Origin of the sequence: Chryseobacterium sp. PCH239, assembly GCF_018924625.1 — a bacterium.
GTDB lineage: Bacteria > Bacteroidota > Bacteroidia > Flavobacteriales > Weeksellaceae > Chryseobacterium > Chryseobacterium cucumeris.
Genome location: NZ_CP073027.1, coordinates 4326259 through 4383929 on the forward strand (window position 1 = coordinate 4326259; position 57671 = coordinate 4383929).

52 protein-coding genes and 2 pseudogenes (1 of these 54 running past the window's edge) are annotated in these 57671 nt (G+C 34.2%); 46 read left to right on the forward strand and 8 right to left on the reverse strand.

Annotated features, from left to right (window positions below):
* Positions 1–30: 30 nt before the first annotated feature.
* From KBP46_RS19965 to KBP46_RS20125, 34 genes and pseudogenes are all read left to right on the forward strand, one after another.
* Complete coding sequence (locus KBP46_RS19965; protein ID WP_367397884.1) at positions 31–1353, forward strand: glycosyltransferase family 39 protein; 1323 nt, start codon at positions 31–33, stop codon at positions 1351–1353.
* Complete coding sequence (locus tag KBP46_RS24160; protein WP_367397885.1) at positions 1350–1556, forward strand: hypothetical protein; 207 nt, start codon at positions 1350–1352, stop codon at positions 1554–1556. The genes KBP46_RS19965 and KBP46_RS24160 overlap by 4 nt, the downstream gene beginning before the upstream one ends.
* Positions 1557–1714: 158 nt before the next feature.
* Entirely contained in the window at positions 1715–2620 is a 906-nt protein-coding gene (locus KBP46_RS19970; RefSeq protein WP_216443993.1) for an NAD(P)/FAD-dependent oxidoreductase, read from the forward strand.
* Positions 2621–2770: 150 nt separating this feature from the next.
* Positions 2771–4036, forward strand: a complete 1266-nt coding sequence (gene glyA / locus KBP46_RS19975) for a serine hydroxymethyltransferase (RefSeq protein WP_216443994.1) — start codon at positions 2771–2773, stop codon at positions 4034–4036.
* Positions 4037–4093: 57 nt separating this feature from the next.
* The gene (locus KBP46_RS19980) at positions 4094–4552 is read left to right on the forward strand and encodes a regulatory protein RecX (protein ID WP_216443995.1); all 459 of its coding nucleotides are present in this window, start codon (positions 4094–4096) and stop codon (positions 4550–4552) included.
* A 358-nt stretch (positions 4553–4910) separates the two neighbouring features.
* Positions 4911–6839: a nucleoside-diphosphate sugar epimerase/dehydratase gene (locus KBP46_RS19985; RefSeq protein ID WP_216443996.1), complete on the forward strand. Its 1929-nt coding sequence runs from the start codon at positions 4911–4913 to the stop codon at positions 6837–6839.
* A gap of 39 nt (positions 6840–6878) precedes the next feature.
* On the forward strand, positions 6879–7703 hold the full coding sequence (locus tag KBP46_RS19990; protein WP_216443997.1) for a polysaccharide biosynthesis/export family protein: 825 nt from the start codon (positions 6879–6881) through the stop codon (positions 7701–7703).
* 6 nt (positions 7704–7709) lie between these two features.
* Positions 7710–10097, forward strand: a complete 2388-nt coding sequence (locus KBP46_RS19995) for a polysaccharide biosynthesis tyrosine autokinase (RefSeq protein ID WP_123279277.1) — start codon at positions 7710–7712, stop codon at positions 10095–10097.
* The gene (locus KBP46_RS20000; RefSeq protein WP_123279278.1) at positions 10097–11392 is read left to right on the forward strand and encodes a nucleotide sugar dehydrogenase; all 1296 of its coding nucleotides are present in this window, start codon (positions 10097–10099) and stop codon (positions 11390–11392) included. The genes KBP46_RS19995 and KBP46_RS20000 overlap by 1 nt, the downstream gene beginning before the upstream one ends.
* A 6-nt stretch (positions 11393–11398) precedes the next feature.
* On the forward strand, positions 11399–12589 hold the full coding sequence (lhgO, locus tag KBP46_RS20005) for an L-2-hydroxyglutarate oxidase (protein WP_216443998.1): 1191 nt from the start codon (positions 11399–11401) through the stop codon (positions 12587–12589).
* 34 nt (positions 12590–12623) lie between these two features.
* Entirely contained in the window at positions 12624–13748 is a 1125-nt protein-coding gene (locus KBP46_RS20010) for a DegT/DnrJ/EryC1/StrS aminotransferase family protein (RefSeq protein ID WP_216443999.1), read from the forward strand.
* 12 nt (positions 13749–13760) lie between these two features.
* A complete protein-coding gene (locus tag KBP46_RS20015) occupies positions 13761–14333 on the forward strand; it encodes an acyltransferase (protein ID WP_123279281.1) in 573 nt (190 codons plus the stop codon).
* A gap of 10 nt (positions 14334–14343) precedes the next feature.
* On the forward strand, positions 14344–15354 hold the full coding sequence (locus tag KBP46_RS20020; RefSeq protein ID WP_123279282.1) for a Gfo/Idh/MocA family protein: 1011 nt from the start codon (positions 14344–14346) through the stop codon (positions 15352–15354).
* A gap of 116 nt (positions 15355–15470) precedes the next feature.
* Entirely contained in the window at positions 15471–16529 is a 1059-nt protein-coding gene (locus KBP46_RS20025; protein ID WP_148045393.1) for a hypothetical protein, read from the forward strand.
* Positions 16499–17242 carry a PHP domain-containing protein gene (locus tag KBP46_RS20030; RefSeq protein ID WP_123279284.1) on the forward strand — a complete coding sequence of 248 codons (744 nt, stop codon included), beginning with the start codon at positions 16499–16501 and terminating at the stop codon, positions 17240–17242. Before KBP46_RS20025 ends, KBP46_RS20030 begins: the two co-directional genes overlap by 31 nt.
* A complete protein-coding gene (locus KBP46_RS20035; RefSeq protein WP_216444000.1) occupies positions 17239–17538 on the forward strand; it encodes a hypothetical protein in 300 nt (99 codons plus the stop codon). The genes KBP46_RS20030 and KBP46_RS20035 overlap by 4 nt, the downstream gene beginning before the upstream one ends.
* A gap of 280 nt (positions 17539–17818) precedes the next feature.
* Positions 17819–18418, forward strand: a complete 600-nt coding sequence (locus tag KBP46_RS20040; protein ID WP_253297297.1) for an oligosaccharide flippase family protein — start codon at positions 17819–17821, stop codon at positions 18416–18418.
* A gap of 13 nt (positions 18419–18431) precedes the next feature.
* Positions 18432–19784 (forward strand): polysaccharide deacetylase family protein, encoded by a 1353-nt coding sequence (locus KBP46_RS20045; RefSeq protein WP_216444001.1) that lies wholly within the window; start codon positions 18432–18434, stop codon positions 19782–19784.
* Between the two features lie 446 nt (positions 19785–20230).
* Positions 20231–21040: an O-antigen ligase gene (locus KBP46_RS20050; RefSeq protein WP_253297298.1), complete on the forward strand. Its 810-nt coding sequence runs from the start codon at positions 20231–20233 to the stop codon at positions 21038–21040.
* Positions 21041–21149: 109 nt separating this feature from the next.
* Positions 21150–22982 carry a glucosamine 6-phosphate synthetase gene (locus tag KBP46_RS20055; protein ID WP_123279288.1) on the forward strand — a complete coding sequence of 611 codons (1833 nt, stop codon included), beginning with the start codon at positions 21150–21152 and terminating at the stop codon, positions 22980–22982.
* Positions 22983–23184: 202 nt separating this feature from the next.
* The gene (locus tag KBP46_RS20060; protein WP_216444003.1) at positions 23185–24267 is read left to right on the forward strand and encodes a hypothetical protein; all 1083 of its coding nucleotides are present in this window, start codon (positions 23185–23187) and stop codon (positions 24265–24267) included.
* A gap of 122 nt (positions 24268–24389) precedes the next feature.
* Complete coding sequence (locus KBP46_RS20065) at positions 24390–25517, forward strand: glycosyltransferase (protein ID WP_065119620.1); 1128 nt, start codon at positions 24390–24392, stop codon at positions 25515–25517.
* A gap of 1 nt (position 25518) precedes the next feature.
* Positions 25519–27369: an asparagine synthase (glutamine-hydrolyzing) gene (gene asnB / locus KBP46_RS20070; RefSeq protein WP_123279291.1), complete on the forward strand. Its 1851-nt coding sequence runs from the start codon at positions 25519–25521 to the stop codon at positions 27367–27369.
* Positions 27369–28613 carry a glycosyltransferase family 4 protein gene (locus KBP46_RS20075; protein WP_216444004.1) on the forward strand — a complete coding sequence of 415 codons (1245 nt, stop codon included), beginning with the start codon at positions 27369–27371 and terminating at the stop codon, positions 28611–28613. The genes asnB and KBP46_RS20075 overlap by 1 nt, the downstream gene beginning before the upstream one ends.
* 35 nt (positions 28614–28648) lie before the next feature.
* Positions 28649–29830 (forward strand): O-antigen ligase family protein, encoded by a 1182-nt coding sequence (locus KBP46_RS20080; protein WP_216444005.1) that lies wholly within the window; start codon positions 28649–28651, stop codon positions 29828–29830.
* A gap of 42 nt (positions 29831–29872) precedes the next feature.
* The gene (locus KBP46_RS20085; RefSeq protein WP_062674030.1) at positions 29873–30475 is read left to right on the forward strand and encodes a sugar transferase; all 603 of its coding nucleotides are present in this window, start codon (positions 29873–29875) and stop codon (positions 30473–30475) included.
* A 9-nt stretch (positions 30476–30484) separates the two neighbouring features.
* Positions 30485–31078, forward strand: a complete 594-nt coding sequence (locus KBP46_RS20090) for an acetyltransferase (RefSeq protein WP_062674032.1) — start codon at positions 30485–30487, stop codon at positions 31076–31078.
* A gap of 18 nt (positions 31079–31096) precedes the next feature.
* Complete coding sequence (locus KBP46_RS20095) at positions 31097–32233, forward strand: aminotransferase class I/II-fold pyridoxal phosphate-dependent enzyme (RefSeq protein ID WP_123279295.1); 1137 nt, start codon at positions 31097–31099, stop codon at positions 32231–32233.
* A 203-nt stretch (positions 32234–32436) separates the two neighbouring features.
* Positions 32437–32817, forward strand: coding sequence for a sugar transferase (locus KBP46_RS20100; RefSeq protein ID WP_367397903.1), 381 nt, complete (start codon positions 32437–32439; stop codon positions 32815–32817).
* Between the two features lie 14 nt (positions 32818–32831).
* The gene (gene rfbC, locus KBP46_RS20105; RefSeq protein WP_034699135.1) at positions 32832–33377 is read left to right on the forward strand and encodes a dTDP-4-dehydrorhamnose 3,5-epimerase; all 546 of its coding nucleotides are present in this window, start codon (positions 32832–32834) and stop codon (positions 33375–33377) included.
* 95 nt (positions 33378–33472) lie between these two features.
* Positions 33473–34773 (forward strand): annotated as a pseudogene (rimO, locus tag KBP46_RS20110) (30S ribosomal protein S12 methylthiotransferase RimO).
* A 441-nt stretch (positions 34774–35214) separates the two neighbouring features.
* Complete coding sequence (locus tag KBP46_RS20115; RefSeq protein ID WP_148045396.1) at positions 35215–35757, forward strand: hypothetical protein; 543 nt, start codon at positions 35215–35217, stop codon at positions 35755–35757.
* 17 nt (positions 35758–35774) lie between these two features.
* Positions 35775–36482: a hypothetical protein gene (locus KBP46_RS20120; protein ID WP_062674042.1), complete on the forward strand. Its 708-nt coding sequence runs from the start codon at positions 35775–35777 to the stop codon at positions 36480–36482.
* Positions 36483–37046: 564 nt separating this feature from the next.
* Positions 37047–37418, forward strand: coding sequence for a septal ring lytic transglycosylase RlpA family protein (locus tag KBP46_RS20125; RefSeq protein ID WP_062674044.1), 372 nt, complete (start codon positions 37047–37049; stop codon positions 37416–37418).
* Between the two features lie 70 nt (positions 37419–37488).
* Here KBP46_RS20125 and KBP46_RS20130 read toward each other — a convergent pair whose 3' ends face one another.
* From KBP46_RS20130 to KBP46_RS20145, 4 genes are all read right to left on the reverse strand, one after another.
* A complete protein-coding gene (locus KBP46_RS20130) occupies positions 37489–38253 on the reverse strand; it encodes an exodeoxyribonuclease III (protein ID WP_062674046.1) in 765 nt (254 codons plus the stop codon).
* An 87-nt stretch (positions 38254–38340) separates the two neighbouring features.
* The gene (locus KBP46_RS20135; RefSeq protein WP_216444006.1) at positions 38341–38718 is read right to left on the reverse strand and encodes an MliC family protein; all 378 of its coding nucleotides are present in this window, start codon (positions 38716–38718) and stop codon (positions 38341–38343) included.
* 122 nt (positions 38719–38840) lie between these two features.
* Positions 38841–40385: a bifunctional response regulator/alkaline phosphatase family protein gene (locus KBP46_RS20140; RefSeq protein ID WP_062674050.1), complete on the reverse strand. Its 1545-nt coding sequence runs from the start codon at positions 40383–40385 to the stop codon at positions 38841–38843.
* Positions 40386–40517: 132 nt separating this feature from the next.
* Positions 40518–42158, reverse strand: coding sequence for a S41 family peptidase (locus tag KBP46_RS20145; protein WP_216444007.1), 1641 nt, complete (start codon positions 42156–42158; stop codon positions 40518–40520).
* A gap of 365 nt (positions 42159–42523) precedes the next feature.
* Here KBP46_RS20145 and KBP46_RS20150 point away from each other — a divergent pair, with 365 nt between their 5' ends.
* From KBP46_RS20150 to KBP46_RS20185, 8 genes are all read left to right on the forward strand, one after another.
* Positions 42524–43621, forward strand: a complete 1098-nt coding sequence (locus tag KBP46_RS20150; RefSeq protein WP_253297099.1) for an HD domain-containing protein — start codon at positions 42524–42526, stop codon at positions 43619–43621.
* Between the two features lie 71 nt (positions 43622–43692).
* A complete protein-coding gene (gene lpxD, locus KBP46_RS20155; RefSeq protein ID WP_062674056.1) occupies positions 43693–44724 on the forward strand; it encodes a UDP-3-O-(3-hydroxymyristoyl)glucosamine N-acyltransferase in 1032 nt (343 codons plus the stop codon).
* Positions 44717–46114 (forward strand): bifunctional UDP-3-O-[3-hydroxymyristoyl] N-acetylglucosamine deacetylase/3-hydroxyacyl-ACP dehydratase, encoded by a 1398-nt coding sequence (locus tag KBP46_RS20160; RefSeq protein WP_034699159.1) that lies wholly within the window; start codon positions 44717–44719, stop codon positions 46112–46114. Before lpxD ends, KBP46_RS20160 begins: the two co-directional genes overlap by 8 nt.
* Positions 46115–46909 (forward strand): acyl-ACP--UDP-N-acetylglucosamine O-acyltransferase, encoded by a 795-nt coding sequence (lpxA, locus tag KBP46_RS20165; RefSeq protein WP_062674059.1) that lies wholly within the window; start codon positions 46115–46117, stop codon positions 46907–46909.
* 84 nt (positions 46910–46993) lie between these two features.
* Complete coding sequence (gene efp / locus KBP46_RS20170; protein ID WP_002977139.1) at positions 46994–47560, forward strand: elongation factor P; 567 nt, start codon at positions 46994–46996, stop codon at positions 47558–47560.
* A 67-nt stretch (positions 47561–47627) separates the two neighbouring features.
* A complete protein-coding gene (locus KBP46_RS20175; RefSeq protein WP_062674061.1) occupies positions 47628–48530 on the forward strand; it encodes an LpxD N-terminal domain-containing protein in 903 nt (300 codons plus the stop codon).
* 90 nt (positions 48531–48620) lie between these two features.
* On the forward strand, positions 48621–49493 hold the full coding sequence (sucD, locus tag KBP46_RS20180) for a succinate--CoA ligase subunit alpha (RefSeq protein WP_002977143.1): 873 nt from the start codon (positions 48621–48623) through the stop codon (positions 49491–49493).
* Positions 49494–49508: 15 nt separating this feature from the next.
* Positions 49509–50180 (forward strand): porin family protein, encoded by a 672-nt coding sequence (locus KBP46_RS20185; protein WP_216444008.1) that lies wholly within the window; start codon positions 49509–49511, stop codon positions 50178–50180.
* A gap of 70 nt (positions 50181–50250) precedes the next feature.
* Here the strand turns inward: KBP46_RS20185 and KBP46_RS20190 are convergent, their stop codons facing one another.
* From KBP46_RS20190 to KBP46_RS20200, 3 genes are all read right to left on the reverse strand, one after another.
* Positions 50251–51561, reverse strand: a complete 1311-nt coding sequence (locus KBP46_RS20190) for an ABC transporter permease (RefSeq protein ID WP_216444009.1) — start codon at positions 51559–51561, stop codon at positions 50251–50253.
* Positions 51562–51565: 4 nt separating this feature from the next.
* Positions 51566–52477, reverse strand: coding sequence for an ABC transporter ATP-binding protein (locus KBP46_RS20195; RefSeq protein WP_216444010.1), 912 nt, complete (start codon positions 52475–52477; stop codon positions 51566–51568).
* A 108-nt stretch (positions 52478–52585) separates the two neighbouring features.
* Entirely contained in the window at positions 52586–52936 is a 351-nt protein-coding gene (locus KBP46_RS20200; protein WP_034699180.1) for a T9SS type A sorting domain-containing protein, read from the reverse strand.
* Between the two features lie 118 nt (positions 52937–53054).
* Between KBP46_RS20200 and hemB the strand changes: the two genes are divergently transcribed.
* On the forward strand, positions 53055–54044 hold the full coding sequence (hemB, locus tag KBP46_RS20205; protein WP_062674069.1) for a porphobilinogen synthase: 990 nt from the start codon (positions 53055–53057) through the stop codon (positions 54042–54044).
* 77 nt (positions 54045–54121) lie between these two features.
* On the opposite strand, the gene KBP46_RS20210 is transcribed toward hemB, so the two are convergent.
* Positions 54122–54415: a TM2 domain-containing protein gene (locus KBP46_RS20210; RefSeq protein ID WP_120232045.1), complete on the reverse strand. Its 294-nt coding sequence runs from the start codon at positions 54413–54415 to the stop codon at positions 54122–54124.
* Between the two features lie 152 nt (positions 54416–54567).
* Between KBP46_RS20210 and lptB the strand changes: the two are divergent.
* The 3 genes and pseudogenes from lptB to KBP46_RS20225 form a co-directional block, all read left to right on the forward strand.
* A pseudogene (gene lptB / locus KBP46_RS20215) lies at positions 54568–55293 on the forward strand (LPS export ABC transporter ATP-binding protein); the annotation flags it as partial.
* Positions 55294–55715: 422 nt separating this feature from the next.
* Positions 55716–57524 (forward strand): ABC transporter ATP-binding protein, encoded by a 1809-nt coding sequence (locus KBP46_RS20220; RefSeq protein WP_353955296.1) that lies wholly within the window; start codon positions 55716–55718, stop codon positions 57522–57524.
* Positions 57525–57586: 62 nt separating this feature from the next.
* Positions 57587–57671, forward strand: partial view of a YafY family protein gene (locus KBP46_RS20225; protein WP_062674073.1) — the start only. The gene runs 869 nt beyond the window's last position; the window shows 85 of its 954 coding nt (coding positions 1–85); the start codon lies at positions 57587–57589; its stop codon lies beyond the right edge, outside the window.

Below are 57671 nucleotides of genomic sequence, written 5' to 3' on the forward strand. Positions count from 1 at the left end.
TCTTAATTTTAAATTCCAAACTATACCTCCATGAAAAAAGACTATTGGATTCTGTTACTTTTTATCATTGCAAAGTTTGCACTCCAATACTCGCTGATAAGCCCTGAGTATGAACTTCACAGAGATGAATACCTGCATCTTGATCAGGCTAATCACCTTGCCTGGGGATATCTCTCCGTTCCTCCCGTTAATTCCTGGTTGGCCTGGATAATTAAAATGTTGGGAAATTCCATCTTTTGGGTTAAATTCTTTCCAGCGCTGTTCGGAGCTTTGACGATAGTACTGACATGGAAAGTTGTGGAAGAGCTCAATGGAAACCTGTTTGCTAAAGTATTGGCTTCTTTAGGGCTATTATTTTCAGTGCTTCTTCGGGTAAATATGTTATTCCAGCCAACCTCTCTGGAGATCTTCCTATGGTTGTTTATTTACTACAGTCTGATTAAATATTTCAATTCCCAACAAGTAAAATGGTTGTATATAGGTGCCATCATTGTCGGAATAGGAATATTAAACAAATACAATATTGCTTTTTCATTGTTAGGGCTTATTCCTGCATTATTGCTGACAGAGCAAAGGAAGATTTTTATGCTGCCTCATTTGTACTGGGCTGCACTTTTAGCTTTGATTATTATTTTTCCCAACCTTCTCTGGCAGTACCAGAACCAGTTCCCGGTTGTTCATCATATGAAAGAACTTTCTGAACGGCAGCTTGTACATGTAGACAGAATGGATTTTATGAAATCCCAGATTTTATTTTTTGCCGGAGTTATTTTTGTGATGATTGCAGGCTGGGGAGCATTGCTGTTATACAAACCTTTTGAAAAATACAGGTTTTTCTTTTGGAGCTATATCTTCACGATCACTCTGTTTTTGTTTTTTAAAGCAAAAGATTACTACGCAATCGGACTCTATCCTGTGTATATTGCTTTTGGTGCTGTTTTTCTCGGAAATTTATTTGAAAAAGGCCGGAAAAGATTTTTGAAGCCGGTTAGCATACTTATTCCAATACTTTTATTTCTGCCTTTGTATAATGTGGCTTTTCCAAATAAAAGTCCTGAATACATCGTGTCCCACCAAAGTCAATACAAAAAATTAGGGTTGCTTCGCTGGGAAGATGGAAAAGATCATCCGCTGCCACAGGATTTTGCTGATATGCAGGGTTGGAAAGAGCTGGCTCAAAAAGTAGATAAAGAATATTCCAGATTGTCAAAAACCGGAAAAACCATGGTACTGTGTGATAATTACGGACAGACCGGAGCTATTAATTATTACTCAAAAGCCGGAGTCGTGGCAGTGTCATTTAATGCAGATTATATCAATTGGATAGATGTAAACAAAAATATAAAAATGTGATCAGGATTAAAGAGGCATCTGAAGCAGGAAAAGAACTTAAAGAATCCGGTTCCTTTTTTGAAATTGCAACATTAAAAGATTCCATTACCAATCCTTACGCGAGAGAAAGAGGAACTGCAATTTTCAGTTTAATGGAAGCAAAAGTAAATATCAACAAGAGAATTCAGGATGAAATTATCGAAGTTAAAAATGAATGGAAATAGTTTTCAATAACGTTGGAAATGATGATTTGCAGATAGGATAAAGCTAATAGATAAATATTATTGCAACTTTATTGCGTTAATTGATTTTAGGTTAACTTTGTATTATCAATTATCAATTATCAATTATCAATTATCAATTATCAATTATCAACTAAACTATGGAAAACAAAAACTTTGATGTCATCATAACAGGAGGGAGCTATTCAGGATTATCTGCAGCAATGGCTTTGGGGAGATCATTAAGAAATGTCCTGGTTATCGATAACGGAAAACCTTGCAACAGACAAACTCCACATTCCCATAATTTTGTTACTCATGACGGAAAAACACCTGCGGAAATTGCAAAGCTGGCAAAACAAGATGTAGGAAAGTATGATACCGTACGATTTTATAATGGAACAGTGGTAAAAACTTCGAAAGCAAATGAAGGTTTTGTGATTGAAACTTCAACAGGTGAAAAATTTTACGCTAAAAAATTGATCCTTGCCTCAGGAGTGAAGGATATTATGCCGGATATTCCCGGATTTGCAGAATGTTGGGGAATTTCTGTTATTCATTGCCCATACTGTCATGGCTATGAAGTGAAAAATGAAATTACCGGAATTCTTTCCAACGGAGATATGGCCTACGAGTTTTCAAAACTGATTTTTAATCTGACTAAAAATCTCACTTTATTTACCAATGGAAAAGCTGTTCTTAGTGACGAACAACTTGAAAAACTAAAGAATAATAATATCATCCTTAACGAAGATGAAATCAAAGAAGTAAAACATGAAAATGGTTTCATTCAAAAAATAATTTTTAAAAACGGAAAGGAAGTTCCATTGCAGGCTTTGTATGCGAAAATTCCTTTTGAGCAAAATATCAATGTATCTGATGATCTGGGGTGTGAACTTACAGAACAGGGGTTTATTAAAGTGGATATAATGCAGAAAACAACCGTTTCCGGACTTTTTGCCTGTGGAGATACTGTAACCATGATGCGTTCCGTAGCCAATGCAGTTGCCCAAGGGAATTTTGCCGGAGCTATGGTGAATAAAGAACTTTCTGATGATGAATTTTAAAGGCTTTTTGACACATTTAAAAGAACCATAATGTAGGATTTGTGGATATATATATTCATTTTTTAGTGTTTAAAAATCATTTTTTCAATAGAGAAATCTCGACGAAAATTCCGTACATTTGGGGTGAAAATTTCAAAAACTAAAAGTAAAATGGATATTATTTTCGACCTGATTGAAAAGGAAAGACAAAGACAAACCCATGGTTTAGAACTTATTGCATCAGAAAACTTTGTTTCTGAAAACGTGATGAAAGCAATGGGAAGTGTACTGACAAATAAATATGCTGAAGGATATCCCGGAAAAAGATATTACGGAGGATGTGAAGTAGTAGATGAGGTTGAAACTTTAGCGATTAACAGAGCTAAAGAACTTTTTGGAGTAGACTACGTGAATGTTCAGCCGCATTCCGGTTCTCAGGCGAATGCAGCCATTTATCTTGCAGTTTTGAAACCAGGTGACAAAATCATGGGGATGGACCTTTCAATGGGAGGACACCTTACTCACGGTTCTGCAGTGAATTTCTCAGGGATTCAATATAACGTAGTTTCTTACGGTGTTCAGCAGGAAACAGGTCTTATCGATTATGACCAAATGAGAGAAGTGGCATTGAGAGAAAAACCAAAAATGCTTATCGCAGGTTTCTCAGCATATTCAAGAGATTTAGACTATGCTAAGTTCAGAGAAGTAGCAGACGAAGTTGGAGCAACGCTTTGGGCAGATATCGCTCACCCGGCAGGTCTAGTGGCAAAAGGATTGTTAAACTCTCCATTCGAACACTGTCATGTAGTAACGACTACTACTCACAAAACCCTTAGAGGACCAAGAGGAGGGATGATTATGATGGGTAAAGATTTTGAAAATACTTACGGTCACAAAACCCCAAAAGGAGAAATTAAAATGATGAGCCAGGTGCTGGACGGAGCTGTATTCCCAGGTATTCAGGGTGGCCCTCTTGAGCACGTAATTGCTGGTAAAGCGGTAGCGTTCGGTGAAGCATTGGATGTACAGTTCGAAACTTATGCAAAACAGGTTAAATCTAACGCTCAGGCATTATCAAAAGCAATGATCGACAGAGGTTTTGATATCGTAAGCGGTGGTACAGATAATCACCTGATGTTAGTAGATCTTAGAAATAAAGGAGTAAACGGTAAAGAAACTGAAAAAGCTTTAGTGCTTGCTGATATTACTTGTAATAAAAATATGGTTCCTTTTGATGATAAATCACCATTTACAACATCTGGTATCAGATTAGGAACTGCTGCTATTACTACCAGAGGACTTAAAGAAAATGATATGGATACTATTGCAGGGTTAATTTCTGAAGTGGTAGATAATATCAAGAATGAAGAAGTTCTTGGATCTGTAAGAAAGAAAGTTAACGAATTAATGGAAGATAAAGCTCTGTTCAATTACTAACAGACATTCCAATATCATATAAAGAATGGGCAAACTGCTCATTCTTTTTTTATTACAATGGAAAAGAAATCTTATACTTTCGACGAAATTAAACAGAAGCTTGTTAACTATTGTGTTTACCAGGAACGCTGCCATGCGGAAGTGGAACAGAAGATGAGAGAGTTTCTGCTTATTGATGAAGCAAAAGAAGAAATTATTTTATTTCTGCTGAAAGAAAACTTTCTGAACGAAGAAAGATTTACCAGGAGCTATATCCGAGGGAAATTTTACATTAAACACTGGGGAAAAACCAAAATTAAGATCAATCTGAAACAAAAACAGATTTCAGAGAGGTTGATAAGCTCTTGTTTTGATGAGATTGATGACTCAGATTATGAGAAAACCATCAGAAAAATTTTTGATGATTATTATACCAAACAAACTGGCTTGAAAGAATATCAAAAAAAAACCAAAACTATAAAATATTTGATGAGTAAAGGTTTTGAGTATGAGAAAATAATTGATATTTTTGGCTAAATATTAATAAATAAGAAAAAACTTGACGTATGACTTTTAGGAAAAAAAACAATCAGTTCATTGAAAAAGATTGATATATAAAGATTTAATAATTCTTTTAAAGAAAAAACAGCTGAAATAAAAAATTTACATAGATAAATGTCGTCGTCATAAACAGTTTCTCTGGTATGATTTTTGTCTGTGGGTTTAGCTGTACCACAATGAAATTGTTAGATTTTATAAATGTAACATCAAATTTATTTTTGATTTCAGCATATTGAAATAAATTTATTTTACTTTTGCATGATTGTATCAAAACTATCTTTGATTGGATAATTAGATATTATACCTTAATTAAATATGAACACCAATATAGACAATGTACAATTCTCTTAGAAAAACAATATTTGGAGGGGATAATGTTGTCAATCTCTCAGACGTAAGATATCTTCCTAGATGGATAATTCTTGTAATAGACATTATTATTCTGGTAATATCTTTATTTCTTTCTACCTACATTATCGCAAAAATTACAAAACAGGAATTCATATATCATGATGATAAAAGCCTAATTTTCGCTTTTATTATTCTGGTGAATGCTTCTTTTATGTATATCTTCAAGACCTATGCCGGGATAATCCGCCATTCCACCTTTATAGATTTATTTAAACTCCTGATCTCCTGCTTTTGCACAATGCTGGCTATCGGAACTGTAAATATCTGCTATTTCTGGATTACAGGAAGCAAATTTATCCTTACTCCTTATCTGATGCTTTATTTCGTAATTTCATTTATGGGATTATTTCTTTTCAGACTTTATGTGAAGGAATTTTTCCATATTGTGAGGGAATACAGAAGAAGCGCACTGAAAAAAAGAATTTTAGTATTGGGAATTGATGAGCAGTCTATTGCCATTGCACGTGCAATTCTTGATAACCCGAGTTTACCTTATCAGGTAGTAGGTTTTCTGACACAAAGAACAGATTCTAAAAGGGCATCTCTGTTAGGAAAGCCAATTTATGAAAAACAAAAAATAGAAGAAAACACCAAAGAAGATCTTATTATTGATGGCGTTCTTATTGTTAAAGAAATGATGGCCAGAGATGAGATGAATTCATGGGTGAATTTATTTTTAGAGAAAGATCTTAATGTCTTTAAAGCACCATCAGTACAAAAACTGAGAGACAGCGATCTAGGGGGATCTATTAGAAATCTTCAAATTGAAGATTTATTAAACAGAAAACCTATCAAAATTCAAAATGAAAAAGTTAAAAGCAGACATTTTGATAAAACAGTATTAGTGACCGGTGGAGCAGGATCTATAGGAAGTGAAATTGTTAGACAGGTTGCTCTTTTCAATCCTTCATTGATTGTCGTTTTAGATCAGGCAGAAACACCGCTTTATGAAATTGAACTTGAAATGAGAGAAAAATTTCCTCATATCCCTTTCAAATTTGTTTTAGGAGATGTTTCCAATCATCACAGAATGGAATCTCTGTTCCAAACGTATAATTTCTCAATGGTATATCATGCAGCTGCTTATAAGCATGTACCTTTGGTAGAAGAAAATCCTCACGAAGCTATTTTTGTTAATATATTAGGTTCAAAAATAGTTGCAAAGCTATCCAGTAAGTATAAAGTAAACCGTTTCGTAATGGTATCTACAGATAAAGCTGTAAATCCAACCAACGTAATGGGAGCTTCAAAGAGAGCTGCTGAGCTTTTTGTGCAGTCACTTCAGAATGTAGATGGTAATGTTACCAAGTTTATTACAACAAGATTTGGAAATGTATTAGGATCTAACGGTTCTGTAATTCCTCATTTTAAAAAGCAGATTGAAGCTGGAGGACCGGTAACCATTACCCACCCGGAAATTGTAAGATATTTCATGACTATTCCTGAGGCTTGTGAGCTGGTTCTTCAGGCAGGAACAATGGGTGAAGGAGGTGAAATTTTTGTCTTTGATATGGGAGAACCTGTTAAAATTATTGATCTTGCCAAAAGAATGATAAAATTATCAGGATTCGAACCTAATATTGATATTAAGATCATTTATACAGGATTGAGACCTGGAGAGAAGTTATATGAAGAACTCTTGAGTGATGACGCAAAAACACTTCCTACTCATAATGATAAAATCATGATCTCCAAAGATCCTTCTATGGGATTTGCAGAAATAGATACGCTTACTAAAGAAATTACAAAAGCTTCTCTTAGAAGAGATAAAGTGGAAGTAGTAAGGATTCTTAAAACTATAGTGCCGGAATTCCGAAGCAATAATTCAATCTATGAGGCTCTTGATAAATAGACAAAATATAAATGTATATTTGCATAATTTAACAAAATAATGAAAGGAAAAATATTAGCAGTAGTTTTGGCATCTTCATTAGTGATTTCTTGTAAAGTGAATCCCAATGCTAAGAATGATTTAAATTATATGCAGAATATAGAACAGGTTGCAATCAGTGCCTCTGCTAAAAATTCAGCAAATACAATCCAGGTAGGAGATCAGCTTATTATTCTGATCACTTCAAAAGATATGGATGTTGTAAAGCCTTTTAATCAGAACTATTCTTCATCAGAACTTATCCAGACCAATGCAATAGCAGGAGGAAATACTCCTAATCAGGGCTCTACAATTATGTCTGGGCCAACATATATTGTAGATGCAAATGGAGATATTGACTTCCCTATCTTAGGTAAACTGAATACATCGGATAAAAGTCTCACCGCTTTTAAAGACGAACTTAGAGAAAAAATGACGAGATATGTTATTAACCCAACAATTAATATCAGGCTCTCGAATTTTAAAGTTACAGTACTTGGAGAAGTCAACAGACAGGGAGACTATACTATAGCAAGTGGGCAGGCAACTATTTTAAATGCACTAGGTATGGCTGGTGACCTGACGCAATATGGGAAAAGAGAAGACATATTGGTGATCAGAACAGAAAATGGCGTTGTTTCTCATGGCCGTATTAATATTCGGGATGCCAATCTCATTAATTCTCCTTATTACAACCTGAAGCAAGGGGATGCTATTATTGTTTCCTCAAGTAATACCAAAGATGTTTTAGCAAAACAAAATCCCAATACTGGACTTTATCTGACCGCTATTTCTATCGCGGTTACAGCAGTTGCCGTAGTAGTAAGTTTATTTAATAAGAAATAACAATTGATGGATAACCAGCAAACTTCACAATTTTCAGAAGTGGAAAACAATTCAAATAAAATTAATTTTAGTGAAATAATCAAACCATATTTAAGGAGATGGCCATGGTTTATTTTTTGTGCAATGGTCGCTTTAACGATTGGCTATTTTGCAATAAGATTTATGACTCCAGTCTATTATGTGGAAACCACCTTACTTATAAAAGATTCAAAAAATTCATCTTCAAATAACGAATTGGGTGTTCTCTCTGATTTATCAGGACTAGGAGGAATGAAAACTAATAGTATTTCCAATGAGATTGAAGTTTTGAAGTCAAAAAAGCTGATGAGGGATGTGGTTATCAATAAAAACCTTCAGGCTAATATCATTGTTAAAGGAAAAGTAAGTCGTGTTGAGCTGTACAAAGAATCTTCGCCCATTGAAGTAAAAGTTATAAATGAGAAGGTATCCAAAAAAGCAAATAATCTTATTAATGTAGAATTAAAAGGGGAAGAAATTATAATACATGATGAAGAGCAGAAAAAAGATATTATTTCTGGTTATGGAAGAATGATAAATCTTCCTTTTGCTAATATTATCATTACTAAAAATAAAGAATATAACTCTAAAGCATCACCCAATATTGATAAGAAAAATTTAGAATTACTCATATCGTCGGTTGAAGCAAAAGTTAATGCTTTAACAAGTGCTCTTAATGTAGATTTAGCAAACAAAGAAGCTACTGTACTTAGGCTTTCAATGAATTATCCGGTAATTTCAAAGGCACAAGATATTCTTAATTCATTAGTTGTTGCCTATAATAACGATGCTATCTTGGATAAAAATCAAGAGTCTAAAAAAACATTAGATTTTATTGAAGATAGAGTAAAAAAACTTTCAGTAGAGCTTGGCCAGGTTGAAAATGAAAAAGAGAGTTTTAAATCAAAGAATAATCTTACTGACCTTGAAACAGAAGCTAAAATAGATCTTGAAAGTTCTGCAGAAGCTCGCGGAAAACAACTGGATCTTGATGCCCAATTGGAATTGACAAATTCTTTGATTTCTTTCATGTCCAAGCAAGGACAGTATCAGGTTTTACCAATGAATATTGGATTAAATAATCCTGAAGCTGTTTCTGCAATTACATCCTACAACCAATTAGTAATGCAAAGAGCGAGATTATTAGAATCTGCAACTACAGAAAACCCTATAGTTGTTGAAACTAGTAAACAAATAAATTCAATGCGTACTTCAGTTGTTCAAACTCTACAGAGAAATAAGGCTGGATTAGAACTTGCAAGGAATGAATATGTAGGAGAACAAAATAAGGTAACAGGAAAAATAGCTAAAATTCCTTCCATAGAAAAAATATTCAGGGGAATAGAAAGACAACAAAAAATTAAAGAAAACTTATATTTATTATTACTACAGAAAAGAGAAGAAACAGCTATTGCGCAATCTATTACAGCACCAAAAGCGAGAGTCATTGATACGGCGTATGCTTTTGCAAACCCTGTTGCACCAAAAACCCAAGCTATTTTATTCGTTTCATTATTTCTTGGATTATTAATTCCTTTTATTATTATTTACATGTCTCAACTGTTTAATAATAAAATTGTTACAAAACATGATCTTGAGAAGTTAGTTCATGCACCTATTATTGCAGAATTGCCAAGTCTTGAAAAAGGAGATTCTGAAATTGTTAAAATGAATGATATTACGCCTATGGCGGAAGCATTTAGAATTCTTATCACGAATATGAATTTCATGCTTTCAAAAGAGAAAAAAGGTAAAGTAGTATTTGTTACTTCAACTGTAAAGGGAGAAGGAAAAACATTCACATCTGTGAATTTAGCTTTAACACTGGCAAACCCTAAGAAAAAAGCAATTATTATAGGATCCGATATCAGGAATCCTCAGCTTCAAAGATATAATCCTGCAAGAAAAGGACTTGCCGGACTTACGGAATACCTTTACAATGACGACACTAAACTTACAGATATTATCCATGTATCATCTTTTAATCCTTATCTGGATGTAATTTATTCAGGAATGATTCCTCCAAATCCAACAGAATTGTTATCTAACGGCCGTTATGAGATCCTTCTAAGTGAATTGAAAGAAAAATATGAATACATTATTCTGGATACTGCACCATTGCTCCTTGTAACAGATACTTTCCTTATTGCTGAGCTTTCTGATGTAACCATTTACGTTTCCAGATCTAAATATACAGAAAAGGCATTATTGGAATTTGCCAACAGTAATATTGATCAGAAAAAAATCAGAAATGTAGGATTTGTTCTTAATGATGTAAGCAGAGAAAATTTAGGATACAGTAACAAATACGGTTACGGTTACAACCAGCATACAGAACAATCTTGGTTTCAAAAAATAAAAAATAAATTTAGTTAATGGCAACAACATATAAAATAGCAGTTATAGGCCAGGGTTATGTAGGTCTTCCTTTATCTCTTGAATTTGCAGATCATTATCCTGTTTTTGGGTTTGATATCAATACACAACGTGTTGATCAGCTTAATAACGGAAAAGATATAACGCTTGAAGCTGATGTTGATAAATTAAATACCGGACTGAAAAAATATAGAGAATCTAATGGTTCTTTAGGTTATAAAGCAACAAGTCTGTTATCTGATATTTCTGAAGCTAATGTATTCATTGTAACAGTTCCTACACCTATTGATAAATATAATGCTCCGGATTTGAATCCTTTAATTTCTGCTTCAAAAATGTTAGGAGAAATTATTAAAAAAGGAGATATTATTATTTATGAATCTACAGTTTTTCCTGGATGTACAGAAGAAGAGTGTGTACCAGTTCTTGAAAAATATTCAGGACTTACTTTTAATGAAGACTTTTTTGTAGGATATTCTCCGGAAAGAATTAATCCGGGAGATAAAGTAAATACCCTTACAAGTGTTAAAAAAGTAACATCAGGTTCTACGGAAAAAATTGCTGAAGAAGTAGATCAACTTTATAAGAAAATTATTACTGCAGGAACCCATAAAGCACCGAGCATTAAAGTTGCCGAAGCCTCAAAAGCTATTGAAAATGCACAGAGAGACGTTAATATTTCTTTTGTTAACGAATTGGCTTTAATTTTTGATAGAGTAGGTATCGATACCAATGATGTATTGGAAGCGGCAGGAACAAAATATAACTTCCTTAAATATAAGCCGGGACTAGTAGGTGGGCACTGTATCTCAGTAGATCCTTATTATCTTGCCCATAAAGCAGAGCAGTTAGGATACCACCCGGATGTCATCTTATCAGGTAGACGTGTAAACGACTCTATTGCAAAATTTGTTGCCGCTAAAGTAGTGAAGCTTCTTATTGCAAAAGGAGGAGTGATCAAAAACTCTAATGCCTTGATTTTAGGAGTTACCTTCAAAGAAAACTGTCCTGATGTCAGAAATACTAAAGTTGTAGATATTTATAGAGAACTTGCTGACTACGGAGTAAATGTTGATATTTACGATCCATGGGCAAGCAAAGAAGAAGTAAAGCACGAATATGGAATTAATATTCTGGAATCTCTTGAGGACGGGAAAAAGTATGATTCTTTAGTGATTGCAGTATCTCACAATGAGTTCCTGGAAATGGATCTGGATCAACTTAAAAAAGAAAATGCTGTGGTTTTTGATACCAAAGCATGTTTAGACAGAAATCTGGTAGATGCAAGATTATAATAGATCATGAACTATGATATCATAATCATTGGTGCAGGTTTGGTAGGTTTGGCTACAGCCTACCAGACACAACTTAAAAATCCTGATTCTAAGATCCTCATTGTAGAAAAAGAAAATGATGTGGCATTGCACCAGTCAGGACATAACAGTGGAGTAATCCATAGCGGGATTTATTATAAACCGGGAAGCCTTAAAGCTAAAAATTGTATTGAAGGCTATAACTCGGTCATTAACTTTGCCGAAAAACATGGCATACAATATGATCTTTGCGGAAAAATAATTGTAGCAACCTCACAGAAAGAACTACCACTTTTGGATAATATTTATAAACGAGGAGTTGAAAACGGACTTCAGGATTTAAAATATCTTTCCAGAGAAGAATTTCGTGAAATTGAACCCCACTGTGAAGGAATAAGAGCAATCAAAGTACCACAAACCGGAATTATTGATTATCCGGGAATCGCCAAAAAAATAAAAGAACTTTTTGAAGAAGCAGGTGGTGAAGTAAGATTTAATAATGAAGTAAAAAACATTATTGATAAAGGATCTGAAATTATTGTAAACACCAATATTTCTGAATTTAAGACCCAAAAACTTATTTCCTGTGCGGGATTGTATTCTGATAAGATAACCAGAATGACCAACGAGAAAAACGATGTGGTCATTATCCCGTTTAGAGGAGAATATTATAAAATTAAGGATGAAAAAAAATATCTGGTAAAACATCTTATTTATCCAGTACCTGATCCTAGCTTTCCGTTTCTTGGAGTTCACTTTACCAGAATGATTGATGGTAATATAGAAGCTGGCCCTAATGCTGTTTTGGCTTTCAAAAAAGAAGGATATAACTTTTTTGATTTCAATTTTAACGAAACCATGCAAACCATGCTATGGCCAGGGTTTAGAAAAATTGTATCAAAATATGGAAAAACCGGAATGGGCGAAATGCATCGTTCACTTTCCAAATCCGCCTTTACAAAAGCCCTTCAGAAACTTTTACCGGAAATACAGGAAAATGACCTTGTTGCAGGAGGTTCAGGAGTACGAGCTCAAGCTTGCGACAGAAATGGAGGATTGATTGATGATTTTGATATCGTGAAAAATGGAAATATTATTCACGTTAGAAATGCCCCTTCTCCAGCAGCTACGTCCTGCCTTTCTATAGGAAATAAAATAAGTGAGCTGATCATGAATTAAAAAATGCACTCCGTGTACTCAAAAAACTAAGAATATGAAAATTCAAATGGTTGACCTTAGAGGTCAATACCTGAAAATAAAAGAAGATATAAACGCCGGTATCCAGGAATGCATAGATAATACAGCATTCATTAATGGCCCTGCTGTAAAAGAATTTCAATACGATTTCGAAAAATATCTTGGAGTAAAACATGTTATTCCATGTGCCAATGGAACAGATGCTCTTCAAATAGCCATGATGGCCCTTAATCTGCAGCCTGGTGATGAGATAATCTGTCCTGCTTTCACTTACGTAGCAACTGCGGAAGTTATTGGTCTTTTAGGGTTAAAACCTGTAATGGTAGACGTAAACAAAGATACTTTTGATATACAGCTGGAAGGTCTTGAAAAATATCTTACCCCCAATACAAAAGCAATTGTTCCTGTTCATTTATATGGCCAAAGTGCTGATATGGAACAAATTCTTAAATTTGCAGAAAAACACAACCTTTTTGTTATAGAAGATAATGCTCAGGCAATAGGTTCTGATTATACATTTTCTGATGGAACTGTTAAAAAAACAGGAACTATCGGACATATTGGATGTACGTCATTTTTTCCGTCAAAAAATCTGGGATGTTATGGTGATGGGGGGGCATTGATGACGAATGACGATGAATTGGCTTTTAAAATAAGAATGATTGCCAACCATGGACAGGAAAAGAAATACTACCACAAAGTTTTAGGCTGTAACTCAAGATTGGATACCATACAGGCTGCTGTATTGAAAGTTAAGCTTAAGCATTTGGATGAGTATTCAGCTGCCAGAAACAAAATGGCAGATTATTATGATACAAACCTTGCAGGGATTTCTGAAATTCAAACACCTAAGAGAGCTGTAAATTCTAGCCATGTATTTCATCAGTATACCCTTAGAGTAAAAAATGGGAAAAGAGATGAGTTACAAAAGTATTTGGCACAAAAGAACATTCCAAGTATGGTTTATTATCCTTTACCTCTTTACAAACAAGAAGCTTTTCTTCAATATGTAGAAGAAGGTTTTAGTCTTCCGGTTACAGAGCAGCTTTGCAAAGAAGTGATCTCTCTTCCTGTACATACAGAATTTGACCAGGAAGTACTGGATATTATTATTACAGAAATTAAGAATTATTTTAATTAATATAAAGCAGATATGTCGGATTTTTTTGCACACGAAACAGCCGTTATTGACGAAGGATGTCAAATAGGGAACGGAACCAAAATTTGGCACTTTTCACATCTTATGACAGGTTGCATTTTGGGTGAAAAATGTAACATAGGTCAAAATGTTGTTATCTCACCTAAAGTCGTTTTAGGTCAGAATGTAAAAGTTCAGAATAATGTTTCCATCTATGAAGGAGTAACATGTGATGATGACGTTTTCTTAGGTCCTTCAATGGTTTTTACCAATGTGATAAATCCCAGAAGTGCAGTAAACAGAAAAAATGAATATCTAAAGACTCATGTTGGAAAAGGGGCTTCTATCGGAGCTAATGCAACTATCGTTTGCGGACACAATATAGGGCAGTACGCTTTTATCGGTGCCGGAGCTGTGGTTACAAAAGAAGTTCCGGATTATGCATTGGTAGTAGGAAACCCAGCAAGACAAATGGGATGGATGAGTGAATTCGGGCAAAGACTTGAATTTGATGCAGAAAATATAGCTGTTTGTGAAGAAAGTGGAGAAAAATACAGATTAGAGAATAATAAAGTTTCAAAAATTTAAAAACATACAAATGAGTGAAAAAATAAAATTTGCAGTCGTTGGCTGCGGACATATCGGAAAAAGACACGCCGAAATGATCACAAGAAATGAAGAATGTGAATTAGTAGGCTTGATTGATGTTAAAGATAAATCTCAATTGGGTATCGAAAGTTATGACGCTCCTTTTTTTGCATCTCTGGATGAGTTTTTAGCTTCCGGGATTGAAGTAGATGTTATTAACATTGCTTCTCCCAACGGATTCCATTTTGAGCAATCTTATAAAGTAATAGATGCAGGTAAGCACGTTGTAGTAGAAAAGCCAATGGCTCTGAAAAAGCAGCATGCGGAAAAACTTATTTTTCAAGCGCTACACAAGCATAAACAGGTTTTTGCAGTAATGCAAAACAGATATTCTCCACCTTCTGCATGGGTGAAAGAAATGGTAGAAAGCGGAAAACTAGGGAATATATTTATGGTTCAGCTTAATTGCTACTGGAACCGCGATGATAGATACTATAAAACAGAATCTTGGCACGGGAAAAAAGATCTTGACGGAGGAACCTTATTTACACAGTTTTCTCACTTTATCGATATCATGTACTGGCTATTTGGTGATATTACCAATATTCAGGCAAAATTTGCAGATTTTAATCATGCAACTCTTACGGATTTTGAAGACTCAGGATTCGTTAGCTTTGATTTTGTAGACGGAGGAATGGGCTCATTAAATTATTCTACGTCAGTTTGGAATCAGAATCTTGAAAGTTCTATGACCATTATCGCAGAAAATGGATCTGTGAAAATCGGAGGACAATACATGGACAAAGTGGAAGTTTGTAATATAAAAGACTATGTAATGCCGGAATTGGCTCCAACTAACCCTGGAAATGATTATGGTGCTTATAAAGGATCTGCAGCCAATCACCATTTTATCATTGAAAACGTTGTAGATGTATTAAAAGGAAGAAATACCATCACTACGAATGCTTTAGAAGGATTGAAAGTGGTGGATATTATTGAGAGGATATATGATAAAAAGTAGGAAATTCTCATTACTTTGGCATAATGGTGAATTTGAGAATAAAAAAAGAAAGAACTATACTGTCAAACCCTTGAATTTTGTTCAACCCTGAATAATGAAAAGCAAATATGAGAATTTTGATAACGGAAGCAAATTATAAAAACTCTATAGCAATACAGCGGGAATTGTATAAAGACAATATGCACGAGGTTTTTGCTACAGATAAAGAAGCCGTTTTTTTTGCTAAAAGATTGGGATATTGCAAAGATTATATTGTGGGAAATTTGGAGGAATCAGTCAAACAGATTAACCCCGAATTTATAATTCCTGTAGGGAGCGAAGCTGTAAAGATATGCTCTGAAAAATATAGAGAATTATGTTTAATACCTACAAAAGAGAGTCTTGAAATAGCATTAAATAAAGATAAAATGCTAATTTTGAACTCTCTTAGCGATGTAAATTATCCTGAGTGTAAATTATTTTCAAATCTGGAGGAATTAAAGTTATACAGTAGAGATAAGAATTGTGTTGTTAAATCAAGCAATGAAAGCTTAGCCAAATTTGATCCGTTATATGTAAAATCAGGTTCTGAATCCGAATTTGAAAAAATAGAAAAATACTTATCAGGGGGAGTAAAATTATTAATGCAGGAGCGAGTATCAGGAGTAGGCAGAGGCTTTTTTTGTATTGCTAAAGAAGGTAAAATCATTAGCTATTACATGCACCAGCGTATTAGAGAAATACCAATTACCGGAGGATCTAGTACAGCGGCCAAGTCTATTTTTTGTGCAAAAATGTTTAATATATCTAAACAAATTATAGAATATTTAAATTGGTCCGGCCCATTAATGATTGAGTATAAATATGATGAGACGAAACAGCAATATTATTTAATTGAGTTGAATCCCAAATTTTGGGGTTCATTAGATTTATCTTATGCAGTAGGACTCAATTTTGGAAAAACCTTGATTGAAGCTTATTCGAATAAGGTGGAAGAACAAATTGAGAAAAAATATGAAGTTGAAAAAAAGTTCTTCTGGGTTTTAGACGGAGATCTTTTGGTTTTGCTTAAAACAGGAAAACTACATAAAATAAAAGAATATTTTTATAAGGACTCTTATACGAACTTGTTTGAAAACTTTTTCGTTGATTCAATCAAATTAATATGGACCATAAAGAAAATTTTCTCCAAGTAAATAAAATGAAAAAGGGAATTTTTCATTTTCACAGTACCTATTCCTATGATGGAATAAATACGATTGAAAAAATAGTTAAAACAATAAGAGATAAAAAACTTGATTTTGTTGTTTTAACTGATCATGAGACCATAGAAGGGAGTTTAGAACTTCAAAGAAAAATAAAAGAACTAAATCTAAATGTAGAGATTCCAACTGCTGCAGAATATAAAACTGATCGGGGAGATGTTATAGCATTAAATGTAAAAAATGAAATTATAGACATGACATGGCAGGAGTTTTATAAAAGTGCAAAAGAACAAAATGCCATCTTGATTTTACCTCATCCATATGACGGACACACCCAAATAGAAGAACTGGCACAAGCTGTTGATGTGATAGAAGTATTTAACGCCAGATCATCAGTCATTAATAACTACAAGTCTTATTTGTTGTCTTTAAAATATAAAAAACCCGTAATCTGGAGCTCTGATTCTCATATTCCTCAAACTCTTTTAAATGTAGTGGTGGGATATGAAAAAAAAGATTTGAAATTTCATGAAGCATTAACAAATGGCGAAATTGCCCCATTATTTCTTAAAAAAAGTTCAGTATCAGATATTTTTTTATCACAACTTAAAAAAGCGTATGTGAATAAAAATTTTAAATTGTTTATATATATTGTATATAAAACTCTTTTTAAGAGAACTAAAGAAGATTATTTAAATTTATGAAAAGAAAAATAATATCTTTTTTAGGCAGCAATATATTATCTCAATTAATATTACTGATTGCAGTTCCATTAACCGGAAGAATTTATTCTGATTACGAAATTGGAGTACTTTCCTTTATTTTATCAATTTCAGCCCCATTAGCGTACTTTTATACTTTGTCCTACAACAAAGCAATTATGTTACCAGCAAAGAGCGAAGAATATGGTATGCTATATGCTGTTTCCATTTTTTTAAGTATAACCATCTCATTAATTTCCTTTTTCGTTATACTTATTTCAATGTTATTTTTGATATAGATTCCTATTTTTTAATTGTACCGTTGGTTGCATTTAGTCAATCTTTATATAGTGCATCAAAAGATATTCTTATAAAAAAAGGCTTGTTGAATATTGTCAGTAAATCAATGATAATAAGCTCTGTGTTTGCAGTTATCATTATACTTTCTGGTTATTATATAAAATTATCATATTGGGTTTTGATATTATCTTATGTGATACCTAATTTTTTGGCAACTATATTTATATTATTTTATATCAAAATACAAAGAAAAAAATTGTTTACAGAGAATTTTATAACATTATAATAAAATATAAGTCCTTCCCATTGCATCAGATGCCAGCTTATTTTATTAATACTTTTAATGCAGAGCTACCTAGTTTCTTTATAAAACATTATTTTGGAGAAGCTATCTTGGGGAACTATTTTATGGCTTCCAAAATTGTGAATAAACCACTAAGTTTAATATCTGAAAGTTTAAATGGGTTAATATACAAAGATTTGTCAGAAACCAATAAAGCGAAACTCAATAAGAAAATGAATACCTATGTTGGATTATTATTTTTGGTTTCCCTACTATTTGCTATTGTATATTTAATTTTTGGAGAATATTTTTTCTCTTTATTTTTTGATATTAATAAATGGAGAAAGGCATTTGATATGAGTAAAATAATAATTTTTACGACTGTTATTTCATCGTCTTTTTCTCATTATTCAAGTGGTGTATTGGTTAAAAGAAAGAATAAAATTTTCCTCGTTTGGGAGGTAATTACCACTTTGGTTTTGTTTGTTTCATTTTTTTTAGGAAAGAGCTCTACAATAGATTTCTTTATATGGATTTATGTAGGAGTAATTTTATTTAGATATTTATTACTTTCTTTACTATTTAATAAATCTTGATTTTTTTGTTTCCATGAAAGTAATGTTAAAAAAATTGCGAACAGAAAATGCTATATTATATACAATTAAGTTTTTACTGAAAATTGCATTTGGCTATAGTGTTTCTCCAACTTTAGAATTTTTATCGGAAGATTATATAATGATTCAGGTTGAGGGAATAAGAATTAAATTTAAGTTATGTTCACAAGATAAATTGCTTGATTTGATAGAAGGCAAAGGTCATATGAAGTCTATACCTTCATATGATGATTATTATTACATTCCGGTTATTGATGAAAATGTAAGTGATTTTTATGAATGTAATAATGGACATATTCAAATCAATTATGATATTATTACTTTATCTTTTGTTTTATTATCATGCTATGATGAATTGACCTCAGAAGCGCGAGATGAATTTGACAGATTCAGATATAAAGATAGTTTAGTATGTAAATATAATCTGATTACTATACCCGTTGTTGATGAATACGCATTTCTGATCAGAAAAATTCTTAAAAATGAAGTACAAAGTTTTATTCCCTCGTTAAAGCCAACAATAATTGTTCCTACTCACGACATAGATAACCTTTATAGATTTGACGGTTTTTTTACATCGATTAAGACTTTGGCTGCAGAAGCTATTAGAGAAAGAAGACCTTTACAATTATGCAGTTCAATACTGAACATGTTAAAAACTATTGTTTTTAAAAAAGAAGATCAGTACCTTAAAGGAATAGAGCAATTGTATAAAGATTCAAAAAAAAACGGTTTAAGATCAGTTTTTTTCTTTATGACTGCAAAGCCATCTCAATTTGACAAAGGTCAGGCTATAAACCAAAATGTCTTGAATTTGATGTCCAAAATTGCAGATGCAGATATGCTGCTGGGTATTCATCCAGGCTTTAATACGTTCAGGGACATTGCTGTTATGAACGATGAAATAGAGAGGCTTAGAAATACATCAGAAAGAGATATTATATTTGCAAGACAGCATTATCTTAGATTTGACCGTAGGATAACTTTTGAAAATCTTGAGAAATGTGGTATAAAGGTCGATTATACTATGGGGTTTGCAGACCATGAAGGATTTAAATGTGGTACTGCACACCAATTTCACCCATACAATTTTGAAAAAGATCAACCTTACGACATTCTTGAGGCCCCTCTAATTGCTATGGATGCTACGTTGACGCATTACCAAAAATATTCTATGGATAAAGCTTTTGAGGTATTGGAAAATCTTTTCAAAATAACAAAAAGAGTTGAAGGCGATTTCATCATACTTTGGCATAATGATAGAATTTTCAGAGATCAAAAGTGGTATAAGAAGGTGTATTTAAGATTTATTTCACAATATAATATGAAAAATAGAAACTTACAATAATAAAAAATATTTCATCCAACATATCATGATTGATTGTAATAAATGTAAAGCTTCCTTAATTTTAATAAAAACAAATATAATTGAAAAATATGTCATTATTTTCAGACAAGTTTACATTTTTTAAAGTATTCATTTATTTTATTTTTGTTTTTTCGGGGTCTCTAAAGTGGTTGCCTATTCCAATGGATTTGACCCTATTGTCTCTTTTGCTTTGTTTTGTGGTAATGATCTCAGAATTACGTACGCTAATTCCGCTGCAAGTAAAGGATCGCCTCATTGTTATTTTAATGCTTGTATTGAGTTTTATTTTTCTTGTTTCTAATTTTTATTCAGTATCTACTATCTATGCACAATCTAAATCCCTTGCTGTTGTTCTGAATATTTTTACAGTTATATATCCCATTATTGTATTTAAAAAATCTATTTTTTCTGAATTGAAATTATTGATGTATTTTATTGGTGGGTTAATGATTGTAGGATTGTTTTATCTGTATTTTAATAATATGTTTATTATATTCCATGATTCTGAATTGTTAGTGGATAAAGTTCCTACATATTTGGTTATTGGAATCATGCTATGCGCATGTTTTATTTTCTCTCTGTCAAGCAAATTAACATGGTATGTTGCGGCTTACAGATTATCAATATTATTTTTACTATTTCAACTTGGGGGAAGAGGACCTATCATCAATTTGATACTATCCTTAATTGTTTTCTTTACTTTGAATCTTAAAAATTATAAAATAAATTATAAAACAGGGTTTGCAATAGGGGCATTATTTTTTACCATTCTTATTTTTGGAGAGAATATTTATACTTTTGCATTTCAAAATGTAGATTTTGAACGATTTAACATATTTAAATCTTATAATGAAGATACAAGTTTATCCATAAGAGGGAATTTTCTTGAGATTGGATTGGAATCAATACTAGATCATCCTTTTTTTGGATTAGGAATTGGAAGCTCAGGATTTATACTGGAAGGTGCTGATGTGAGTAATTATCCGCACAATTTGTTTGTAGAATCAATGATGGAATTGGGGGTACTGGGAGGCGGATTATACCTGTTGGCATATGTATTATTCTTTTTTAGAAATTATTCTATTTCCAAAAGCAATAAGGATATGCTGATTTTATTTATTATTGTTCTGTTATTTTATCTGGAAGATAATAAAAGTAACTCTTTTGATTCGTGGAGGTGCAGCATTATATGGATTATGTTTTTATATCTGAGAAGAGATACAAAATTGGAATAACTAATTAAAAATTCACTTGAAATAATGTATAATATTAATTTTATAAAACTAGATTATACTTATATAGGTTCCTATAAATATTATTTAATTTAAAAAAAGAAAAAAACAAATGTGTGGAATTTTTGGTGTTGTATCAAACACCAGTATTAATAGACAGAAATTTCAAACTCTGGTAAAACATTCCGAACAAAGAGGAGTAGATTCCAGTGGTTTGATCTATTATCAAAATAACCAATATAAGGTAAACAGAGCTGATTACAGCATTGAAAAATTACTGAATAAGGTAAAACCATATAATAACAATATTGTTTTAGGACATAGTAGGTTGATTACTAATGGACTGGGGGATAATCAGCCAGTAATCAGAGGAAATATATGTGCAATACATAATGGTATTATAGTAAACGAAGAAGAAGTCTGGAGTAAGCTATCGGTAAGCAGACAATTAAAAATTGATTCCGAAGCTATTGTGGCTATTGCAGAAGAGTTTCTTCATAATAGTGACAATAAAATAGAAGATCTTCCTAAAAAGATACTTTCTCTATGTCAGGGAGTTATTGCTTGTGCTCTTGCTCTGCCAGAAAAAGGAAAACTTCTTCTTTTTTCTAATAATGGCAGTTTATATGTAGGATATAACGAGGACAAAACCTATTTTGCATCAGAAAGCTACGGGCTTAGAATCATAGGATGCGAAAATATCACTCAGATAAAAGAAGAGTCTTTGATTTTGGATATTCCAGTCTCAAAAGAAAATCTTACCGTTACAGATGAAAAAAGCAGAGTAGAAGACTTAATCCCAGAGTTTAAGTTTAATACTATTGAAGAAAGACTGCTTGAATATAAAAAGCTTAACATCAAAAGATGTACTAAATGTATTCTTCCGGAGACAATGCCTTTCATAAAATTTGATGAAGAAGGCGTATGTAACTACTGTAAAAGCTACAAACCAAGAAATAATCCAAAACCGAAAGAAGAATTATTTAAATTGGTTGAACCCTATAGAAGAAAAGGTAAGGAACTGGATTGTATTGTTCCTTTTTCAGGAGGTCGAGATAGCTGCTATGGATTACATCTTATTGTAAAGGAACTGGAGATGAAACCTGTTACCTATACCTATGACTGGGGAATGGTAACGGACCTCGGTAGACGAAATATCAGCCGTATGTGTGCTGATCTTGGAGTAGAAAACATTATTGTTGCCGCAGATATTTCATTGAAAAGAAAGAATATCAGAATGAACCTTGAAGCATGGCTGAAGTCACCTCATTTAGGAATGATGGCAATGCTTACTGCAGGAGATAAACATTTCTTCAGACATGTGGAAGATATCAAAAAGCAAACAGGGATCAACCTTAATCTTTGGGGAGTAAATCCATTGGAAGTAACTCACTTTAAAACAGGATTCTTGGATATTGAACCTGATTTTGAAGAAAAAAGAGTATACAGTCATGGTGCTATGAAACAGCTGAGATATCATTCAAAAAGATTCAGAGCAATGATGGAGAGCCCTGGATATTTCAATAGTTCACTTTGGGATACTTTGTCTGGTGAATACTATCGCAGCTTCACAGAAAAACAGGATTACTATCACATTTTTGATTATTGGAGATGGGATGAGGAGCAGGTAGATAATACTCTTTTAAATGATTATAATTGGGAAAAAGCAATTGATACTACCACTACCTGGAGAATTGGTGATGGTACAGCAGCTTTTTATAATTATGTATATTATACTGTAGCTGGTTTTACAGAGCATGATACGTTCAGAAGCAATCAGATCAGAGAAGGGCAAATAACAAGAGAAAGAGCTTTAGAACTTGTTGAAATAGAAAATACTCCACGTTATCAGAATATCAGATGGTATCTGGATACTTTAGGACTTGATTTTGAAAGAGTAATTAAAATCGTGAATAAAATTCCGAAATTGTATACTGAAAAATAATTTAAATTTTTGTTCGTAAATGAAAAGCTCTACCTTGATTTTTAAGATTACTTTATTATTTACTTGTTGGATGTATAGTAGTCCTTTCTGTTTGGCTATGCCTATTTTTAAACCGGCACCAGTAATACAGAATAAATTAATATTTACATCGGATAATCCTACATTTACGAACAAAAACTTAAGCGTTAAGGAGATTTCCAAAATGTTGGATTTTTATACTGATGTATTTAGCTCAGAGACTCAACTGTCCAAGTGGTACAGTTCTGTCTATGATAGTTCAGCTCTTTTGTATGTTCCTATGCAATATGCTTATGATACTCAAAATAATGAGTTAATAAATAAATTTCAGAAGCTGTTTACTTATAATACATTACTTATTGTAAAAAAGAATTCGCAGGCAGATGATTTGGCTAAAAGAACCTTTTACTTTACTGTTTCAGAATATTTAAGAAGAAGTGGCATAAAAGGCAATGCCGAAAATATCAAGATGTATGATTTCATAAAAAGTGAAATCTTATATTATTGGAATAATAATCCCGCAAATATTTGGGATGCTGAATCAAAGAAATTTTATGGTGCAAAACAAAGAATAGATTATATCTTAAGTGGGAACTTTAATGGTAATCTAAGTTATTACAGAGCAATTACTGATTTTGAGCTATACGTTATGGGAACTGGTGTAAGTCTTTTACTCATTGAAAAAGATGCCAAACAAACCGTAACTCCTGATTTAGTCTCTATTAAAAACAGATTCTATCAGGTATTAAAAAAAGAAGTAAGTATTAAAGATGAAGCATGGTATCTGCAGCCAAATATTTGGAGAGATCATCCGGATTTTAAGGATGTAGCCCTTGAAAAGAGCCAAAATGTCAATTGGGATGCATCTCATTTTTCGAGAATGTCTGCTTATCTGCATCTGTTGAAGCTTAATTTTCAAAACGACAAAATAAAATACAGTTATTTAGAAAGACTCACCACATTACTTTCAAATCAGTTGATAACTAAAATTGCTGTTTATAATTCAAAAAATGATTTTTACACCTTCAATAATTATATAGATGGTAATAACAGTAGCTTTCGAAGTGATGTTAAAGATGGGAAAAAAGGAATCCAGCCATCTCAGAACTTTGAACATATCTTTATTGGCTGGTGGAAAATGTTAAATACCAGAGAAGTCAATATCATGTATGAAAGAATAGCAGGGAAATTCCCTTATTATTCTGAGCAGAGTGCCTATATCACACATGATAAAGGTTTTTTTCAAGAAATTGTAAATCTGAAATAATCTCATTTAGTATGGTTATATTTCAAGTAAGTAATTCTCCATTTATTAGAAAATCAAATAATTAAGAATGAAACATGACCAATGTTTAATAGGAAACCTGAAAATTTTCCAAAATCCAATTAATGAATAAAAAATACAAATTTCACATATGTCATCTAACGAGTGTTCATCCGAGAAATGATTCCAGAATATTTCATAAGATGTGCAAAAGTTTGGCATCCAATGATATCAGGGTGTCATTGGTAGTTGCTGATGGTAAAGGTAATGAGACGATAGACAATGTGGAAATTATAGATATAGGTGCGCCTGATGGCAGATTAAAAAGAATTACGAAAACCACATCCAAAGTTTTTAATAAAGCTAAGGAGCTTAATGCAGATGTATTTCATCTTCATGATCCCGAACTCCTTTTAGTAGCAAACAAACTTAAAAAACTAAATAAGAAGGTAATCTTTGATTCTCACGAAGATACGGTAAACACAATTTTAGTCTCACCTTATTTAAAATCCCCTTTTTCAAATATAATTTCTCTATTATATGAGAATTTCGAACGCTATATCTGTAAAAAAATAGATGGAGTGGTTGGAGCAACACCCCATATTGAAAGTTATTTTAAAAAATTTGCCAAACAAACTGAAAATATCAATAACTATCCCATCTTATCAGATAAGAAACAGGAGAGGATTTCCTGGGATGAAAAAAAGAATGAAGTTTGTTATGTGGGGTCCATTGATGGTACGAGAGGAATTAAAGATTTGATGAATTCATTGGAGCTTGCAAAATCAAAGGTCAAACTAAATCTGGCAGGCATGTACTCTTCTCCTGCTCTGGAAAAAGAGATAAAGGAACATAAAGACTATCACCTTGTTAATGATTTTGGATATGTAAATTCTGAAGAAGTAGATAGTATTTATAACCGTTCGTTAGTAGGTGTGGTTACTTTGCATCCCATTCCAACATTTTTAGTGAGTCTGCCAATAAAAATGTTTGAATACATGGTTGCGGGAATTCCGTTTATTGCCTCAGACTTTCCTTACTGGAGAAGTTTATTGAAAGGGAGTGATTGTTGTATTTTCGTAAACCCTCAAAAACCTCAGGAAATAGCCGATGCTATCGATTACTTCATTCTTAACAAAGAAAGAGCCAAACAAATGGGCGAACTGGGACAAAAGCTAGTTTATGAAAATTTTTCATGGGAAAGCCAGTCTGAAAAATTATTAACGTTTTATCAAAAAGTTTTATCAAACTAATATGTGCGGAATAACAGGAGCAATAGAGTTTAAAAGATCACAATACCTCAATTTTGAAGAAGGAAGTGATTTACATAATTACATACGAAGAAGAGGACCGGATTACTATGGTGTTGAAAAAATAGAATATGAAGGATGGTCAGTAACTTTAGCTCACTCCAGGTTAGCAATTATTGATCTTTCAGAAGCATCTAACCAACCTATGATTTCTCATGATGATAGGTATACTATTACCTTTAATGGTGAGATATATAACTATCAGGAAATCCGTGAAGAATTGATATCAAATGGTTTTAAATTCAGAACAACAGGAGATACTGAAGTTCTTTTAAGAGCATGGGAATGCTGGGGTGAAGGCTGTTTGGATAAATTAAACGGAATGTTCGTTTTTGGCTTATTTGATAAAATTAAAGGAGAGTTCTATCTGGTAAGAGACAGATTCGGTGTTAAACCATTAATATATACTTTTTTTGATGGCCAGCTACTGTTCTCCTCTTCTATAGCCTCTGTAGCAAAACAAATAAATCAGGAGATAGATCTGGAGTACTGTTCCAGTGGAATAAGATTTGGTTTTTTTGAAGGATATGAAGACAGAACTCCTTTTAAAAATGTAAAATATCTTATGCCAGGATCATTGATGAAATGTACGCTGGATGGAGAGCTGAAAATAGAAACAAAGTCGTGGTATTCCCTGGAAGAGCAGGTGGCAAAGAAAAGAAAAGAACTTGAGTCTTTAAGCTCAGATGAACTAATTTCCCAGGGGAAAGCTTTGTTGGAAAGTTCAACCAAGATACGTTTGAGAAGTGATGTTCCTCTGGCAATTTCTTTAAGTGGTGGGGTAGACTCATCATCTATAGCAGCAATTACAGCGAAAGAAGTAAATCATTTAATGGCTTTCAGCTATGGAGCTCCGGATCACCCAAAATCGGAGGGTCCTACCATCAATAAATTTGCGAAAGATAAAAATATAAATGTTGAGTATATTCACCATTCTTATACCGCACAAGAAATGGGGAATATCTATGATCAAACCATGGAGGCACAGGAATCTCCGTTTCTTGGATTAAGTATTATTGCACAACATGAAGTCTATAAACAGGTAAAAGAAAGAAATATTAAAGTTTTACTGGGAGGTCAGGGTGGCGATGAAATTTTCGCAGGATACAGAAAATTTTTTGTAGTAGCTCTGAAAAAGGCAATAGAAAAAAAAGAAATCCTTCCGGGGTTGCAATATTTTCATTCCCTAGCACTTATGCTGATATTCGAAACCAAGCAAATAAAAACATATTGGAATGAGAAAAACAGGTATCTGAAAACAACAGGAAAAGATACTTCATTCTTAGATTGCCTACCCAATATTTCCTTAAATCTTTTTGAAAACACATCTTTATCAAACAGGCAGATTTCAGATATTCAGAAATACAGTATTCCCTCACTGTTAAGATATGAAGATAGAAATTCAATGTATTTTTCTATTGAAAGCAGACTCCCTTTTATGGACTATAGATTGGTAGAGTTTGCTCTGGCATTGCCGGACCTGCTTAAGATTAAATACGGATATGGAAAATGGATACTACGTGAAATGATGAAAAAAGACGTACCAGGCTATATTCTTAAAAACCGTTTAAAAAGAGGCTTTGACGTTACCCAAAATTGGGTAAATGATGGTGTGGGAGAAAGAATACAATCAAATATTTTAGAAAATAAAAATAAAGTAAAAGATTTTGTCTCTGACATCAGTAGACTTGAAGATTCCCTTACAATCAAGAATCTTAATAACAGTAATATCTTGAATGAAGCAATAATGCTTGATTTCTTGATAGATCCTATTAAAAAACCAACACTTCAGTGATGAAAATGAATAAAAACACCTGGCTGATTTCCAAATACGCCTCACCTCCTCAATATGCAAAAGTTCCTTCACGTTTGTTTTATTTGGCAAGAGAATTTACAAGGCAAGGAAATAATACCTTCATGATAACCTCAGATTCAAATCATTTTACCAATTGTCCTGAAACGGATAAAATTTATAATGATGAAGAACAGGATGGAGTTGCTATAAGATGGATTAAAACGAAAAAATATATCAAAACAGCATCAATAGACAGAATATTGTCCTGGTTTGATTTTGAAAGAAAGCTTTTCTCCATGAAACTTTCCAACATGACAAAACCTGATGTGGTTATTGTTTCGTCTCTTTCGATTTTTACCATTATTTATGGCTATTATCTCAAAAAGAAGTTTGGGAGTTTTCTGGTTTTTGAAATCCGGGATATATGGCCTTTAACTATGACAGAAGAAGCAGGTTTTTCCAAATGGCATCCACTTGTCTTACTGATAGGGTTTATAGAAAAATTTGGATATAAAAAAGCGGATATGGTCGCAGGAACTATGCCAAGATTAGATCTACATGTAGAACAATTACTGGGATATAAAAGACCTTTTCATTGTTCACCATTAGGATTTGATCCAGAAAACTATTCTGAAGACTTTTTAAAAGAAACAAATCCGTTTTCAGGGGTAGTACCATCAGGAAAGGTTATTATTGGCTACGCCGGAAGTATGGGAGTTACCAATGCATTGGAACCTTTTATTGAAACAATACAAATGATGAAGGAAAACAGTAATATCCATTTTTTACTTGTCGGAAGTGGTGATCTCAGAGAGTCTTACGAAGAACAACTAAAAAATTGTTCCAATGTGACATTTTTACAAAGAATCCGGCAAAGTGAAGTTAAATATTTTCTTGATGCTTGCGATATTCTATACTTGTCTACTAAAGATTCAAAAGTGTGGGACTACGGACAATCTATGAATAAAGTGGTGGAATATATGCTGGCTGCGAAGCCTATTATTGCTTCGTATACAGGATATCCTTCTATGATTAATGAAGCTGATTGCGGTAGATTTATCAACAGTACATCTGCAGAAGATATTAAAAACGCAATTCTATTTTATGCCAATATGAGTTCCGAGGAAAGAATGGCCATAGGCAATAAAGGGAGACAATGGATTTTTGAAAACAGAACGTATCCGGTACTGGGGAAAAAATACATGGATGCTATTTTATTTCATTCCGTAAAGCAAAAGAAGTAGCTTTGCACTGGCTGAAATAAAAAATAGGCTTTATTTTGAAAATTACTGTTAATAATAATTTCATTGATAAACTATTCCTGTTATCTGTTATGGTAGGAAATACTGTTGCCATTTCTTTTGCAAAACCATTAGAAATGAATCCCAGGGACTTTTCTATACCGTATCGGATTTTTATTATTGTCTTTTCTTTATTCATCATCTATAGAGAAAGAAAAAATATTAGTTTTAAAAATATTTCACTGGTAAGCCTTATTGGATTTTGGATTTTTTACATCATCAAACTTACTTATTCGTTTAATAATTATTCGTTTAATCAGGATGTAATAGTATCAGAAAATGAGGATATCTTTAGAGTCTTATTTATGAATCTGCTTCCTAGTGCAGCATTATTATGTATTAATTACAATAAAGTAGATTTCAAAAGTATTACAAAATATTGTCTCTTTATTTTATGTGGTCTTCTTATTGTCAATTATATATATGGTTATATCAACTTAGATCACATTTTTAGTACATATTACATTATGTATGGTCACATAGGGGCCTCATTGTTTATTATTTCTTTATTTCTGCTTTTATTTTGTAAAAAAGATTACAAATTATATTTTTTATTTTTCTGTCTTTTTTTAGGGCTTTTTAATGTAATACAATCTATGGCGAGGAGTCCTTTACTTGCTATTGCTATAAGTTCTTTTTATATGATTCTTTTAAAAGGAAATAGAAAATATCTGTTATATGCCATTACATTACTTTTGTTATTAATAGGACTTATTTTTCTCCATGAACAATATGGTGACGGATTAATAACAAGTTTCAACAGAATGTATAAATGGCTTGCTCAAGGAGATACATCGAGCCGGGGACCATTATATAGAGGAGCTCTTGAAATTTTTTATTCAAATCCTGTCTTAGGAGGCAGAATTTTATTTGAAGATGGAGTTCACCCCCATAACATCTTTTTAGAACTTTTAATGGCTACCGGTATTCTAGGGTTAATTATTTATTTTCTAAAGTTTTTACCAGTATTTCAAAATGCCTCTATTTTCTTGAATATAAATAAAAGTAATATATACTATAAAGCTATTTTTGCTTTATTTTTGCAATATTTTACACTCGTACAGACATCTTGTAATCTTTTTAATATACCGGAATTTTTGTACTTTAGTTCAATAATTATTGGTATTAGTTATAGCGCAAAAAACAAAAGAATTGAGTAGAAGCTCACCAAGTATTATGACGAACAGATCTAACTTTTAAGAATGTATAAAAATTATTTAAAGAGGATTTTTGACTTTGTATTTTCTCTGATGGGAATTACCTTATTGCTTCCGATTTTCCTTGTTGTTATGATAGGATTATTCCTGGCTAATGATGGAAAACCCTTTTTCTTCCAGTTAAGACCTGGGAAAAATGGGAAAATATTTAAAATTATAAAGTTTAAAACAATGAATGATAAAAAGGATTCCAATGGAACTCTTTTATCAGATGCGGAAAGACTAACAGCTATAGGCTCATTCGTTCGTAAAACATCCCTGGATGAAATTCCACAGTTGATCAATGTTTTGAAAGGAGATATGTCTCTTATTGGTCCCCGACCTCTTCTGGTACAATATCTGCCGCTTTATAACGAGCACCAGGCTCGAAGACATGAAGTGAGACCCGGAATTACAGGTTGGGCGCAGGTTAATGGAAGAAATGCAATATCATGGAATCAGAAATTTGACTATGACGTATGGTATGTAGAAAACATCTCTTTTATTTTAGATTTCAAAATCTTTTTTCTTACCGCGAAGAAAGTATTTATCAGAGAAGGAGTGTCCGCTGATGGACACGTTACCATAGAACCATTTCAAGGAAATTAATTAATAGCTATGTATTTATTTGGCGCGAGTGGACACGGTAAAGTAATAGCAGATATTGCTGCTGCTAATGACATAAAAATTAAGGCATTCATAGATCAGGATGTTACTAAAAATGAATGCTACGGATTTCCAGTCTTGAATAATTTACCAGACGATAAGGAAAAACTTATTATTTCAATTGGAAATAATCTTATCCGTAAAAAGATTGCAGAACAGATTAAGAGTGAGATGGGTACTTTAATACATCCAAAATCAATAATTTCTGCTTCTGTGAATATAGAAGAGGGAACAGTAATCATGGGAGGAGTCGTAATCAATGCTGATACTGCCATTGGAAAACACTGTATCATCAATACCAATGCATCTGTAGATCATGATTGTGTGGTTGAAGACTTTGTTCATATTTCACCCAATTCAGCACTTGCCGGAGGAGTAGAAGTAGGAGAAGGTTCTCAGATTGGAATAGGAGCTTCGGTAATCCAGGGAATTAAAATAGGAAAATGGTGTGTAATAGGTGCCGGAGCGGTCATCATTAACGATGTTCCTGATTATTCAGTGGTTGTAGGAAATCCAGGTAGAATTATCAAGAAAAATATTATATAAAAGTTACGAATCAAAAATATGAATACTAAAATCTGGCTGTCCTCGCCACATATGGGAGGGAATGAACAAAAATATATCAACGAAGCGTTTGAAGAAAATTGGGTAGCTCCGTTAGGTCCTAATGTTAACGGATTTGAAAATGATCTGGAGAAGTTTTTAGGTGGAAACGCAAAAGTAGCTGCTCTTTCTGCGGGTACTGCAGCATTACACCTTGCTCTTATCGAGTGTGGAGTTGTACATGGTGACGAGGTAATCTGCCAATCCATGACTTTCTCTGCTTCAGCCAATCCCATCGCGTATTGTGGAGCAACACCTGTTTTTGTGGATAGTGAACCGGTTACATGGAATATGTGCCCGAAAGCACTAAGAGAAGCCATCGAAGACAGAATTCAGAAAGGAACAAAGCCTAAAGCAATCATTGTAGTACACCTGTATGGTATGCCGGCAAAAATGGACGAAATAACAGCCATTGCTCAGGAGTTCCAGATACCTGTGATTGAAGATGCTGCTGAAGCCCTTGGCTCAACTTACAAAGGGCAGGCTTGCGGAACATTCGGCCGTTTTGGAATCTTAAGTTTTAATGGAAATAAAATCATTACCACTTCAGGAGGAGGAGCTTTGGTTTGTCATACTCAGGAGGATAAAGATAAAGCGGTTTTCCTTTCTACACAAGCCAGAGACAATGCACCTCACTATCAGCATTCGCACATTGGTTTCAACTATAGAATGAGCAATATTGTGGCAGGAATAGGAAGAGGACAGATGGAAGTGCTTAAGGACAGAGTGGCTGCCCGCAGAGCAATGCACAATTTCTATGTTGACCTTTTCAGCAATATTGAAGGGGTAACTGTATTTTCAGAGTCGAATGATGATTTTTATTCCAACCACTGGTTATCCGCAGTGATCGTTGATCCGGAAATTACAGGAAAGGACAGAGAAGGTCTGAGACATGCATTTTTAGAAGACAATATAGAATCAAGACCACTTTGGAAACCAATGCATTTACAGCCGGTCTTTGAAACTTCTCCTTACTATGGTGGGAATGTTTCAGAAAAACTTTTTGATAACGGATTATGTCTCCCTTCAGGTTCTAATCTGTCTGATGATGACAGAGAAAGAATAGCAAAGGTTGTTCATTCTTACTTTGGACTTTAATATTATTTAAATTTAATGAATCAGTATAAATATTGGAAAAAAGTTTTTGATTTTGCCTTAGCGGCAATATTGATCCTTTTTCTTATGCCTGTACTGATTATTTTATTTGTGATTGCAAGTTTGGATACATCTTCTAATGGGATTTTTTTCAGACCCGAATAGGGCAATATGGAAAACCATTTACCATTTTTAAGATTAAAACAATTCATGAACATAAGAGAACATGTTCAAAAGTTGGGCAGGCTCTCAGAAAATTTAAGCTCGATGAATTTCCGCAATTGTTTAATATTGTAAAAGGTGATATGAGTTTTGTAGGTCCCAGACCTGATATTGAAGGATATTATGATAAACTTGTCGGAGAAGACAGGAAAGTTTTGGAACTCAAACCTGGGCTTACCTGTGAAGCAAGTATTAAATACAGAGATGAAGAATATCTTCTGAAAAATCAGGAAGATCCTTTAGCTTATAATGATGAAGTAGTATTTCCAAACAAAGTAAAAATGAATCTGGAGTATTTTGAAAGTATGTCTTTCAAAAACGATATAAAGATCTTGTTTAAAACATTAATAACCACATTGAAATAGAGTTTTTAACTATTATGAAAATTAAAGAAACCCCGCTTAAAGACTGCTACATCATAGAGCCTACCATATTTGAAGATGAAAGAGGCTACTTCTTTGAAAAGTTCAACGAAAAAAAATTTGAGGAACTTACCGGAATGAACGGGCACTTTGTGCAGGATAATATTTCTAAATCTTCCTATGGAGTATTGAGAGGACTGCATCTTCAGAAAGGAGAACATGCCCAGGCAAAATTGGTATCCTGCCTTGAAGGAAGCGTTTGGGATGTGGCTGTAGACCTTAGAGAGGATTCTCCTACATTCGGAAAATGGTTCGGAATAGAGCTTACTGCTGAAAATAAATTACAACTTTATGTACCGAGAGGTTTCGGACACGGTTTTTCTGTATTGAGTACCCATGCTGTATTTTCTTACAAATGTGATAATTTTTATAACAAAGAGTCAGAAGGAAGTGTGAAATTCAATGATCCTGATCTTGATATCGATTGGAAAGTAGATGAAAAAGATGCCATACTTTCAGATAAAGACCAGAATGCCCCTGGATTTAAAGAAAAAAACTTTTAAAGTATATCCCTGAAAACCACTTTTATAAAGTGGTTTTTATTTTTTAATCCTAACTCTCCAATATTTTGTATCTTTGCAGACTCAAAATCAAAACGATGCGTACAAAATCTGTAGGGAAGAAGAAAATCAATGTAGTCACTCTTGGATGCTCCAAGAATGTATATGATTCTGAAGTATTAATGAGCCAGCTGAAGGCCAATGGCAAAGAAGTGGTTCACGAAGACCGTGGGGACATTGTGGTCATCAATACCTGCGGATTTATTGATAATGCGAAAGAAGAGTCTATCAATACCATCCTTGATTATGTTGATGCTAAAAACAGAGGTGAGGTCGAGAAAGTATTCGTTACAGGATGTTTATCTGAAAGATATAAACCGGATTTGATAAAAGAAATTCCGGATGTAGACCAATATTTCGGAACAAGAGATCTTCCGATACTTTTAAAGCATCTTGGAGCAGATTATAAACACGAACTGGTAGGAGAAAGATTAACAACAACTCCAAAACATTACGCATACCTTAAAATTTCCGAAGGCTGTGACAGACCTTGTTCTTTCTGTGCAATCCCATTGATGAGAGGAGGGCATATTTCGACACCCATCGAAAAACTGGTTTCAGAAGCTCAGAAACTGGCCAAAAAGGGACAAAAGAGTTAATTCTTATTGCTCAGGATCTTACTTACTATGGTCTTGATCTTTATAAAAAGAGAGCATTGGGCGATCTTTTAAAAGAATTGGTAAAAGTAGAAGGAATAGAATGGATTCGTCTTCACTATGCTTTCCCGAGCGGTTTCCCTGAAGATGTTCTTGATATTATCCGCGAAGAACCTAAAGTATGTAACTATATCGATATTCCTCTTCAGCATATCAATTCAGACTTACTGAAATCTATGAAGAGAGGAACTACCCATGAGAAAACAGATGCCCTTTTAGGAAAATTCAGAGAGAAAGTTCCTGATATGGCGATCAGAACAACGCTTATCGTTGGATATCCTGGAGAAACAGAAGAGATATTTCAGGAGCTTAAAGACTGGGTAAGAGAGCAGAAGTTTGACAGATTAGGATGCTTTACCTATTCTCACGAAGAAAACACTACTGCCCATGTTTTGGAAGATAATATTCCACAGGAAGTAAAAGAAGCAAGAGTAGAAGAGATAATGGAGCTGCAGTCTCAGATTTCATGGGAAAAGAATCAGGAAAAAATAGGTAAAGTATTCAGATGTATTTTTGACCGTAAAGAAGGAAATTATTTCATCGGAAGAACAGAGTATGATTCTCCGGATGTTGATAATACTGTTTTGGTTTCAGCAGAAGATACTTATATTTCTATTGGTGAATTTGCAGATGTTAAAATTACCTCCGCTGAAGAATTTGACTTATACGGAGAATTGGTTTAGCTAAACGCTTATTAATCAGTTAAAAATAGCATTTTTCAAGCTGACTCATTAACGAAAATTAACATAGAATTTTCTCGGTAGTAGGTTTTTATTTAATTGATAATCAATTTGTTAATATTTTGTGTAATTAAGATTTTTTAATTTTCCATTATAATGTATTTAAAATCGAAAATTATGTCTTAAATTTGCGCAAGAAGCAATATTTTTAAATCATGTGATTTCAGCAAGTTAATCATTGAAATAAACCCTAAAATTAATTGAAATAGTTATTTGAATATTTTATTTTAATTCAGTGTTCACAAGTTGAGATGTATCTTCTTTTTTGGAAATATTGATGAAAAAAATGTAATTAAAAATCTTTAAAAACTTATGAAAAAATTTTTATTAACAGCAATTATGCTTGTTGGCCTTTCGGCCGTTTCTAAGGCTCAACAGGGGCGAGTGGGGATTAACACAACCACACCTGCCGCAACATTAGACGTAGTAGCAAATACTACAGACAATGCTAGACCTGATGCCTTACTAGTCCCTCGTATGACAGCAGCAGAATTATCCGCTAAGGATGATACTAGTGGAACATATGCTGCGCCTCAAAACGGAGCTATTGTTTACATTACTTCCGGAACAGGTACAGGTGCAAGAAAAGTTAAAATTACTGGCCCTGGATTCTATTATTTTGATAATTCAGTTCCTGAATGGAAGCCTATGGTTGGTGCTGTTACAGCTACTGGATATACTAACGTTTCACAATCGACTTCTATTAACAAGAATGAATCAATGTTGGTAACTACGAATGTAACTATTGCAGCTCCTCCAGTAGCAACTTCAGTTGCCGGAGATAAATTCAGAATTGTTGATGCTACAGGTGGTGCTGGATTTAGTGTTACTGGTGTTCACTCTAGTACAACTACTTCGCCGGCAGTATCAGGTTCGGCATTAGAGTATACTTTCATCAGTGGTGCATGGTATTGCACAAGTTTATAATTTAAAATAATAGTGAAATGAACACAAATAAAAAAATTTCTGCTCTTGTATTGTTAGCTGTGGGTATCTTTTCTAATGCACAGATCAAAACAAATAATACAATTAATGCAACCATAGGTGGAGAGTCAGTTTACTTAGATGCTTCAAGTTTCCCTTCATCCAACAACTTAGGAAAAGGTTTATCTGTTCCTAGAACAAACTTAACTACTTTTACATTTGTTACACAGGTAACCAATGCATTAAAGTTTCCTACAGCATATGATGGTATGATCGTATATAACTCTGTTGCGGGTACTACTCCTGCTACAGGTTCTGGTATTGGTAATCAACCTGTCAGTGTAGGTTTTTACTATTTCAGTAATCCTACTCCAACACCAGCATTCTCTTCTGCTTCCGGGCAATGGTTGCCATTAGGTGGTAGTGGTAAAGAAAATATCCTTACTACTGAAACTGTTACAAACAGACAAGTAAATAATGCACAGATTTATGGTATAAAAGGAACTTTTGCTGCAAACGGTACAACTACTGCAGTAACAATTCCTGCTCCTTCCGGAATTACTGCTATGTACGGAATTACTATTTATAAAGCAGGAACTAACACAGTATACTCCAGAGAATTGTATTCATATGATACATCTACCGGAGCTGCTGTTACAGGATCTCCAAGTATGTCTGTAGTGTATCCTAGTGGAACATATGATTATGTACTAGAATACTTAAAATAAAGAAATTTATTAATTACATAACAAAAAACCAATGAGAAATCATTGGTTTTTTACTTTTAAGAGATGAGAGGTTCTTTTATTTTTGATGATGATAAATGATATGGAGATAATTTTTTAAAATTTCCGGCTATTATTTTTTAAGTAAGATCAAGCTTTGAAATTTTAACACTATCTATAGATGTTAAAATCTAATTCAGAAATTTGACAGGATAGGGCTTACCATCTTCTGATAGTCATTTTCTTCAAATCCTGGATTTAAGAATTTTAAATTTAAAATTATTTTATTGGATTAAAATCTTAACAATAGGTATTTTTTAATAAATTGATTTTCAGAGTGTTTTGTATTTTCAAATTTTAAATTATGTGTAAATTAGTTAATTATGTTAACTTTTCAGGTATTTTTTTAACACTTTTTAACATGGTAATCTAAATGCCCTATCCATAAGGGGTTACAGTGATTTTTAACATTTTGTTGTATTTTTATTAACTATTTTTAACATATTGAATAGGGTTTTATAAAGATTCCTGATACATTTGCTCCGTCAAAACCAATAAAAGTTCAAAATGATGAAAAGATTCATTCTCGTAATCATAATGATGATTTCAACCCTAGGTGTTTACTCTTTTACAAGTAATGCCTTAGATGCGAAAAAAACAAGTTATGCATCGTACTACCACGATAAATTTAACGGTAGAAAAACTGCCAGCGGAGAAATCTTTGATAACTCAAAATTCACTGCGGCAAACAGAACGCTTCCATTTGGAACAAACGTTAAGGTAACCAACCTTAAAAATGGTAAAGAGGTAATAGTGAGAATTAATGACAGAGGGCCTTACCATTCATCAAGATCTTTAGACATGTCTAAAGCTGCGTTCGATGAGATCGGAGATATCAACCATGGTACTATTCCGGTCGAATATGAAATTGTCGATTAATTTTATGATTTAAATTAAAAAAAAGCCAGCTGATTCAGCTGGCTTTTTGTATGGATAAATATAGCATTGATTATACATCTAATTCCAATAGAGCAGGACAATGGTCAGAATGTACAGCTTCCTTTAAAATAACAGCCCTTGTAAGCTTATCTTTTAAACTGTAGGAAGTGAAGTTATAATCTAACCTCCAGCCTTTATTTCTTTCCCTTGAATTTTGTCGGTAGCTCCACCATGTATAATTATCCGGTTCATTATTAAAGAATCTGAAACTGTCAATCAGTTCACACTCATTGATAAAACTGGTCATCCACTCTCTTTCCATGGGAAGAAATCCTGAAACATTTTTTAAACCGACAGGGTTGTGAATATCGATAGCTTCATGGCAAATATTAAAATCACCGGATATAACAAGGTTAGGAATTTCTTTTTTTAAATTCTTGATATACTCAAGGAAGTCATGGCAGAACTGCATTTTAAAATCCAGTCTTTCAATATTAGATGCAGAAGGAACGTATACGGATATTGCAGAAAATCCGTCAAAATCGGCACGGATGATTCTTCCTTCATTATCATAGCTTTCTATACCACAACCATACTCTACATGATTAGGCTTTATTTTTGAAGCAATTCCGACTCCACTGTAACCTTTTCTTACTGCAGAATGCCAATAACTGTGATATCCTAATTTTTCAAGACTTTCGATATCTATCTGATCGTTTCCTGCTTTACTCTCCTGAATACAGATGATATCCGGATCTGCAATTTTCAGCCAGCCCAGAAAATCTTTTGTGAAAGCAGCTCTGATTCCGTTGACATTGTAAGTGATTAATCTCATAAACAAAATAAATTTTTTCAAATGTAGGGAAATAAAAAAGCCGGTCTTTAATTTCAAAGCCGACTTTTTATATTGTTAGTAAGGTCTTTATTTTTTGAAAACAGTTTTACCGTCTTTTGTCAATTCTATTTCCTCACCTTTACCTCTTAGCTCATAATGATCATTCTTGTACCATATTCCTGATGCAGGCTTTTGCCCCTGTAGTTCAATTGTTTCATTGTTGAAAACCACCGTAGCTGTATTTTTGGTATTATTGAAAGTCATATCCAACGTTTTTCCATTGCTGTCTTTCGAAGTACTTTTTACAATTTCATCCTGAGTTCCTGAAACAGCTGCTGAATCAGATGGCTTGGATGCAACACTATCTACAGAAGCGGGAGTGGAATCTGTTATTGTCTTTTCTTTATTACATGAGGTTAAAAATAATGCTGAGAATGCTGCTGCAATAAAAATGTGTTTTTTCATAAGATTATATTTATTTAAGGTTGTCTTCTAGTATGCAAAATGAATGCCTTAAAAAAAGAGGCGGAAAAAATCATTCGATTTTTTCCGCCTTTAACCCAAAATTAAATAAACTATGAAAAAAACTACTTGGGTTCTAATACGCTGATAGGGATAATACACTCTTCAAGTGAAATTCCTCCATGCTGGTAAGTTTCTTTATAGTAATTAACAAAATGATTGTAATTTTTAGGATACGCCAGGAATATATTGTTTTTAGCAAAAATATATTTCGAGCTTAGGTTTCCTTTTGGAAGGAAAAGCTTTTCCGGGTTGGTAATGGCCCATACATCACTGTCATCATACGTTAAGCTTTTACCTGTTTTATATCTGATATTCGTAGAAGTTTCTCTGTCTCCTACCACTTTACTTGGCTTTTTAACATATACAGTACCGTGATCTGTTGTGATCACCAGCTTATATCCGTTTTCTGCAGCTGCCTTAATGATCTTCAATAAAGAAGAGTTTTCAAACCAGTTGAAGGTAAGGGAACGGAAAGTCTTATCATCACGAATCAGCTGGTCTACAATATGATTATCTGTTTTCGCGTGTGACAGGATATCAATAAAGTTATAGACAATGACCAGAAGATCATTATTTTTATGCTGATTGAAATCATCATAAATCTTTCTTTCAAAATCAGCGTTCAGTACTTTAAGGTATTTCATAGATTTTGAACCGAGACCAATTCTCTTCATCTGATCTTCCAGAAAGTCACGTTCAAATTCATTTTTGTTTCCCTCTTCATTATCATTGAACCATTTATCAGGGAAGCGTTTCTCAATCTCAGACGGCATTAATCCTGCAAAGAAAGAGTTTCTCGCATACTGTGTTGCCGTAGGAAGAATACTGTAGTAATAATCTTCTGAAACTTTATTGTAGTATTTTGTAAATAAAGGTTCAATCACTTTCCACTGATCGTAACGAAGATTATCCACCATCAGTAAAAGAACCTTTTCTTTTTCCACTTCCGGTTTTACTTTTTCCTTGAAAAGTGTGTGACTCATCATCGGTTTATCTGAATCTGTAAGCCAGTTTTCATAATTTTTCTCAATAAACTTGGCAAACTGAATGTTAGCTTCCTCTTTCTGAGACTGCAGCAGATCCGCGAATTCATTGTCTGCTACTTTATCAAATTTGATTTCCCAGCTAAGGATCTTTTTATAATATTCAGCCCATTCCTGATACGTTCTCAGGTAAGAAAGTTCCATGGAAAGATTTCTGAATTCCTGCTGGTATTGTAGAATCGTTTTTTGTTCAACAAGATTATCCTGCTGAAGGTTTTTCTTTAGGGAAAGTAATATCTGATTAGGGTTTACAGGCTTTAATATATAATCGGCAATCTGGGAACCGATAGCCTCTTCCATAATGTGTTCCTCTTCGCTTTTGGTTACCATGACGATTTTTAAGGCGTTATCTTTTTCCTTGATCATTGGAATTGCCTCCAGACCGGAAATACCGGGCATATTTTCATCAATTAGCGTTAAAGCAAATTTCTCTGAATCCATAAGCTCCAAAGCCTCATTTACATTGTTAACAGGAGTTACCTGATAACCTTTCTTTTCTAAAAATACGATATGAGGTTTAAGTAAATCTATTTCATCATCTATCCATAATATCTTTTCTGACATAATTTATTTTTTACATGGTTATTGTATCAAAATGTTGACCAAATCCTTTTAAAATCTCACAAATTCGAAAGATTAAAAGTTAAATATAAGTTAAATGAAAATAGCGTAGAATAATTCACATTTTCACTTCACTTAATCAGTCGTTTTTATATATTCCAAAGCCTTTTCCAATACTTCGTCTTTTCCGTTTTTTATCCCTTCTACACTTGGTTTTATGAAGATGTCAGGAATAATTCCGATTCTTTGGGTTTCTCTGCCATCCGGGTAATAAGCACCCAAACCTGTAAACCGTGTATCAAGGTTGGCAATTTTAAACATAATCACATCTCCGTTGGCTCCCGAAGTATTACTTCCGATAATTTTCGCTTTCGGATGCTGTTTGAACATCATGGTTGTAGTTTCTGCCTGGCTTTGCGTATTCTCATCTACTAAAACGATTACATTTCCTTTATAGTATTCAGGATTCTTTCTGCCGGTGACATTTTTTCTGCTGTAAAATTTCCCGGGATAGGTGGTGTCAGGAAAAGTAAATTGATAATAGATTGAGGGGCTGGGAAGAAGAAGGTAACTTAAGGGAATGATCGTTTGTTTTGGATAATTCCTGAGATCAAAGATAATGGATTTTGCGGATTTTAAACTACTGTACATTTCGTCAATATCTTCCTTTTCTATAATTCCCATATTCACATACCCGATTTTCTTTTCATCATCCATAAATTTCCATTTTTTTGAGACAGGTATTTTTTCGTGAATAATATCCTTAATGAGATACGTTCGGGTTTTTATTTCTATGTTTTGTCCATTCCTTTCAATCTTTATGGAAATAGAATCATTCTTGCTGAAGAGAAGTTTATCTTTTATTTTACTAACCTTTCCCCATGAGTTGGAAGCGGGTGTGTATTTGGCTAAACTGTTGATCACTTGCGGGATGGTTTTTCCTTCAATATCATAAATGACATCTCCCGGATGCAGAGTACTTTTATGTCTGGATCGTGTGTCGTTAACTTTTGTAATCACTAGTTTTCCTTCAGCATAAGTATATTCTACCGGAACTTTTCTTTGACCATACAAACTAAGTTGAATTTCTTTTGACGAAATATAAGCGTGTGAGTCATCCGTTTTAGCCACCAGTTCTGCTAATGCCAGGTGAAAATTCTCGTCATTATCAATCATTAGGAATTTGGGAATCATTTCTGTAAGGACATCATTCCAGTTCTGATCAGTTTCATATTTATAAGGAAAGAAATATTCTACATAATTCCAATATCTGAATAGCTCCAGTAAACCATTTCTTTTGGAAGTAAATTGAGAACCATAGGATTTTTCATTCCTGAAATATATTTTTCTTCCTCCTTTTCCAAAATAATGATTGTCTCCAAGATTTCTGTTTTTTTCAATGTAACGAAGTTTTTGAGATACATCATCGGAGAAAATTTGCGAATTGTCAATCCAGCGTAGGTCAAAGTTTTTGAGAAAATAAACTTTCTGATCTTGTACTGCACATTCATTACATTGTGGAATTTCTCCGAGACTTTCAATCCATTGAGAATAAAGAATATTGAGAGATTCCTTATCATTAATATTTTCAAGCTCATTGATTTTTTGAAAAAGCTGCTTGTCCCAGTTCAGATTTCCTTTTGCAACGTTAGGATGGTAATATTTTAAGAATCCCCAAACCCTGCAAAGAGATTCCAGCTTTTGGGTCTCGGTGATTATTTGTGCGGAAAAGTTTAAACTTAAAAATAAAAATAGGAAAAGCGAGAAGCGTCTCATTAAAGGTTGTCGTGTTTTCTCTCAAAGATAATCCTTTAATATAACAGGCGCAAAAGGTTTTCAAAAAATCTTGAATTGATAAAAAATAGATGCCAAGGAATTTCTAAAGTTGATATGATGATGTTTTTGATGAAAAATATTCGGTAGGTCATCGTCTTATTCCAATATCTTAATAGTAATTTAATAAGAGGCTAAATTTTAAAATGCCTAACTTTGTTTACTAATACTGAAGTTTCAATGCAGAATAAGCTAAAATCATCAACGATCCTGTTCACGGGTTTATCAAAATTCCACACGAAATTTTATTTGATATCATTGAGCATCCTTATTTTCAGAGATTAAGAAGAATCGGGCAGACCGGACTTTTGAATCTGATATTCCCGGGTGCTACCCATACAAGGTTTCACCATGCTCTTGGAGCAATGCATTTGATGTTTACAGCGTTAGAAACATTGAAGCAGAAAGGAGTGAAAATTTCTGAGGAAGAAGAAAAAGGAGCGATGCTGGCCATTTTGATGCATGATATCGGTCATGGTCCGTTTTCACACGCATTGGAAAGTATGCTGATGGATGACTGGCATCATGAGAATCTTTCTTTGCTGCTCATGAATAAGCTTAATGAGAAATTCCAGGGCCAACTATCCATGGCTATTGAAATGTTTCAGGGGAAGTATCACAGAAAGTTTTTTAACCAGCTGATCTCTTCCCAACTGGATGTTGACCGTTTGGACTACCTAAAAAGGGACAGTTTTTTTACAGGAGTTTCAGAAGGAAATATTAATACCCAGAGAATCATCTCTATGATGAATGTCTGTGAAGAAGGCGAACTGGTGATTGATGCAAAAGGGATTTATTCCATTGAAAATTTCCTGACAGCCAGGATGTTCATGTACTGGCAGGTGTACTATCATAAAACTTCAGCTTTGGCAGAGTTTCTTTTAGTTAAAATCCTTGAAAGAGCAAAGTATCTGATTTCACAGGGAGCAGAACTTCCTGCAACAGATAATTTGAAATATTTCTTATACCGTGAAAAAAGTGCTGCAACGGATGAAGATGTAGAAAGATTTACTCAGCTTGATGATAATGACGTAATTCAGGCCATGAAAGAATGGCAGAATTCAGAAGATTTTGTATTGTCATACTGGTGTAAATGTGTAATTCAGAGAAATTTGCCTAAAACAATTATTTCATCACATCCTTTTGGCCAGGAAATAATTGAGGAAAAAATAAAAAAGAGTAATGAACTTTTCGGAATCAATAATGGTAATGAATTGGTTCATGAAATTAAAAGAAAATTATTGCCATATCATGCAGAGAAACAACCTATTTATTTACTACATAAAAATGGGAGAAGAACAAGGCTGCATGAGTCGGAAGATCAGCTTTTATCGGGATTAATTGTGAATAAGACGACCCGCTATATCCTTATGTTTCCAAGAGATATATCCAAACTGGACTCTTAAAGAATATTAAAATTTACGATCTGAAACTAAAACATGTTTGCAAATTATAGAATTTCTTATCTTTGCAGAATATGGAATTTACAGCTTCGCAAATTGCAAGTTTTATTGACGGAAAAATAATAGGTGACGAGAATGCACTTATTACAGGAGTTTCACCAATTGAAAATGGGGAATCAGGACATCTTTCTTTTATAGCACAAGATCGATTTTCTCATTTTTTGGATAGCTCAAAATGCTCTGTTATCATCGTTTCGGAAAAACTTCTGGAGAAAAATCATTATAACCCTACCTTAATCGTTGTAAAAGATGCCTATCTTTCTTTTCAGATTCTGATGAATTTATATCAGGAAATGCAGGGAAGAAAAGAAGGTATTGAAAACGGTTCGTCTATTCATGATACTGCTGTCATAGGAGATAAAGCGTATATCGGAGCATTTACCTATGTTTCCGAGAAAGCTAAGATCGGGGAAGGATCACAAATCTATCCACATGTATATATAGGAAAAGGTGTAAAAATTGGTAAAAACTGTAAAATAGACAGTGGTGCCAGAATTTATGACTACTGTATTATTGGAGATAACTGCGTGATTCATTCCAATACGGTAATCGGAGGTGACGGTTTTGGTTTCCAGCCAACAGCTGACGGCTTCAAAAAAATACCACAGCTTGGAAATGTGATTATTGAAGACGATGTAGAAATTGGTTCAAACTGTAGTATCGACAGAGCTACAATAGGCTCTACAATAATAGGAAAAGGAACTAAGATTGATAACCTGATTCAGATTGCCCACAACGTGAAAATTGGTCAGAACAACGTAATTGCTGCACAGGCAGGAATTGCAGGTTCCACTACTATCGGAGACTGGAATCAGATTGGTGGCCAGGTAGGTGTCGTAGGACATATCAAAATAGGAAACCAGGTGAAGATTCAGGCTCAGAGTGGAGTGAATTCCAGTGTTAATGACAGAGAAACTTTGTACGGTTCACCAGCAATCAGTTACAATGACTATTTAAGGAGTTATGTTCATTTCAGGAACTTGCCTGGAATAGTAAATAGAATAAATAATCTTGAGAATAACTCAAAAGATAATACTAATGAGTGATATGCAAAAAACACTTCAGCAAGAGGTAACTCTTTCTGGAATTGGCCTTCATACTGGTAAAGAAGTAAAACTTACCATTAAACCTGCTAAAGAAAATACAGGTTTTGTATTTGTAAGAACAGACTTGGAGGGACATCCTCAGGTAGAAGCTGATGTAAATTATGTTGTAGCAACTGAAAGAGGAACTACATTAGAAAAGTTAGGGGTAAAAATTACCACTTGCGAACATCTTTTAGCAGCCCTTGTTGGTTGTGATATTGATAACGCAATTTTAGAAATGGACGCTTCAGAACCTCCTATTTTGGATGGGTCTTCAAAATATTTTGTGGAAGCCATCGAAAGTGTAGGAGTCGCAGAACAAACGGTTGCAAGAGAATATCTTGTGGTAAAAGAAGTTCTTACGTACAGTGACCCGGCTACAGGTTCGGAAATCACCATCATTCCATCAGATACTTACGAAGTAACTACTATGGTAGATTTTGGGACTAAAGTATTAGGTACTCAGAATGCTACTCTTAAAAATATTTCAGAATTTAAAGACGAAATCTCATCAGCAAGAACATTCAGCTTCCTGCATGAATTGGAAATGCTTTTAGATCATGGTTTGATCAAAGGTGGAGATATTTCCAATGCTATTGTATATGTAGATAAAGATCTTACTCCTGATACCACAGAAAAATTAAAGAAAGCCTTTGGAAAAGATAATGTATCGATCAGACCAAACGGTATTCTGGACAATCTTAATTTAAACTATCCTAACGAAGCAGCGAGACACAAATTACTGGATGTAATCGGTGACCTTGCTTTGGCAGGTGTAAAAATAAAAGGTAAAGTTATTGCTAACAAACCGGGACACTTTGTGAATACCCAGTTTGCGAAAAAACTAAACCGCCAGTGGAAATTGCAGAAAAAGAAAAACGTTCCGGATTTTGACCTGACAAAAGAACCGGTATTCGATATCAACGGAATTATGAAGCTTATGCCTCACAGACCTCCGTTCTTATTAATTGATAAAGTTCTTGAACTTTCAGACTCTCATGTAGTAGGGTTGAAAAATGTAACAATGAACGAACCTTTCTTCGTTGGACACTTCCCTAAAGAGCCTGTAATGCCTGGAGTTCTTCAGGTAGAAGCATTGGCACAGACAGGAGGAATTCTTGTATTAGCCAGCGTTCCGGATCCTGAAAACTATTCTACATATTTCATTAAAATTGATAAGGTGAAATTCAAAAGAAAAGTAATTCCGGGAGATACGCTTATATTCAAAATTGAATTGATAGAGCCTATCAGAAGAGGAATTGTTCATATGCAGGGGTATGGATATGTAGGAGACACTGTAGCAGTAGAAGCAGAGCTTATGGCTCAAGTTGCAAAAAATAAAGTTGATTAAATGATTCATCAATTAGCAGCCGTAGATAAACGTGCGAAAATCAGCAAAAATGTAATCGTAGAACCTTTCACTACAATTGCAGGGGACGTAGAAATCGGAGAAGGAACATGGATTGGTCCCAATGTAACCATCATGGATGGAGCAAGAATAGGGAAGAACTGTAGGATTTTCCCTGGGACTGTAATCTCTGCAATTCCCCAGGATCTGAAATTTGATGGTGAAGATACCCAGGTAATTATCGGTGACGAAACGACAATCAGAGAGTGTGTTACTGTAAACAGAGGGACAAAGGCTTTAGGATATACTAAAATAGGTGCTCACTGTCTTATTATGGCTACTTCACACATTGCACATGATTGTGTTATCGGAGATCACGTTATCATCGTAAACGGTTGTGGTATTGCAGGGCACGTCGAGATTGGTGATTATACAGTAATGGGAGGTTTATCAGCGGTTCACCAATTCGGTAAAATCGGAAAACATGTAATGATTTCCGGAGGTACTTTGGTAAGAAAAGATATTCCACCTTACGTAAAAGTAGCAAGAGAACCTATGTCTTATGCTGGTATTAATTCTGTTGGTTTAAGAAGAAGAGGATTTACGAATGAAAAGATCTTTGAAATTCAGAAGATCTACAGAGCAATCTTCCAAATGAAGATGAACGTTTCCCAGGCTATTTCCCATATTGAAAAAGAAATGCTTCCAACGGCTGAAAGAGATGAAATCTTACAATTTATTCAAAATTCACCAAGAGGTATCGTAAAAGGATACGGAACCGGTAAAGAGAGTAATTAAGAGAAATGCTAAAAAGCAAATTTGCAAATCTGCCTGTTTGCTTGCCAGCCAATACAATTTAAGTAAAAAAGATAATATATATTAATGGCAACAAGTAACGATATCAGAAAAGGGCTATGCATCGAATATAGCAATGATATTTATAAAGTAATTGAATTCCTTCACGTAAAACCGGGAAAAGGACCTGCTTTCGTAAGAACAAAATTAAAGTCAGTGACGAACGGTAAAGTAATTGATAATACTTTCTCTGCAGGACACAAAATTGATGAAGTAAAAGTAATCACCAGAAAATTCCAGTATCTGTATGATGATGAGAACGGATTTCATTTCATGAACAATGATGATTTCTCTCAGTTATACATCAACAAAGAAATGATTGAGAACTCTCAGTTTATGAAAGCGGGTGAAGAAGTGACTATCATTTTGAAAGAAGCTGATGAAACTCCACTTTCTGCTGAACTTCCACAATCAGTATACCTTGATGTTATCGAAGCTGATCCGGGTGTAAAAGGAAACACAGCAACCAATGCTCTTAAAAACGCAATCGTTGAAACAGGAGCAAGAGTAATGGTTCCTTTGTTCATTGAACCGGGAGACAGAATTAAAGTAAGCACTGAAGACGGAAGCTACTTAGAAAGAGTAAAAGAATAAATAAAATTTACATACATTCGGTTTGCATCAGCATTCCGAATTTTGTTTTATAAGAAAATCTATTGTTATGAGATTCCATTCTCCGCAAAAGCTTAAAACGATTGCAGATTTAATAGGCTCAGCATTTGTAGGGCCGGAAGATTTTGAAGTATTGGGAACTAACGAAATTCACATGGTAAAACCAGGTGACATTGTTTTTGTGAATCACCCTAAATATTATGACAAAGCATTAAACTCTGCAGCCACTATTATTTTAATTGATAAAGAAGTAGATTGCCCGGAAGGTAAAGCACTTTTGGTTTCTGATGATCCTTTCAGAGACTTTAATAAAATCAATACCCATTTTACCAGAATCTATAATTTCACGGAAGAACTTCACGATGTTGAAATAGGAGAGGGAACAAAAATCCATTCTTCGGCAGTAATCGGGAACAACGTGAAAATCGGGAAAAATACCTTAATCTTTCCTAATGTTGTCATTGGTGACCGTACGGAAATCGGAGATAACGTAATTATTCAGTCCAACACCGTTTTAGGAGGTGATGCGTTTTATTACAGAAAATTAAATGGAAACTTTGACCGTTTGATCTCTGTTGGAAATGTTGTTATTGAAAACAATGTGGAGATCGGAAACGGATGTACCATTGACAGAGGAGTTACAGACTCTACCATTATTGGAGAAGGTTCCGTTTTGGATAACCAGATTCAGATCGGACATGATACCGTTATCGGAAAAAAATGTCTGATCGCCTCTCAGGTAGGAATTGCCGGATGCTGTATCATCGGAGATGAGGTGACATTATGGGGACAGGTTGGAATTGCTTCCGGTAACAAAATTGAGTCGGGATCTGTACTTTTGGGAAAAACCGGCGTCAACAGAGATCTTGAAAAAGGAACCTATATCGGGATGTTTGCAGAAGATTTTAAAACTTATCTTAAAAAAGAAGTAAAACTGAGAAATCTCAAATAAACAATTCCAAAGGTTTTATCCAAAATCAAAGAAATTTGAGTAAATTTGTGAGCATTAATAAAATAATAAATAAATTAAAACAACAATAAAATGTCAATTTTAGTAAACAAAGATTCTAAAGTAATTGTACAAGGATTTACAGGGAACGAAGGAACTTTCCACGCTGGTCAGATGATTGAATACGGAACAAACGTAGTAGGTGGTGTTACTCCAGGAAAAGGAGGTAGCGAGCATTTAGGAAAGCCGGTATTTAACACTGTAGCTGATGCTGTTGAAAAAGCAGGAGCAAACGTAAGTATCATTTTCGTACCACCGGCATTCGCAGCAGACGCTATCATGGAAGCTGCTGAAGCAGGAATCAAAGTAATTGTATGTATTACTGAAGGTATTCCTGTAGCTGATATGGTAAAAGTAAAATCTTACATCGCTGACAGAGACTGCAGATTAATCGGACCAAACTGCCCTGGAATCATTACTTCTGAAGAAGCTAAAATTGGTATTATGCCAGGTTTCGTTTTCAAAAAAGGAAAAGTAGGTATCGTTTCAAAATCAGGAACTCTTACTTACGAAGCTGCTGACCAGGTAGTAAGAGCAGGTTACGGTATCTCTACTGCAATCGGTATCGGTGGTGATCCAATCATCGGAACAACTACAAGAGAAGCTTTAGAACTTTTCATCAACGATCCTGAAACTGAAGCTGTTGTAATGATCGGTGAAATCGGTGGAGGTCTTGAAGCTGAAGCTGCAAGATGGTACAAAGCTAGTGGATCTACTAAGCCAGTTGTAGGTTTCATCGCTGGACAGACTGCTCCAAAAGGAAGAACAATGGGACACGCAGGTGCTATCGTAGGTGGTGCTGAAGATACAGCTCAGGCTAAAATGGAAATCATGAGAGAAAACGGTATCAACGTTGTTGATTCTCCTGCTGATATTGGTGCTACTGTAGCTAAGATTCTAGGATAATATAAAACCCAACATATGAAAAAACTTTTATTAGCCTCAGCTTTAACTCTTTCGGCTTTTTCCTTTGCACAGGTGCAATGGAAAAATACAAGATTTGGAGTAACAGGAGGTTTAAACTACTCCAGAGTATCTAACGCCCACAACCCTTCAGGCCCAAGATATACTTTCCAAGCTGGAGCTTTGGCATTGATTCCCGTAGGAAAGGCAAACCAATTCTTTATTCAACCTGAAGTACTGTACTATGGTGCAGGAGAAACAGGAAAAGATAAAGATGCTAAAGGAGTAAGCGGTTATGACGCTGTATATGCTAATAACTACCTGAGTGTGCCTCTTTATTTCAAAGGATATTTTTCTGAAGCAGAATCAGAATTCTTTGGATTAATAGGCCCTAGATTTAATTTCTTGCTGAACCAGAACGTAAAAGATGCTCCTGTAAGCAGACCTTATTATGACCCGGATGTTACCGATCCTAACCAGCCGGCAGGCGTAAATGGTAAGGCGAAGAGCTTTAACTGGGGACTTGGACTGGGAGTAGGATATAGCTACAAAAGACAACTTGAAGTAGCATTAAAATACGACTTAGGTCTAAGTGATACCTATCCTGGTCTCGCTAAAGAAACTAAGGGTACTGATAAGAAAAAATCAGAACAGGTAATTGCTCTTACTTTAAGCTATATATTCAAATAGAATATTTCAGAATATAAAAAATCCCGGAAACTCAGTTTCCGGGATTTTTTTATTGATAGGCTTTTACTTCTTACCCTCTTATCCATTTCCAAAGCTCTTTTAATGTAGCTTTATTTCCGTACATCAAAATACCTACACGGTAGATTTTTCCGGCTAGGAAAATCATAAAAATAGTAGTTACCAGCAATAATGTAATAGACAATGCAATCTGCCATGCAGGAACTCCAAAAGGAATTCTGGCAATCATTGCAACTGGTGAAGTAAACGGGATGATGGATAGCCAGAAACCTAAAGGACCTTCCGGATTATTCATCAATGTGAAACTCCCATACATTCCTAATGTTAATGGTAAAATAGCAAATAAAGTAAATTGCTGTGTTTCTGTTTCGTTATCCACTGCTGAACCAATGGCTGCATAAATAGAACTATAGAAGATATATCCTAAAAGGAAAAATACGATGAATACAAAGATGATTAACGGAAAATTCAGCTCCAGTAGACTATGTGAAATCTGAGTAGCAAGCTGCCCCATATCCAGTTTGCTTGTAATCTCTTCATTACCTCCCGGAATATTTTTCTGAAGAGGAGAAAAGCCTGTATTGAGTACCAGTGCACCAATAACAGACATGGTAATCCAGATCAGAAACTGGGTCAGTGCAACCATGGTTACTCCCAGAATTTTACCCATCATCAGTTCAAAAGGTTTTACAGAAGAAATAATGATCTCTACAACACGATTATTTTTCTCTTCAAGAACACTTCTCATTACTCTTACCCCATAAATAATAATGAACATAAAAGTAACATACATCAGTACCATACTTAATCCGGATTTCACCCCAAAAGCAAGATCAGAATCCTCTTTATTATTATCCGTAACGTTGATGGTCTTTAAGGTAAAATTTTTATCAAGATTATTTAATTGTATTTCCTGAATACCCAGTTGCTTTATTTTTTCTTTTCGAACAACATTGCTGATATCAGATACAATTTGTTGTTTGGTATCAAATCCTATTTTACTGTTGATAATCAGTCTGGTTTCCTTTTCAAGTTCATCAAAATTCTGGTTTTTCAGCTGTGGAAGAATCAGGATGCCATCGAGAGATTCATTCCCTTTTAGATTGTTAATCTTGGACTTCTCATCAGCCGCAGAAACAAAAACGTAATTTAATTTATCATTAGATCGAAGCTGATTGGTAAACAATCCGCTCTTATCAACAACTTCTATAATACTATGTGACTCATTCGCTTTAAACATTAATCCTACAATTGCTCCGAAAGCAATAATCATAACAGGGGCAAGCAGCGTCAATATGATGAAAGACTTTTTCTTAACCTGGGTAAGAAACTCTCTCTTGGTAATTAAAAAAATATTATTCATAAAATTAAGAATGGTTACTTACAGCATTAATAAACACTTCATTCATACTTGGTATTCTTTCGTCGAATGATCTCACTTTACCTACCAGTACAAGATCAAGAAGAACATTATTCTGGCTCTCCTCATTTTTCAGGTCAAAAGAAACAAGATTGTTTTCATTGGATAAATTGAAGATCTCATATTTGTTTCTGAAATTTTCAAACTGATCATTGCTTACTTCAGAAAGCGTAATCCCAAAAATATTTTTCTTGAATCTTTCCCTTACGTCAAAAACCCTTCCGTCAATAATCTTCTTTGAATTGTTGATCAACGCAACATAATCACACATTTCTTCCACACTTTCCATTCTGTGGGTAGAAAGAATGATGGTCGTTCCGTTATTTTTAAGATCAATGATCTGATCTTTGATTAAATTGGCATTCACAGGATCGAAACCTGAAAAAGGTTCATCAAGAATCAATAAATGGGGCCTGTGAAGAACAGTAACTACAAACTGGATTTTTTGTGCCATACCTTTAGAAAGTTCAGAAAGCTTCTTCTTCCACCATTGGTCGATGTTCAGCTTTTCAAACCATTTTTTGGCTTCATTCAAGGCATCACTTTTTTTCATTCCTTTCAGTTCCCCAAAATAGAGAATCTGGTCACCCACAGTCATATTTTTGTACAGTCCTCTTTCTTCAGGCATATAGCCAATATCTTTAATATGACTTGGATTAAGCTTTTGGCCATTGATATGGATTTCTCCAGAATCTGCCTGAGTAATTTGGTTAATGATACGGATAAAAGAAGTTTTTCCGGCTCCGTTAGGACCTAAAAGGCCATAAATACTGCCTTTTGGAACATGGATGCTGAAATCATCCAGGGCGACCTTTTTTCCTGCATTATAGGTCTTTTTAATATGTTCAGCTTTTAGCATTAAGTTGTTCTTTTTACTATTAGTATGAAAAAGTCCCGAAAGTTACGGAAATATTAAAACAGAATTAATGTAAAAAGAAAAAATCCTGATGATTATCAGGATTTTAATTTATTGTTTCACGATTTGAGTAACTTTCTGTGTGTTGTCACTTAAAATATACCGGATCATATATTTTCCGGGCTTTAATTTTTCAATATTAATCTCTCCGGAATTCATATTTACGGTATAACTAGCAACCTGCATACCCAAAATAGAATAAAAAGTCACACTTTTGATTCTTAAAGAAGAATCTTTTGCCTTAATGATAAGGAAATCCTTTGCAGGATTTGGATAGGCAAGCAATACACCATCATCTGCTTTTTGAGTGATGGAACCCGGCTCTCTAAGCTGAGCTTTGAAATTGTTGGAAAATCCAACAAAAGTGCCTACAAATAGAAATAAAAGTAAAAGTTTTTTCATCAAATTTATAATTTCTCGAATATATATAACAAATGTAATACATTCTGCAATCTCGTACAATAGTTTTTTACAGAACTTATATTAAATTTGTAGAAACTTATTCAAAAAGTATTCCAAAATGATACATTCAAGAAATAGAAGACTTAGAGTTAATGAATCTATCAGAAGTCTGGTAAGAGAAAATGTGCTTACAACTGATGATTTTGTAATGCCGATCTTCGTAATGGAGGGCGAAAACAAGCAGGAGGCAATCCCGTCTATGCCGGGAATTTTCAGGCGCAGTATAGATTTAACGGTGAAGGAATGTAAGGAATTATTTTCTTTGGGGGTAAAAGCTGTCAATTTGTATATGAAAGTGTCAGAACATCTGAAAGACAATACAGGAAAAGAAGCCTGGAACAAAGACGGATTGATGCAGAATACGATCAAAGCCATTAAAGATGCCGTTCCTGGAATGATTGTAATGCCGGATGTAGCCTTAGATCCTTATTCAATCTATGGACACGACGGGATCATTGAAAATGGAAAAGTTGTAAATGACGCTACCAATGATGCACTCGCAAGAATGTCAGTATCTCACGCAGAAGCAGGAGCCGATCTTGTGGCGCCAAGTGATATGATGGATGGCAGAGTAATGGTCATTCGTGAAGCTTTGGAAGAAAGCGGATTTACAGATGTAGGAATTGTAAGCTATGCTGCGAAATATGCAAGTTCTTTCTATGGCCCTTTCAGAAGTGCTTTAGACAGTGCTCCGAAAGATGATATGGAAATTCCGAAAGATAAAAAAACATATCAGATGGATTTCCACAACTCACGCGAAGCCTTGAATGAAGTATTTAAAGATATAGATGAAGGAGCAGATGTAATTATGATTAAACCGGGACTTCCTTACCTGGATATCGTTTCCAAAGTACGTGAAGCCATTGATCTTCCGATTGCAGTATACAATGTAAGTGGAGAATATGCCATGGTAAAAGCAGCTGCTCAAAACGGCTGGCTGGATAACGACAAAACGATCATTGAAAGTTTGACTTGTTTTAAAAGAGCAGGAGCAGATATGATCTTTACTTATTTTGCAAAAGAAGCAGCTATTCTTTTAAATAAATAATGATTAAATTCATTCAGATAAAAAAGAGACTACTCAATCGGTAGTCTCTTTTTATTTCTAACGAAGTAATAATAATTTTACAACCATCCTTTTTTCCCATACACATACGTATCATCGAATTGTTTATCGCTCATAAAAAGATATAAAATACCTTCGATAAAAGGAATAACAGAGGCAGCACCAAAAGTAACGACATTCAGAACCAACTGAATAATTCCCTCCTTTGTATATCCAAGATAAAATTTATTTAAAGCCAGCCATCCCACAAGAATTCCCAATATAGCTGCAGGGATTTTCTTTTCTGAACGGTAGGGAACATTGCTTTGCTGGTTTTGTACATTTTCTGTTTTTGTATAACCGTAATTTTCCATTTCTTACTATTTATAATTGATTGATGTTTTACGATAAGTAGATTAAAGTAGTGAAAAGTTACAATGGGTTGTAAATGAACAAGTTTGCATTTAACGTAAACAAGTTGATATTAACCTATAAGTGAAGTTTATATTTTTGATATATTTGCCCTATGATTTTACGAGGAGAAAACTTAATCAAGGAATACGGTCCTAAAAAAGTTGTAAAAGGCGTTTCTGTACAGGTTCAACAGGGAGAAATTGTTGGTTTGCTGGGTCCGAATGGAGCAGGGAAAACCACATCGTTTTATATGATTGTAGGGTTGGTTAAGCCCACTTCAGGAAAAATTTTTCTGGATAAGCAGGAGATTACCACCGATGCTATGTACCGAAGAGCCCAGAAGGGAATCGGGTATCTTGCTCAGGAAGCCTCGGTTTTTAGAAAACTATCTGTAGAGGAAAATATCATGGGCGTATTACAGCTGACGAAGCTTTCAAAACGTGAACAGCAGATCAAATGTGATGAACTGATTGAAGAGTTTTCTTTACAGCACGTTCGTAAAAACAGAGGAGACCTTCTTTCCGGGGGAGAAAGACGTAGAACCGAGATTGCACGCTGTCTTGCCACAAGCCCGAACTTCATTCTTCTGGATGAGCCTTTCGCAGGGGTAGACCCGATTGCCGTAGAAGATATTCAGAAAATCGTAAGAAGTCTTGTGGATAAAAATATCGGAATTCTGATTACCGACCACAACGTGCAGCAAACCCTGGCGATTACAAACAAAACCTATATTATGTTTGAAGGAAAGATCCTGAAAGAAGGACTTCCGGAAGATCTTGCCAATGATCCGCAGGTAAGAGAAGCCTATCTGGGTGAAAACTTCGTTTATCAGAGTATTTTAGATAAACCTAAAAAGAAGAAATATGCTTACAATATCTGGGCAGGTAACTTTGATTCCAAAGCACAGCTGCAGGGATTTGTCAATGAAAATTTCAGTCAGTTTGATGATCTTAGATTGTTACATGGCTTTGAAGAAGTCAGCTTTGCTACCTTAGCAAATTCTGAAATTGAACATATTTTTAATGATGTAGTGGATAAAAATGCCAACAACTCATTTGTTTTGCAGAAAAAGGAAATCAATTCCCAATATTCTCTGGAACAGGCAGAAGCAGAGTCTAAAGAAGCCAGCAGAAAAGAGCTGCACTACCTTACAACTTATGTATTTGAAGGATAAAATATAAGCATTCACTTGCTGAACATGATAATAAAACGTACCTTTTTCTTTTGAAAGCGGTACGTTTTTCATTTAAAATGATTTCTATGGCTAAACCTTTTAACAGAACCGTTACCTTATTCGGAATCTATAAACAACTTGTTCCATTCATCAGACCTTATCGTCCCATGATTTACGGAACACTGTTTCTTACTTTTCTGGGAGCTCTTGCAGCACAGGTGAACCCGATTGTTTTGAAATATACCGTAGATGAGGTGACTAAACTTACACATCTTCCACATCCGATGTCGGAGGGAATTCATATTCTCATTATTATTTCCATTATTTTACTGGGAAAAGAACTGTTAAACATCTTTATCAACTTCGGCCAGAAATTTTATGGCGAAAAAATCAGGATTAATGTGAGCTCCGTGCTGGCACAATCAGCCATTGATAAGATTTTAACCTACAGAGTCGCTTATTTTAATGATGAAAACCATGAATCCGGAAAATTACAGATCAGAATAGACCGCGGAATAGAAAGTCTTACCAGATTGGTTCAGAACTTTTTTATTGATATCCTTCCTCTTTTTTCCAATGCCATTATTGCCCTGATCATTATGTATATGCAGAATGTGTATGTGGGACTGGTTTCTACGATTATTGTTCCGATCTATTTCTACATCAGCTCCCTGCAGGCCAAAAAACTGGGCGGAGTGAGACGCCAGCTTAGGAATCAGAGAGAAAAAAAGACCTCCGGACTTTTGAACCTGATCAATTCTATTATGGTTATTAAAAGCTTTGTCCGTGAAAAATTTGAAGGGAAAAAACAATATGACCTTCAGATGGAGCTGATGGAAAGCCAGATGATCACAAGGAGAACCAATTTTATTTATGATGGTTTAAAAACTTTTATTGAGCAGTTCGGCGTTGTTTTGATTATCCTTTTAACCGTTTATCTTGTACTTGACCAGCAAATGACCATTGGAGCAATTATGCTTCATATTATGCTTTTCAACAATGTTTCGGCACCGATCCGGCAGCTTCACAGGATTTATGATGATATGAACGATGCCATGATCTATGCTGAAGGGTATTTCGATATTTTAAATGCAGATCATGAAACAGAATCCAACGGAAGCTTTGTAGAAAAAGAAATCAAAGGAACTTTTGAATTGAAAAATGTGGATTTCACCTATCCCAATGGTACGAAAGCTTTACATAATGTTTCCATGAAAATTGAAAACGGAAAGACGACAGCTTTGGTAGGATTGAGCGGTGCAGGAAAATCAACGGTGATCAATCTTTTGTGTAAATTCTATCTTCCTGATTCCGGGGAGATTCTTTTGGATGGAGTCAACCTTAATGAATATGAAAATACTTTCCTGAGAAGTGATCTGGGGCTAGTACTTCAGAAAAATCATATCTTTCAGGGAAGCATAGAAGATAATATCCGTTACGGCGATATGAATGCCGGTTTTGAAAAAATTCAGGAGGCTGCAAAAAAAGCTTATCTGCACGATCAGATCATGGATCTTCCTGAAAAATACCAGCATGATGCCACTCAGCTTTCAGGAGGACAGCAGCAGAGAATTGCCATTGCCAGACTGTTCCTTAAAAATCCACCGATTATTTTTCTGGATGAACCAACAGCCAGTCTGGATGCCATTGCTACAGAACAGATCAAAAATTCTCTGGATGCTATTAAAGAAGGAAGAACGGTGATCATTATTTCCCATTCTCTTTCACAGATTCTGGATTCCGATACCATTTATGTGATGAAAAAAGGCAGAGTGGTTGAAAATGGAACTCATGATGAATTGTACAATAAAGAAGGAACATACCGTGAGATTTTTGATGCCTCTGCCCGTAGTCTTAATCTCGATAAACTGGTGAATACTTTTAAAGAAAATTAAAGTCAAAAAGCCCTCTCATTTATAAGTAATACCTCAAAAAAGAATTTTAGCTTTGTTCCATCATGAACGATCACTATTTAAAAAAGCTCGATAGGGTAACAGCTATCCTTACCCAGTTGCAGTCGAAACCTGTTGTACGCGCTCAGG

Excerpts from the sequence above, each read along its gene's own strand:
- KBP46_RS19965 (WP_367397884.1), top strand. The coding sequence starts at position 31 with ATGAAAAAAGACTATTGGATTCTGTTACTTTTTATCATTGCAAAGTTT.
- KBP46_RS19970 (WP_216443993.1), top strand. The coding sequence starts at position 1,715 with ATGGAAAACAAAAACTTTGATGTCATCATAACAGGAGGGAGCTATTCA.
- glyA (WP_216443994.1), top strand. The coding sequence starts at position 2,771 with ATGGATATTATTTTCGACCTGATTGAAAAGGAAAGACAAAGACAAACC.
- KBP46_RS19980 (WP_216443995.1), top strand. The coding sequence starts at position 4,094 with ATGGAAAAGAAATCTTATACTTTCGACGAAATTAAACAGAAGCTTGTT.
- KBP46_RS19985 (WP_216443996.1), top strand. The coding sequence starts at position 4,911 with ATGTACAATTCTCTTAGAAAAACAATATTTGGAGGGGATAATGTTGTC.
- KBP46_RS19990 (WP_216443997.1), top strand. The coding sequence starts at position 6,879 with ATGAAAGGAAAAATATTAGCAGTAGTTTTGGCATCTTCATTAGTGATT.
- KBP46_RS19995 (WP_123279277.1), top strand. The coding sequence starts at position 7,710 with ATGGATAACCAGCAAACTTCACAATTTTCAGAAGTGGAAAACAATTCA.
- KBP46_RS20000 (WP_123279278.1), top strand. The coding sequence starts at position 10,097 with ATGGCAACAACATATAAAATAGCAGTTATAGGCCAGGGTTATGTAGGT.
- lhgO (WP_216443998.1), top strand. The coding sequence starts at position 11,399 with ATGAACTATGATATCATAATCATTGGTGCAGGTTTGGTAGGTTTGGCT.
- KBP46_RS20010 (WP_216443999.1), top strand. The coding sequence starts at position 12,624 with ATGAAAATTCAAATGGTTGACCTTAGAGGTCAATACCTGAAAATAAAA.
- KBP46_RS20015 (WP_123279281.1), top strand. The coding sequence starts at position 13,761 with ATGTCGGATTTTTTTGCACACGAAACAGCCGTTATTGACGAAGGATGT.
- KBP46_RS20020 (WP_123279282.1), top strand. The coding sequence starts at position 14,344 with ATGAGTGAAAAAATAAAATTTGCAGTCGTTGGCTGCGGACATATCGGA.
- KBP46_RS20030 (WP_123279284.1), top strand. The coding sequence starts at position 16,499 with ATGGACCATAAAGAAAATTTTCTCCAAGTAAATAAAATGAAAAAGGGA.
- KBP46_RS20035 (WP_216444000.1), top strand. The coding sequence starts at position 17,239 with ATGAAAAGAAAAATAATATCTTTTTTAGGCAGCAATATATTATCTCAA.
- KBP46_RS20045 (WP_216444001.1), top strand. The coding sequence starts at position 18,432 with ATGAAAGTAATGTTAAAAAAATTGCGAACAGAAAATGCTATATTATAT.
- KBP46_RS20050 (WP_253297298.1), top strand. The coding sequence starts at position 20,231 with ATGTATTTTATTGGTGGGTTAATGATTGTAGGATTGTTTTATCTGTAT.
- KBP46_RS20055 (WP_123279288.1), top strand. The coding sequence starts at position 21,150 with ATGTGTGGAATTTTTGGTGTTGTATCAAACACCAGTATTAATAGACAG.
- KBP46_RS20060 (WP_216444003.1), top strand. The coding sequence starts at position 23,185 with ATGTTGGATTTTTATACTGATGTATTTAGCTCAGAGACTCAACTGTCC.
- KBP46_RS20065 (WP_065119620.1), top strand. The coding sequence starts at position 24,390 with ATGAATAAAAAATACAAATTTCACATATGTCATCTAACGAGTGTTCAT.
- asnB (WP_123279291.1), top strand. The coding sequence starts at position 25,519 with ATGTGCGGAATAACAGGAGCAATAGAGTTTAAAAGATCACAATACCTC.
- KBP46_RS20075 (WP_216444004.1), top strand. The coding sequence starts at position 27,369 with ATGAAAATGAATAAAAACACCTGGCTGATTTCCAAATACGCCTCACCT.
- KBP46_RS20085 (WP_062674030.1), top strand. The coding sequence starts at position 29,873 with ATGTATAAAAATTATTTAAAGAGGATTTTTGACTTTGTATTTTCTCTG.
- KBP46_RS20090 (WP_062674032.1), top strand. The coding sequence starts at position 30,485 with ATGTATTTATTTGGCGCGAGTGGACACGGTAAAGTAATAGCAGATATT.
- KBP46_RS20095 (WP_123279295.1), top strand. The coding sequence starts at position 31,097 with ATGAATACTAAAATCTGGCTGTCCTCGCCACATATGGGAGGGAATGAA.
- rfbC (WP_034699135.1), top strand. The coding sequence starts at position 32,832 with ATGAAAATTAAAGAAACCCCGCTTAAAGACTGCTACATCATAGAGCCT.
- KBP46_RS20120 (WP_062674042.1), top strand. The coding sequence starts at position 35,775 with ATGAACACAAATAAAAAAATTTCTGCTCTTGTATTGTTAGCTGTGGGT.
- KBP46_RS20125 (WP_062674044.1), top strand. The coding sequence starts at position 37,047 with ATGATGAAAAGATTCATTCTCGTAATCATAATGATGATTTCAACCCTA.
- KBP46_RS20130 (WP_062674046.1), bottom strand. The coding sequence starts at position 38,253 with ATGAGATTAATCACTTACAATGTCAACGGAATCAGAGCTGCTTTCACA.
- KBP46_RS20135 (WP_216444006.1), bottom strand. The coding sequence starts at position 38,718 with ATGAAAAAACACATTTTTATTGCAGCAGCATTCTCAGCATTATTTTTA.
- KBP46_RS20140 (WP_062674050.1), bottom strand. The coding sequence starts at position 40,385 with ATGTCAGAAAAGATATTATGGATAGATGATGAAATAGATTTACTTAAA.
- KBP46_RS20145 (WP_216444007.1), bottom strand. The coding sequence starts at position 42,158 with ATGAGACGCTTCTCGCTTTTCCTATTTTTATTTTTAAGTTTAAACTTT.
- lpxD (WP_062674056.1), top strand. The coding sequence starts at position 43,693 with ATGGAATTTACAGCTTCGCAAATTGCAAGTTTTATTGACGGAAAAATA.
- KBP46_RS20160 (WP_034699159.1), top strand. The coding sequence starts at position 44,717 with ATGAGTGATATGCAAAAAACACTTCAGCAAGAGGTAACTCTTTCTGGA.
- lpxA (WP_062674059.1), top strand. The coding sequence starts at position 46,115 with ATGATTCATCAATTAGCAGCCGTAGATAAACGTGCGAAAATCAGCAAA.
- efp (WP_002977139.1), top strand. The coding sequence starts at position 46,994 with ATGGCAACAAGTAACGATATCAGAAAAGGGCTATGCATCGAATATAGC.
- KBP46_RS20175 (WP_062674061.1), top strand. The coding sequence starts at position 47,628 with ATGAGATTCCATTCTCCGCAAAAGCTTAAAACGATTGCAGATTTAATA.
- sucD (WP_002977143.1), top strand. The coding sequence starts at position 48,621 with ATGTCAATTTTAGTAAACAAAGATTCTAAAGTAATTGTACAAGGATTT.
- KBP46_RS20185 (WP_216444008.1), top strand. The coding sequence starts at position 49,509 with ATGAAAAAACTTTTATTAGCCTCAGCTTTAACTCTTTCGGCTTTTTCC.
- KBP46_RS20190 (WP_216444009.1), bottom strand. The coding sequence starts at position 51,561 with ATGAATAATATTTTTTTAATTACCAAGAGAGAGTTTCTTACCCAGGTT.
- KBP46_RS20195 (WP_216444010.1), bottom strand. The coding sequence starts at position 52,477 with ATGCTAAAAGCTGAACATATTAAAAAGACCTATAATGCAGGAAAAAAG.
- KBP46_RS20200 (WP_034699180.1), bottom strand. The coding sequence starts at position 52,936 with ATGAAAAAACTTTTACTTTTATTTCTATTTGTAGGCACTTTTGTTGGA.
- hemB (WP_062674069.1), top strand. The coding sequence starts at position 53,055 with ATGATACATTCAAGAAATAGAAGACTTAGAGTTAATGAATCTATCAGA.
- KBP46_RS20210 (WP_120232045.1), bottom strand. The coding sequence starts at position 54,415 with ATGGAAAATTACGGTTATACAAAAACAGAAAATGTACAAAACCAGCAA.
- KBP46_RS20220 (WP_353955296.1), top strand. The coding sequence starts at position 55,716 with ATGGCTAAACCTTTTAACAGAACCGTTACCTTATTCGGAATCTATAAA.